Source organism: Pseudomonas sp. SJZ103 (genome assembly GCF_007828335.1).
In the GTDB taxonomy this organism is placed as follows: Bacteria; Pseudomonadota; Gammaproteobacteria; order Pseudomonadales; family Pseudomonadaceae; genus Aquipseudomonas.
The window spans coordinates 1-57671 of record NZ_VIUN01000014.1; the positions used below are offsets into that span (position 1 = coordinate 1).

Annotated in this window: 53 protein-coding genes and 2 pseudogenes (1 of these 55 running past the window's edge); 29 read left to right on the forward strand and 26 right to left on the reverse strand. The window is 60.6% G+C overall.

Annotated elements, in window-relative coordinates; translation table 11 throughout:
- Positions 1-900 (forward strand): sodium:proton antiporter (locus FBY10_RS24545; RefSeq protein ID WP_145622936.1); only part of this gene is annotated, 900 nt, incomplete at its 5' end.
- 107 nt (positions 901-1007) lie between these two features.
- Positions 1008-2285, forward strand: a complete 1278-nt coding sequence (locus FBY10_RS24550; RefSeq protein ID WP_131696335.1) for a DUF2254 domain-containing protein — start codon at positions 1008-1010, stop codon at positions 2283-2285.
- Positions 2286-2291: 6 nt separating this feature from the next.
- Here FBY10_RS24550 and FBY10_RS24555 read toward each other — a convergent pair whose 3' ends face one another.
- Complete coding sequence (locus FBY10_RS24555) at positions 2292-3614, reverse strand: chloride channel protein (RefSeq protein WP_131696336.1); 1323 nt, start codon at positions 3612-3614, stop codon at positions 2292-2294.
- 404 nt (positions 3615-4018) lie between these two features.
- On the opposite strand from FBY10_RS24555, the gene FBY10_RS24560 reads away from it, so the two are divergent.
- The 4 genes from FBY10_RS24560 to FBY10_RS24575 all read left to right on the forward strand — a co-directional run bounded on the left by FBY10_RS24560 (position 4019) and on the right by FBY10_RS24575 (position 7701).
- Entirely contained in the window at positions 4019-4699 is a 681-nt protein-coding gene (locus FBY10_RS24560; RefSeq protein WP_131696337.1) for a response regulator transcription factor, read from the forward strand.
- Positions 4677-6092, forward strand: a complete 1416-nt coding sequence (locus FBY10_RS24565) for a HAMP domain-containing sensor histidine kinase (RefSeq protein ID WP_145338099.1) — start codon at positions 4677-4679, stop codon at positions 6090-6092. The genes FBY10_RS24560 and FBY10_RS24565 overlap by 23 nt, the downstream gene beginning before the upstream one ends.
- A 179-nt stretch (positions 6093-6271) precedes the next feature.
- Complete coding sequence (locus tag FBY10_RS24570; RefSeq protein WP_237683100.1) at positions 6272-7387, forward strand: D-alanyl-D-alanine carboxypeptidase family protein; 1116 nt, start codon at positions 6272-6274, stop codon at positions 7385-7387.
- A 17-nt stretch (positions 7388-7404) separates the two neighbouring features.
- Positions 7405-7701, forward strand: coding sequence for a DUF6388 family protein (locus FBY10_RS24575; protein WP_131696339.1), 297 nt, complete (start codon positions 7405-7407; stop codon positions 7699-7701).
- 91 nt (positions 7702-7792) lie between these two features.
- On the opposite strand, the pseudogene FBY10_RS24580 reads toward FBY10_RS24575, so the two are convergent.
- Positions 7793-8661, reverse strand: a pseudogene (locus tag FBY10_RS24580) (TrkH family potassium uptake protein); the annotation flags it as partial.
- Positions 8662-8987: 326 nt separating this feature from the next.
- On the reverse strand, positions 8988-10172 hold the full coding sequence (solA, locus tag FBY10_RS24585) for an N-methyl-L-tryptophan oxidase (protein WP_145338100.1): 1185 nt from the start codon (positions 10170-10172) through the stop codon (positions 8988-8990).
- Positions 10173-10624: 452 nt separating this feature from the next.
- Here solA and FBY10_RS24590 point away from each other — a divergent pair, with 452 nt between their 5' ends.
- Positions 10625-12406, forward strand: coding sequence for a GGDEF and EAL domain-containing protein (locus FBY10_RS24590; RefSeq protein ID WP_145338101.1), 1782 nt, complete (start codon positions 10625-10627; stop codon positions 12404-12406).
- Here the strand turns inward: FBY10_RS24590 and FBY10_RS24595 are convergent.
- The 3 genes from FBY10_RS24595 to FBY10_RS24605 all read right to left on the reverse strand — a co-directional run bounded on the left by FBY10_RS24595 (position 12359) and on the right by FBY10_RS24605 (position 14530).
- Positions 12359-13036 (reverse strand): dTMP kinase, encoded by a 678-nt coding sequence (locus tag FBY10_RS24595; RefSeq protein ID WP_256663580.1) that lies wholly within the window; start codon positions 13034-13036, stop codon positions 12359-12361. The genes FBY10_RS24590 and FBY10_RS24595 overlap by 48 nt on opposite strands.
- A gap of 79 nt (positions 13037-13115) precedes the next feature.
- On the reverse strand, positions 13116-13415 hold the full coding sequence (locus tag FBY10_RS24600) for a BON domain-containing protein (RefSeq protein ID WP_178116790.1): 300 nt from the start codon (positions 13413-13415) through the stop codon (positions 13116-13118).
- 200 nt (positions 13416-13615) lie between these two features.
- Entirely contained in the window at positions 13616-14530 is a 915-nt protein-coding gene (locus FBY10_RS24605) for a universal stress protein (RefSeq protein WP_145338103.1), read from the reverse strand.
- Between the two features lie 235 nt (positions 14531-14765).
- On the opposite strand from FBY10_RS24605, the gene FBY10_RS24610 reads away from it, so the two are divergent.
- Positions 14766-15635: an oxaloacetate decarboxylase gene (locus FBY10_RS24610; RefSeq protein ID WP_131696344.1), complete on the forward strand. Its 870-nt coding sequence runs from the start codon at positions 14766-14768 to the stop codon at positions 15633-15635.
- A gap of 401 nt (positions 15636-16036) precedes the next feature.
- Positions 16037-16225, forward strand: coding sequence for a hypothetical protein (locus FBY10_RS32305; protein ID WP_371920998.1), 189 nt, complete (start codon positions 16037-16039; stop codon positions 16223-16225).
- Between the two features lie 49 nt (positions 16226-16274).
- Here the strand turns inward: FBY10_RS32305 and FBY10_RS32310 are convergent, their stop codons facing one another.
- Together FBY10_RS32310 and FBY10_RS32315 are read right to left on the reverse strand one after the other, a co-directional pair.
- A complete protein-coding gene (locus FBY10_RS32310; RefSeq protein ID WP_223841639.1) occupies positions 16275-16859 on the reverse strand; it encodes a methyl-accepting chemotaxis protein in 585 nt (194 codons plus the stop codon).
- Between the two features lie 3 nt (positions 16860-16862).
- Positions 16863-17630 (reverse strand): annotated as a pseudogene (locus tag FBY10_RS32315) (PAS domain-containing protein); the annotation flags it as partial.
- A 212-nt stretch (positions 17631-17842) separates the two neighbouring features.
- Here FBY10_RS32315 and FBY10_RS24625 point away from each other — a divergent pair.
- Complete coding sequence (locus FBY10_RS24625; protein WP_131696346.1) at positions 17843-18223, forward strand: RidA family protein; 381 nt, start codon at positions 17843-17845, stop codon at positions 18221-18223.
- A 70-nt stretch (positions 18224-18293) separates the two neighbouring features.
- On the forward strand, positions 18294-20273 hold the full coding sequence (locus tag FBY10_RS24630) for a U32 family peptidase (RefSeq protein WP_145338104.1): 1980 nt from the start codon (positions 18294-18296) through the stop codon (positions 20271-20273).
- Here FBY10_RS24630 and FBY10_RS24635 read toward each other — a convergent pair.
- Positions 20251-21153, reverse strand: a complete 903-nt coding sequence (locus tag FBY10_RS24635; protein ID WP_145338105.1) for a DMT family transporter — start codon at positions 21151-21153, stop codon at positions 20251-20253. The genes FBY10_RS24630 and FBY10_RS24635 overlap by 23 nt on opposite strands.
- 109 nt (positions 21154-21262) lie before the next feature.
- Between FBY10_RS24635 and FBY10_RS24640 the strand changes: the two genes are divergently transcribed.
- Both FBY10_RS24640 and FBY10_RS24645 read left to right on the forward strand, forming a co-directional pair.
- A complete protein-coding gene (locus tag FBY10_RS24640; RefSeq protein ID WP_053130035.1) occupies positions 21263-21706 on the forward strand; it encodes an Lrp/AsnC family transcriptional regulator in 444 nt (147 codons plus the stop codon).
- 284 nt (positions 21707-21990) lie between these two features.
- Positions 21991-22449, forward strand: coding sequence for a transposase (locus FBY10_RS24645; protein WP_145338106.1), 459 nt, complete (start codon positions 21991-21993; stop codon positions 22447-22449).
- A 122-nt stretch (positions 22450-22571) separates the two neighbouring features.
- Here the strand turns inward: FBY10_RS24645 and xylB are convergent, their stop codons facing one another.
- The 6 genes from xylB to FBY10_RS24675 form a co-directional block, all read right to left on the reverse strand.
- On the reverse strand, positions 22572-24032 hold the full coding sequence (gene xylB / locus FBY10_RS24650) for a xylulokinase (RefSeq protein ID WP_145338107.1): 1461 nt from the start codon (positions 24030-24032) through the stop codon (positions 22572-22574).
- Positions 24033-24048: 16 nt separating this feature from the next.
- On the reverse strand, positions 24049-25041 hold the full coding sequence (locus tag FBY10_RS24655) for a LacI family DNA-binding transcriptional regulator (RefSeq protein WP_131696350.1): 993 nt from the start codon (positions 25039-25041) through the stop codon (positions 24049-24051).
- Between the two features lie 21 nt (positions 25042-25062).
- Positions 25063-25995 carry an ABC transporter substrate-binding protein gene (locus FBY10_RS24660; RefSeq protein WP_131696351.1) on the reverse strand — a complete coding sequence of 311 codons (933 nt, stop codon included), beginning with the start codon at positions 25993-25995 and terminating at the stop codon, positions 25063-25065.
- Positions 25996-26029: 34 nt separating this feature from the next.
- Positions 26030-27007 (reverse strand): ribose ABC transporter permease, encoded by a 978-nt coding sequence (locus tag FBY10_RS24665; protein ID WP_027605811.1) that lies wholly within the window; start codon positions 27005-27007, stop codon positions 26030-26032.
- Positions 27000-28532: a sugar ABC transporter ATP-binding protein gene (locus tag FBY10_RS24670; protein ID WP_145338108.1), complete on the reverse strand. Its 1533-nt coding sequence runs from the start codon at positions 28530-28532 to the stop codon at positions 27000-27002. Before FBY10_RS24670 ends, FBY10_RS24665 begins: the two co-directional genes overlap by 8 nt.
- A gap of 164 nt (positions 28533-28696) precedes the next feature.
- Entirely contained in the window at positions 28697-29239 is a 543-nt protein-coding gene (locus FBY10_RS24675; protein WP_145338109.1) for a cytochrome b, read from the reverse strand.
- Between the two features lie 176 nt (positions 29240-29415).
- Between FBY10_RS24675 and FBY10_RS24680 the strand changes: the two genes are divergently transcribed.
- The 7 genes from FBY10_RS24680 to FBY10_RS24710 are packed head-to-tail and all read left to right on the forward strand — an operon-like array spanning position 29416 to position 35719.
- Positions 29416-30093, forward strand: a complete 678-nt coding sequence (locus tag FBY10_RS24680) for a thermostable hemolysin (protein WP_145338110.1) — start codon at positions 29416-29418, stop codon at positions 30091-30093.
- Positions 30083-31561 carry an AMP-binding protein gene (locus tag FBY10_RS24685; RefSeq protein ID WP_145338111.1) on the forward strand — a complete coding sequence of 493 codons (1479 nt, stop codon included), beginning with the start codon at positions 30083-30085 and terminating at the stop codon, positions 31559-31561. The genes FBY10_RS24680 and FBY10_RS24685 overlap by 11 nt, the downstream gene beginning before the upstream one ends.
- Entirely contained in the window at positions 31558-32232 is a 675-nt protein-coding gene (locus tag FBY10_RS24690) for a TenA family transcriptional regulator (protein WP_145338112.1), read from the forward strand. Before FBY10_RS24685 ends, FBY10_RS24690 begins: the two co-directional genes overlap by 4 nt.
- Positions 32219-33028 (forward strand): SDR family oxidoreductase, encoded by an 810-nt coding sequence (locus tag FBY10_RS24695; RefSeq protein ID WP_145338113.1) that lies wholly within the window; start codon positions 32219-32221, stop codon positions 33026-33028. Before FBY10_RS24690 ends, FBY10_RS24695 begins: the two co-directional genes overlap by 14 nt.
- Positions 33025-33669 carry a tetratricopeptide repeat protein gene (locus FBY10_RS24700; RefSeq protein WP_131696358.1) on the forward strand — a complete coding sequence of 215 codons (645 nt, stop codon included), beginning with the start codon at positions 33025-33027 and terminating at the stop codon, positions 33667-33669. Before FBY10_RS24695 ends, FBY10_RS24700 begins: the two co-directional genes overlap by 4 nt.
- Before the next feature lie 26 nt (positions 33670-33695).
- Entirely contained in the window at positions 33696-34358 is a 663-nt protein-coding gene (locus tag FBY10_RS24705; RefSeq protein WP_131696359.1) for a response regulator, read from the forward strand.
- Positions 34355-35719 (forward strand): ATP-binding protein, encoded by a 1365-nt coding sequence (locus tag FBY10_RS24710; RefSeq protein WP_145338114.1) that lies wholly within the window; start codon positions 34355-34357, stop codon positions 35717-35719. Before FBY10_RS24705 ends, FBY10_RS24710 begins: the two co-directional genes overlap by 4 nt.
- A gap of 16 nt (positions 35720-35735) precedes the next feature.
- Here FBY10_RS24710 and FBY10_RS24715 read toward each other — a convergent pair whose 3' ends face one another.
- Together FBY10_RS24715 and FBY10_RS24720 are read right to left on the reverse strand one after the other, a co-directional pair.
- Positions 35736-36968 (reverse strand): DUF4010 domain-containing protein, encoded by a 1233-nt coding sequence (locus FBY10_RS24715; protein WP_131696361.1) that lies wholly within the window; start codon positions 36966-36968, stop codon positions 35736-35738.
- 37 nt (positions 36969-37005) lie between these two features.
- Positions 37006-38079 carry an NAD(P)-dependent alcohol dehydrogenase gene (locus tag FBY10_RS24720; protein ID WP_145338115.1) on the reverse strand — a complete coding sequence of 358 codons (1074 nt, stop codon included), beginning with the start codon at positions 38077-38079 and terminating at the stop codon, positions 37006-37008.
- Between the two features lie 233 nt (positions 38080-38312).
- On the opposite strand from FBY10_RS24720, the gene FBY10_RS24725 reads away from it, so the two are divergent.
- From FBY10_RS24725 to FBY10_RS24750, 6 genes are all read left to right on the forward strand, one after another.
- The gene (locus tag FBY10_RS24725; RefSeq protein ID WP_131696363.1) at positions 38313-39236 is read left to right on the forward strand and encodes a universal stress protein; all 924 of its coding nucleotides are present in this window, start codon (positions 38313-38315) and stop codon (positions 39234-39236) included.
- Positions 39237-39254: 18 nt separating this feature from the next.
- Positions 39255-39818, forward strand: coding sequence for a GNAT family N-acetyltransferase (locus FBY10_RS24730; RefSeq protein ID WP_145338116.1), 564 nt, complete (start codon positions 39255-39257; stop codon positions 39816-39818).
- Positions 39819-40022: 204 nt separating this feature from the next.
- A complete protein-coding gene (locus tag FBY10_RS24735) occupies positions 40023-41372 on the forward strand; it encodes a HAMP domain-containing sensor histidine kinase (protein WP_131696365.1) in 1350 nt (449 codons plus the stop codon).
- Entirely contained in the window at positions 41357-41743 is a 387-nt protein-coding gene (locus FBY10_RS24740; protein ID WP_131696366.1) for a response regulator, read from the forward strand. Before FBY10_RS24735 ends, FBY10_RS24740 begins: the two co-directional genes overlap by 16 nt.
- 9 nt (positions 41744-41752) lie before the next feature.
- On the forward strand, positions 41753-43006 hold the full coding sequence (locus FBY10_RS24745) for an EAL domain-containing response regulator (protein ID WP_145338117.1): 1254 nt from the start codon (positions 41753-41755) through the stop codon (positions 43004-43006).
- A gap of 93 nt (positions 43007-43099) precedes the next feature.
- Complete coding sequence (locus tag FBY10_RS24750; protein WP_145338118.1) at positions 43100-44452, forward strand: sodium:proton antiporter; 1353 nt, start codon at positions 43100-43102, stop codon at positions 44450-44452.
- 71 nt (positions 44453-44523) lie between these two features.
- Here FBY10_RS24750 and FBY10_RS31895 read toward each other — a convergent pair whose 3' ends face one another.
- From FBY10_RS31895 to FBY10_RS24760, 3 genes are all read right to left on the reverse strand, one after another.
- The gene (locus FBY10_RS31895; protein WP_256221203.1) at positions 44524-44658 is read right to left on the reverse strand and encodes a hypothetical protein; all 135 of its coding nucleotides are present in this window, start codon (positions 44656-44658) and stop codon (positions 44524-44526) included.
- A gap of 11 nt (positions 44659-44669) precedes the next feature.
- A complete protein-coding gene (locus FBY10_RS24755) occupies positions 44670-44882 on the reverse strand; it encodes a hypothetical protein (RefSeq protein WP_092358066.1) in 213 nt (70 codons plus the stop codon).
- Between the two features lie 72 nt (positions 44883-44954).
- Positions 44955-45500, reverse strand: a complete 546-nt coding sequence (locus FBY10_RS24760; RefSeq protein ID WP_145338119.1) for a hypothetical protein — start codon at positions 45498-45500, stop codon at positions 44955-44957.
- Positions 45501-45952: 452 nt separating this feature from the next.
- Between FBY10_RS24760 and FBY10_RS24765 the strand changes: the two genes are divergently transcribed.
- Together FBY10_RS24765 and FBY10_RS24770 are read left to right on the forward strand one after the other, a co-directional pair.
- The gene (locus FBY10_RS24765) at positions 45953-47362 is read left to right on the forward strand and encodes a circularly permuted type 2 ATP-grasp protein (protein ID WP_131696370.1); all 1410 of its coding nucleotides are present in this window, start codon (positions 45953-45955) and stop codon (positions 47360-47362) included.
- A gap of 2 nt (positions 47363-47364) precedes the next feature.
- On the forward strand, positions 47365-48315 hold the full coding sequence (locus FBY10_RS24770; RefSeq protein ID WP_131696371.1) for an alpha-E domain-containing protein: 951 nt from the start codon (positions 47365-47367) through the stop codon (positions 48313-48315).
- A 131-nt stretch (positions 48316-48446) separates the two neighbouring features.
- On the opposite strand, the gene FBY10_RS24775 is transcribed toward FBY10_RS24770, so the two are convergent.
- Positions 48447-50708, reverse strand: a complete 2262-nt coding sequence (locus FBY10_RS24775; RefSeq protein WP_131696372.1) for an ATP-dependent DNA helicase — start codon at positions 50706-50708, stop codon at positions 48447-48449.
- Entirely contained in the window at positions 50705-52354 is a 1650-nt protein-coding gene (locus FBY10_RS24780; protein ID WP_145338120.1) for a VRR-NUC domain-containing protein, read from the reverse strand. Before FBY10_RS24780 ends, FBY10_RS24775 begins: the two co-directional genes overlap by 4 nt.
- Before the next feature lie 184 nt (positions 52355-52538).
- Between FBY10_RS24780 and FBY10_RS24785 the strand changes: the two genes are divergently transcribed.
- Positions 52539-52763 (forward strand): YgdI/YgdR family lipoprotein, encoded by a 225-nt coding sequence (locus FBY10_RS24785; RefSeq protein ID WP_131696374.1) that lies wholly within the window; start codon positions 52539-52541, stop codon positions 52761-52763.
- Positions 52764-52876: 113 nt separating this feature from the next.
- Here FBY10_RS24785 and FBY10_RS24790 read toward each other — a convergent pair whose 3' ends face one another.
- The 4 genes in view from FBY10_RS24790 to FBY10_RS24805 are tightly spaced (at most 40 nt apart) and all read right to left on the reverse strand, a layout consistent with a single transcriptional unit that may run on beyond the window.
- On the reverse strand, positions 52877-54301 hold the full coding sequence (locus FBY10_RS24790) for a lipase (protein ID WP_131696375.1): 1425 nt from the start codon (positions 54299-54301) through the stop codon (positions 52877-52879).
- A gap of 40 nt (positions 54302-54341) precedes the next feature.
- A complete protein-coding gene (locus tag FBY10_RS24795; RefSeq protein WP_131696376.1) occupies positions 54342-55679 on the reverse strand; it encodes a TolC family outer membrane protein in 1338 nt (445 codons plus the stop codon).
- Between the two features lie 2 nt (positions 55680-55681).
- Positions 55682-56995, reverse strand: a complete 1314-nt coding sequence (locus tag FBY10_RS24800) for an HlyD family type I secretion periplasmic adaptor subunit (RefSeq protein ID WP_131696377.1) — start codon at positions 56993-56995, stop codon at positions 55682-55684.
- On the reverse strand, positions 56992-57671 hold the 3' portion of the coding sequence (locus FBY10_RS24805; protein ID WP_145338121.1) for a type I secretion system permease/ATPase. It continues 1072 nt past the right edge of the window; the window shows 680 of its 1752 coding nt (coding positions 1073-1752); its start codon lies off the right edge, out of view — the gene reads right to left on this strand; it ends in the stop codon at positions 56992-56994. The genes FBY10_RS24800 and FBY10_RS24805 overlap by 4 nt, the downstream gene beginning before the upstream one ends.

Genomic DNA, 57671 nt, shown 5'->3' on the forward strand with positions numbered 1-57671 from the left:
GCGCTGTTGTCCCTCACAGAACTGCAGCTACCGTTGTCTTATTGCCTGGTGTTTGGCGCACTGATCTCCCCCACCGACCCCATCGCCGTGTTGGGCATTCTTAAATCTGCCGGCGCGCCCCATAGCGTGGAACTGGTCATTTCCGGTGAGTCACTGTTCAACGACGGCGTGAGTGTCGTGCTGTTTTCGCTGATCGTCGCAATGATCGCCAGCGGGGAGGCACCGTCGGTTATCGGTGCATCGTATCTGTTACTCAAGGAAGCCGGAGGCGGTGCTCTGTTAGGCTCCTGCGTGGGCTATATCACTTACAGAATGCTCAAGAGTATCGATAGCTATCAGGAGGAAGTGCTCATCACCCTGGCCGCGGTTCTCGGCGCCTATGCACTCGCCACTCAGTTCCATGTTTCCGGCCCATTGGCGATGGTGGTGATGGGACTGATTGTGGGTAACCAAGGGCGTTCCCATGCGATGTCCGAGCAGACTGAAAAAAACCTGGACATGTTCTGGGAACTGATCGATGAAATACTCAATGCGGTGCTGTTTGTATTGATCGGGTTGGAAGTCGTTCTGATCCAGTTCTCCAACCCATTGCTCACCACGGGCCTGCTGGTCATATTGCTGACCTTGTTATCACGATTGTTGACTGTAGGGGTTCCCATCGCGGTATTGGGTAAACGCTTCCGCCTACCGGAAGGTGCCTGGAGTGTGATGACCTGGGGCGGCCTGCGTGGCGGGATATCGGTAGCATTGGCGTTGTCGCTGCCCTCAGGCGCGGCTCGCGATATCGTGGTTTCCCTGACGTACCTGGTGGTCGTTTTTTCTATCCTAATCCAAGGCATGTCGATCGGTAAATTGGTCAAGCGAGTCATTCCGTGTGCGGCAACCAAAGACGAGGGATGAACCCTCGGCCCGACAAAACACTCCATTAAGGATAATCAACTCACCGCCTTCGTTTCCCTGAATCCTTGCGGTGGGTCCCATCGTGTTATTTGCAGAAGGTATAAAAAATGCTCGCACGCTGGCGCTGGGTGCTACACCAATTGACCAAACGGCTGTGGTTCAGGGCGAGCCTGTTTTCGTTGCTGGGTATTGCGACCGCGTTACTCGCCGTTTTCTTCAAGGACTACATTCCCGAGTCGTTGCCCGCCCGCATTGGTGCCGACGCCGTCGATAAGATATTGGGCATCATTGCCTCAAGCATGCTCGCGGTGACGACCTTTTCGTTAAGCACCATGGTCAGCGCCTATGGTGCGGCGAGCAGCGGTGTGACGCCCCGTGCCACCACCCTGGTGATGGAAGACACCACGACACAAAATGCCCTGGCCACCTTTATCGGCTCCTTCCTGTTCAGCCTAGTTGGGATCATTGCGCTGAGTACCGGCGCCTACGGTACACAAGGGAGGGTTTTGCTATTCGCGGTAACCATTGTCGTGGTCATTCTGATTGTCTACACGCTGCTGCGCTGGATCGATCATTTGTCCAAGCTTGGGCGGGTGGGAGAAACTATTGACCGTGTCGAGCAGGCAGCCATTGATGCCATTAACAATCGAGTCCAATGGCCGCATTTGGGGGCGGCCGCCTACCCTTGCGAGTCAGTGATCCCCAGTTCTGCGCTGATCATCACAAGCCTCCACACGGGGTACGTCCAGCACATTGACGTTCAGGCGTTAGGCGCGATCGCCAATGCAGACGAGATACAGATATTTATGGACGTCTTGCCGGGAAGCTTTGTGCATGTCGGCATGCCGCTCGCAAGAACCGTTAGCTTGAGCAAGGTACGCGGGGAGGAACTGGCGTCGAGCAACGAAAAAATCATCGCTACCCTGGCTATCGGCGTGCGTCGAACGTTCGAACACGACCCCCGGTTCGGCTTGTCAGTGTTGTCGGAGATCGCCTCCCGCGCTTTGTCGCCGGCCGTCAATGACCCCGGCACCGCCATTGACGTCATTGGGCGCGGCGTCAGAAGCCTGACATGTTGGGGTACACCTAAAGAACCCGCCGCGAAAATCGACGCTCACTGCCAGCACGTTTACCTGCGCGGTTTGACGGTGGATGACATGTTCGATGACTTCTTCGCACCGATTGCCAGAGATGGCGCGGGTCTAGTGGAAGTCGACCTGCGCATGATGAAGGCCCTTGTAAGCCTGGCACAGATAAACCCGGCGATGTTCAGGGGTGCCTGTACACGGTACGCAGAACTGCTGCTCAAGCACGCGAACACTGCGCTTGTACTCGAAGAGGACCGGCACAAGCTCAGAGCAGCGGCGCGACCGCTGCTGCACTGACCCAATCTACGTGTTGGCTTTTTGCGCGGCGGCGCCACTGCCGTCCGATTGCAGAAAGCCACGCGCCAACTGCTGATAGAGCTCGGGGCCCATCCTGGCACTGACTGCTTTGGCAATCAGTGCAACAGCCATCAGACTAATGACCATGCCATGGCTGTCGATCATCTCCATCACGATGATTGCAGAGGTGATCGGCGATTGCGTGACTGCTGCCAGAAACCCCACCATGCACAGTGCAATGATGGGCTGTGCCGCCAAGGCGAAGTATTCAGCGACATTGGCACCGACAGCGGCACCTACCGCCAAAGAGGGGGCAAAAATACCGCCCGGTATGCCGGAAAAATAAGTCACAACGGTCGCAAGAAAACGCGTAATCGGCGCGTGCCACGGCAAACCAACATCGGACACGATGATCTGGGAGGTGATCCCGTAACCGCTGCCAAAGGACATCCCACCGCTGAGCCAACCGAGAGTCGCCACGATCATGCCGCAGCCACCTGCGAACCAGACTGGATGCAGGCGGCGCCATTCCCAGACGACAAAACTGCGATACCGCTGTGGCCATAGGAGCATCCGACTGAAAAATCCCCCCATAACACCACAGCCAATACCAATCGCCAGTATCGGAAGAACGATGTCGAAATTGGCCTCTTGTACGTCGAAGTGCCCGAAATAGTTGTAGTTGCCCTGCAAGGCTATCGCGACCATACCCGACAAAATGATCGTGCTGAGCAACACCCCGCTGGTGCGGGTTTCCAACTTGCGCCCCAGCTCCTCCACCGCAAAGGCCACACCGGCCAAGGGCGTGTTGAAGGCAGCAGCAATACCCGCCGCGCCACCGGCCAGGATGAGGTCTTCAGGGCGAATGATGCGTGCGTTGGGCAGGTAACGGTGAAAGAAATGCATGATCGAGGCGGCGACTTGCACCGAAGGGCCTTCACGCCCCGCTGAAAAACCACCGGTCAGGGCCAGGGTACCGAGCCCTATCTTGGCGAAGGCCAGACGCAACGATACCAACTTATTCACGGGCTTGCCTTGGTGGGCCAACCGCGTAGCCGCGATCACCTGGGGAATACCGCTACCTTGAGCCCCTGTAAAAAAACGCGAGGTCATCCACACCACAAACATGCCGATCAGCGGCGTGTAGATAAACGGCAGCCACGGCCGGGCGACGGCCTGTTGGGCGAACTGCATCAGCGCCAGGTCAGCCAACCGGGCGAACATCACTACCAGCAACCCTGCGAGGGTAGCAGCGACCCAGAGTGTCACCCGAGTACGCCATCGGATCGAGGCAAAGCGACGACGTATCAGCAATATCGGTTTGATCACCCGAGCAGATTCCCGTTGTTGAGGTTCAATAACATGCAAAAACAAGATTAACGGGTTAAACGGTCACGTCCAACCGGCAGTGACCAGATAAATATAGCTATTCACTCCCAGCTCAGTGGCCCCATCACGTCGATTTTATTTTGTGGGTGAGCCAATTTGTGTGGACGCATACCAAAGCGAATGTCAGCAAGAGGAAAGCCAGATAGGTTGTCATTATTTGCCCTCATGTCCGTGAGCGCGTTCGGCTGTTATTACGAATATATCCGCGTAGGCGAGGTGAGAGGGTTAATGTGGGTTAAGAAATAGTTAGTATTCGCGCGCAACTTAGATCAATAAGGTTCGCTTGCACTGGGTGTCGGCATTGAGTCGGGAGCGCCGAAAAACACGCACAAATGGGGGAAGTCATGAGTAATGCGTTGGTCATTGAAGATGATCAGGTGACGGCCGAAATCATCGTAGCTGAACTCCAACGCCACGGTTTCAGCTCAAAGTGGGCTGCCACTGGACGCGAGGGATTGGCCTTGGCGATTGCAGGCGGCTACGACGCCATTACGCTGGATCGCATGCTGCCGGACTTTGACGGGCTGACGATTGTCAGCACCTTGCGCAGTCTTGGGATTCAGACACCGGTCCTAATGATCAGCGCTCTTTCGGACGTGGATGAGCGCGTTCTGGGACTTCGTGCGGGCGGCGATGACTACCTGACCAAGCCCTTTTCGGCCGTCGAGATGATCGCGCGCCTTGACGCATTGCTCAGACGCACCGCCGCAGACCCCAGCAACCCACACCTCAGTTGCGGCAACCTGCGACTGGACTTGGTGGAGCACAAGCTGACGCGCAATGACGAAGACATCCAGTTGCTGCCCACCGAGTTCAAACTGCTCAACTTCCTGATGCGCAGTGCCGGCCAACTGGTCACTCGTACCATGCTGTTTGAAGGCGTCTGGGGCTATCACTTCGATCCCGGGACAAACATCATTGATGTGCACATCGGACGACTGCGTAAAAAGCTGGAAAGCGACAAAGATTCACCTGTGATCCATACAATACGCGGTGCCGGCTATGTCCTCGCTACCAAAAAATGAGGAATGGCGCTCGTCCGGTAGTCGATTGATCGGGTTTTACGCGGTGTTCTTCGTGGCGTGGGGAGCACTCTTTACCGGTGTACTGTACTGGGAAATCTCCCACTATCTGGGCACGGTTGCCGAGCGTACGTTGTTGCAACGCGCCCACTATTATCAAAAGGTCGACGACTCGAACCTGCTTGCTGAGTTGGCGGCGAGTGAGGCTTACTCGACCCCCGGGATCGACGCCTACGGTTTATTTGGACCCGATGGCACCCATGTCGCCGGCGACCTGCTGAAACTGCGCTCCAACCTACCCGACGACGGCCAGGTTCACTACCTTGAGCGCGGCCTGAGCATTGCGTTACCCAGCACCGAAACCCGAAGCAGCTATGCCTTGCTGGCACGGCGCCCTGACGGACATATCCTGATTTTGGCACGTGACGGCGGGTCGATTTCCGCCGTGGGTGGCATTATTGAGCAGGCCCTGATGTGGGGGTTGTCATTAACACTCATCCCCGGTTTGATTGGCTGGCGCTTACTGCGACGTCGCCCATTGCGTCGTGTCAAACGCCTGCAGCTGTGTACCAAAAGTATCGTTTCGGGCAACTTGGCTGAGCGTTTGCCGTTGTCAGCACGCCGCGATGAACTGGATATGCTGGCCAACGCCGTCAATACGATGCTTGATCACATAGAGCAGTTGATGTATGAGGTGAAAAGCGTCTGCGACGGTATTGCCCATGATTTGCGCACACCCTTGACCCGCTTACGCGCACGGCTCTATCAGCTCCAGCAGTTACCGCTGGCCCTAGAACATAAGCAGACCTTGAATCAGGCGTTTGAGGAGAGCGAGTCGATCATGGTGCGCTTTCAAGGACTGCTGCGGGTCGCTGAGCTTGAGGATATTCGTCGCCGCTCTGCCTTTGCGCCCTTCCCGATCATGACGTTGTTGAAACAGGCGCATGAGTTTTACGAACCGATGGCACTGGACTGCGCCCAAACGCTTTCGCTGGACATTCCCAGCGATTGTCCCCAGGTGTATGGCGACTCTTCGTTACTGTTCGAAGCGCTGGTCAATCTGCTCGATAACGCCATTAAATTTACCCCGGAGGGCGGCCATATCGAATTGCGGGGGAGCATCAAGGACTCAACTGTCATTATTGAAGTAGTGGACGATGGTACCGGCATCCCTGAAGCGGACCGTACGCATGTCATTCGCCGGCTCTATCGCGGCGAGGGAAGCCAGATAAACCCAGGCCACGGCCTAGGCCTGTCGTTAGTCGCCGCCATAGTGAAATTGCACGGATACACACTGGATATCCACCCCGGTGCCTCGGGCAGGGGAACACGCGTATTGATTCACTGCCCGATGTTCAGCGGTCAAGCCACGGATCGATCTGTACCTGAACATTAAATTTTACTTAATACTGGTTAATTTGAGCGCCTCGGCGCCCAGGCCTAGTTTGGCAGCACATATTGCTGACCCAAGGCCTTTTGCTTGTGAGATATCTGTTGTTCCTGCGTGTCTTAACCGTGCTCTGTGTAACACCACCGCTTCTTTGGGCGAATGCCGCTCTGGCTGCCAACGCGACCATGGGGACAATGATCCCCGCTGCGCCGAAGCTGGGAGCCGAAGCCTGGATACTCATAGACGCGAAAACGAACAGGGTCATTACCAGCCACAACAGTGATGCACGCCTACCACCGGCCAGCCTGACCAAGTTAATGACTGCGTATATCACGACGCATGAGCTTAAGTCTGGCCTGATAAGCGCAAATGATGAGGTCGTCGTGAGCGAAAATGCCTGGCGTACAGGTGGCTCACGGATGTTTCTCAAGCCCGGCAGCTCTGCTTCGGTTCACGATTTGCTAAGCGGCGTGATCATCGACTCAGGCAATGACGCGAGCGTTGCGCTGGCCGAACATATCGCTGGAAGCGAAGCCGGGTTTGTCGGGATGATGAACTCAACCGCTTCAACACTGGGAATGCTCAACACCCACTTTATGAACTCCACCGGCCTACCGGACCCGGAGCACTATTCTTCCGCACGTGACATGGCGACCCTGGCTCGAAAAGTCATCAACGAAGGGACCACCTACTACCCTCTTTACGCCAAGAAAACCTTCACCTGGAACGGCATTCAGCAATCCAACCGCAACGCGCTTTTATGGCGTAACTCCACCTATGACGGCTTGAAGACCGGGCACACAGAGGCGGCGGGCTACTGCTTGGTCGCCTCCTCACAGCGGGATGGGCAACGTTTGATCAGCGCAGTTCTGGGCGCCAGTAGCGCCCATAAGCGTACGGCAGAAACAGAGAAACTGATGGGTTACGGCTTTCGCTTCTATGCCACCCAAACCTATAAGAAAGGTGGCGAAGTACTCTCGCAGGTGGCGCTCTGGAAAGGCATACAACCCTACGTGAATGTGGGCTTGCTTGAAGACATGACCCTCACGCTGCCCAAGAATAAAAATCGTGACGTCGAGATGCGCCTGGCGTTTGATGGCCCCATCGAAGCCCCTATCACGGCAGGCACGGTCGTCGGAAGACTCGACCTGTTCGACGCCGAGCATAAGCTGGGGAGTCGCCCATTGGTGGTCCTAGTGGACGCAGAGCAAGGTCATTGGTGGCGACGTTGGTGGGATACCGTGCATTTATTTTTTACCCAGACGGTTCGCAGCTGGTTCGATGAAGCCCAGGTAACGTGAATAGTGAGGAGAAGGTCATGAACTCCGATGATCTACGCAAAGAGCTCGCGCTATCAAAATTCTTCGAAGGCGATTCATCCCTCAATGACGCCGTACAGGGACTGAGTCAGGCTGAAAAGAAACTGTGTATTGAATCGGCCTTTGAGCAAGAGGCCGCAAGGCTTGGGGTAGAAGTGTGGGAGCTGACGCTGACAATGATTTCGCAGTCCCCCCAAGAGCTGAAACGCCTGACCCTGGCGTTTCATCGGGAAGTGTCAGAAATGGTTGAGATGCCATGGAAGGATTACTGCACGCTGAATGGGATCACCGAGTAGCCTTTGGGCCGCACATGCATCGGTGCTTCGCGTCGCGACGGCCCTGAGTGCTGACCCTCTATCTTGGCTCCAGCCTATAAACAGTGAACACTCAATATCTCCAGAATACCGGCGTTATGAGCACTAACACTGTCAGGATTTCCAGCCGTCCAAGTAGCATGCCTATGGTCAATAGCTATTTGGCGGCATCCGGCAGTGATGAAAAATTACCGGCCGGCCCAATGATTGTGCCAAGCCCAGGCACGACGTTACACACCGCTGTAGCGGCACCGCTCAACGCCGTTGTCCAATCCAGCCCAATCAGACTCAAGCCCAAGGCAATCACAGCAATCGTGATGGTGAAAAAGAATGAGAACGTCAAAGTTGCCGCCACTTGAAAACGGAAGATTTTAAGACCCCCCGCTGTGGAGCCTGAACAGTCCCCCACAAAGGTCAAATAGAAAAAAAGCAACACGGAAAAACTGCCCCACACGGTGTAATCGCCGACGGCGACGCCGGTGGTGGTGACAACCGATGTCACATTCACCGCCACGATACGAAATGCATCCCACCATCCATAATCGCTGTGAAGACAAAGCCAAGTACCTACCGCCAACCACGCGAAGACCAAGAACCCAATAAATCCACGAACCTGGTGATCCTTCAGCAGCGCGCGCCGATGGCCGCGTAATGTCGCGACGTATAACGTAAAAGGCAGGCTACCCAGAATCATGATGGCAACTGCCACCCAGTGAATAGCAGGCTGTGTCCAATGCCCAAGCGAGGCGTCCGACGTCGAGAAACCACCGGTAGAGATCAACGACATGGCGTGATTGACGGCATCAAATGGCGTCATCCCGGCAATCCAGAGCGCGAGCGTTCCGCCTCCTGTGAGTCCCAAATAGAGAAACAGAATGTATTTGGCTGCCACATGGGAGAGCGCGGCGTCACTTTTTCCGACCAGTCTGAAGACTCTGTCTGAATCGCCCCGGGTTTCGTAGATGCCTCTTTGCCTTGAACTGAGGCCAATTAGGAAGTGCAACGCTATTGATCGCCTCGCCTTTCTTTATCTGCCAACGCCCGCACGTTCGTTGCCCACCTTTTCGGTTCGGCTTGAGGTACATTTGGCGTCGCCTGCACATTCAATGCTTGACTTACCTCGCGTCTAACACATGGTTTAAGTCGCTCGCGGGCACGACGTTCCGCCGCCCCTTTACCAAACGTTATGTGAATAAGGGAATGTATGCGTTTAGCTTTAGTTCTTTTCCTCTCTCTGCTTCCAAGCCTTTCGTCAGCAGATATTGAACTTAACAATATGATTGATAGCGCTCGAAGCGTTTAAGGGAGAAAGACGAGAGATCCAAGTCGGTCGAACCGCGTATGCACCACTGTGCAAACGCCTCGCCCAACGCGGCGGAATGTTTGAAGCCGTGACCGGAACAGGCGGACACCACCAAGGTGTGCTGCCACGACGGATGCTCATCGATAATGAAATGGCGATCCGGCGTCACGGTGTAGGCGCAGACAGCAGACTTGACCACGTTCGAGGTAACACCGACGATGCGGCCGCGCACCTGGTGCTCATACATGTCCCGCTCTTCCGCCGACGAGACCGTACGATCCATTGTTTGCGGCAACGAAGTAGTGTGGTATTGCGCGGTGGCGATTTTCAGGCTGCCCTCGCCGTGTAATGCGGGAAAGCCGTAGTTGATTTTGTCGTCGCCACGGCCGTGAGTGAGGATAAACGTCGGTGAGTGATCCACCAACTCGGCGCCCTCCTCCAGCCCGAACCAGAACAGCTTCTGCCGGTAGACGCTGAGCAGGCTGTCAAACGGCTCGCCCAGCAAACCGCCGCTCCAGTTGCCGGCGCTAATCACAAGCTTGTTTGCAAAGAGCGTGCGCAGATTCGTAGTGACATGGACTCCCTGCTCATTCGAGCTAATCCCAGTGACGGTTTCGCCTTTGTAGAGGATTGCTCCGTGTTGCTCGGCCAACTTGAGCTGCACATCAATGCAACGTTCAGGACGTACAAAACCTCCACCTGGCTCGAAATAGCCGATGGCAGTGTCGTGTACGTTGGCAAATTGTGGAAAGCGCTGGCGAATCTGGTCGGCGGATAAAACGTCGTGCTCGATGCCATAGGCCTGTGCTAGGCCGATGGTGCGCAATGTGAAGTCGGTTTTATCGTTGGGGTCAAACTCGGGACTCGAAGTCAGAACCAATAGACCCGACTGTTCGAACAGCGACTCCCCTGACAATTGCTCAAGCTCGCGCCAGATGCGGTGGGAATTGCGCACAATGGGAACGTACTGCGCGCCCTCACCCACCGAAAGCCGGGTAATACGCGTATCGCCATGGCTGGAGCCCAGGTTGTGAGGTGGGTGATGGCGGTCGATACCAACAACATTCGCACCCGCCTTCGCCAACTGATACACCGTAGCGGCCCCCATGGCCCCCAACCCCAATACCACTACATCACACCGCTCGGACATCAACTCTCACCTGTCAAAAAGAAGCCAGTTGAAAGTGAAACCGATTAAGAATCAACGACTAAAAGAGCATATGCATATTATCAACCGAACATCACCGGCCGCTCTGCCGCTGCAATACATAGGTAAGGCTTCGATCCTTCGCTTCTGGTCATCGTCAACTGCAATTACGTTGGGTCGATTTAAAACTGTCATAAGTAATATTTAGCTGGCAGTGGATTTCTCGCGGCACACCGCACAGACGGAGCGCAACCCTTCCGGCCCTGAACAGCAAATCAACGTGTGATCCATGTGGTCTACGCAGTGCTGAGGCCAAACACGCGCCTCTCCCGGCAACACAGGAGAGGCCGCCTGCCTGCATACCGTTGAGCTATCAGAGGAATAGAAAAAACAACATCATAATGATGGCACCGTCTGATACCGTGCACATAAACACAGCCACTCCGAGGATTGTCATGGGCGCAGGCGCTCCTATTCCGCCGAATGAAATTGAACGGCTTAAAGAGGTCGCGAAATTTTGTCCAGCTGACAGCGAGTACGATACTGTCTTCGATAAAATCGTCGAGATGGCTTCTGCTTACTTCAACGCACCCATAGCGCTGATTTCGATCGTCGATGAGCATCAGCAATGGTTCAAGGCGCGCGTAGGGCTTAAAGAGACGCAGACACCACGAGAAGTGTCCTTCTGCGCTTACTCGACGCTGGATAACGCCGCGCTGGAGGTATTGGACGCGACGCTTGATCCCCGTTTTAAAGACAATTCCCTGGTAACGGGGCCTCCGTATATTCGTTATTACACGGGGACCCCACTGATTACCGAAGAGGGTTTTACGCTGGGAAGCCTGTGCATCATTGATACAGTCTCACGCGCAGCCATGAGTGAGCGTGATAGCGCGATGCTCAGCGGTTTTGCTGAACTGGTGATGATGCGCATCCACAGCATGCGCTCTCGAAACTTCGTCGACCAACCCACAGGGTTATTTAATCGACTCCGGTTTGAGGAGGATATACGCCAAGCGCTCAAGACCCACAGCGCGTGCCAAGCGTATGCGGTTGACATCATCTCGCCAAAGTTCCTCAACGATATTGTGAAGGCGCTGGGTTACAGTTTTGCCACAGATTTGGTCCTGGCAATCAAAGCGCGCCTACAAAAACTGTTACCGCCACAGTGTCTACTTTATAAAATTAGCCCGACGCGGTTTGGTTTCCTCCTTGAGGAGGATCAAACGGCCGAGCACATTTGTGAAAACATCCTCAAGGACTTCAAAAAGCCTGTCGAATGCCACGCCATCCCCATACTCATGCAAGTTGGGATTGGCGTCCTGCCTATTCATAGCTCAGGGCTCCAGCAAGACTGGCTTCGCCTGGTGGTCAGCGCTGCGGATGAGGCGCGTGACCGCAGGCTGGGATGGTCGCGCTATGAACCCCATTTTGATGCGGCTCAACAACGCGCGTTCATGTTGTTGAGTTCGTTGCCGGAGGCGGTCAGCGCCGACAAACAGTTCAGCCTGGTGTACCAGCCAAAAATCAAACTGCCCTCAGGACGGTGTCATTCAGTAGAAGCACTATTACGTTGGACACATCCTTTACTGGGGCCCATCAGCCCTGCTGAATTCATACCCTTGGCTGAAAAAACCGCACTCATACCCTCTGTTGGATTGTGGGTGCTCAACGCAATCATCCAGCAAGCGGTTATTTGGAAAGCGCAAGGTGTGCGCCTGCGGATAGCGATGAACATTACCGTCAGCGATCTTGAAAGCGCCGAATTCGTCGACGCGATGATCCATGAGATTCAACAGCACGGCCTGGACCCCGCTGGCTTTGAACTTGAGTTTACCGAAAGCATGCTCATGACCAACCCCGAAGAAGTCATCCGGCAACTGGAGCGTGTCCGTAAGTTTGGCGTAGAGGTTGCTGTTGATGACTTTGGCACCGGCTACAGCAACTGGGCTTATTTGAAGGAGCTCCCGGCCAATACTGTCAAGCTTGACCAATCTCTGATCAGCGGGCTGGGCAGCAATCAAAATGACAAGCAACTGGTTAAAACCCTGATCGGACTGGCTAAGGGGCTCGGCTACCAGGTGGTTGCAGAAGGCGTAGAAAATCAAGAAATCCTGGACCTGTTAATACAGTGGGGATGTTCCGAAGCACAGGGTTATTTGATAGCCAAGCCTATGAGCGCCGATGCATTAGAAGCCTGGATAGCACAAGGAATCGATGGAGGTCGGGGCCGGTAGAATGACTGCCGGGGACGCGCAAGCAAGGACTCTGTAGATCGCGGACATCACCTGCATCGTTGCGTCTTCGATCGTTCCTTCATTACGACATACAACCCAACCGTGATCTGCACTCGCTCGCTCGAATGCCTGGGTACACGCGCTATGTTCTTCCAGCTTATGGATCACCGTGCTGCTCAGCCCACGCCGTCGTGTTGCTGCCCTCGCCCATGAAATCTCAGGGGCAGTGACAATCCCGACATGCAGGTCTGGCACTCGCACGTTTCGATCAATGTTCAACTGCAGGATCTCTGCAAACGGAATTATCCGGCGAAACGCAGCATCCGACGGGTACCAGCGATCGATCAGGATGATGCTGCCTGGTGGCTGTTTAGCCAGCACCTGCTGGGAAATCCAGGCACGGCTGTCAGCAAAGCGTTCACACACCCGCAGTTCCAACTCCCGAGAGGGACTTCTGACGAGCTGGTTAACAAGCGCCATTGTTCCCTCCCGGTAGGGATCGCTTTTTCTCTCGCAAAGCCGGATCACCTTTTTGTTATCTGCCCTCAGTGCTTTCGTAACGGCCTCCAACAGCGTGGTTTTGCCGGTTCCCTTGGGCCCATCCAGAGAAACAAACAGCGGACGATTCATTCTTCACTTAACAATTGATATACCGTTTTTTTTGCCCTGTCCGGACGCTGGAACCGCTCAGTGCGACTACGCGAAGGCCCTATGAACAGAAAGTGATGAACACTCTACCCTTGTTTTGGCTCACGGGTCCCAAAGTGCTACCTGAGTCTGATGCGCAAGATTTACGCGTTTTCCGCCGCTGGCAAAAGCGATGCTCCACCACGCCGACGACATGGGCCACCGCCTGCTCGGCGTGCCAACGCTCGGCATGGCTGGCGACGTTACCGGAGAGCGTCACGATGCCGTCGGACACTTGAACCAGAATCTGGTCGGCTTTCAATGCCAGGTCCCAATTCAGTTCTTCCATCACCCGTTGTCTAAGCGTTTCATCGGTATTCATAAAATGCTCCACCTGTATTCCAAACATCTCGATCAGCCAAAGCGTATCTGGTTGTGACACGCTCCAGCAGGTCGGAAAATACTTATCCCGAGGTCAATGGTCTGCCGGATCGCCAAAATGCTGCCAGGAACCGAATACAGGGCGCGTTCGGTGTTGCTGCCACCCGCAGCCCAAGGTCCTCTCAAGGCTACCGGCCGGCTTCAACCACGCGGGGGTTTGATTGCCCACATACTGCAGGGCGCATTGTGCAAGAGGCTTTCGGCGGTGGTGCCCAGCAGCTTGTTCAACCCGGCGTGCCGCACGGTGCCCATGACGATGACGTCGATCTGGTGGTCATGCGCAAAGTTGCAGATATTCCACAGCGGCACCCCTTCGATAAAATGCCGTTGTTCGACGGCAATCCCCTGGCGCTCCGCCAAACCGGCGAATGCCTCATGCTGCGCTTCGTTCAGCGCCTCGTAGAGCCCGGAAACCAAGGGTACAGCGCCGTAACCCATGTCTTTGGCATACACCGCCGCCCAGTCGTACACATGCAGTAGTTCCAGTTGTGCATTGCACTGGGAGGCCAGCTTGGCTGCGGCCTCGACAATCTGGTCATTGAACACCAGGTCCTGCTCCTCGCTGCGCAACACATCGACGATCGCCAACACCTTGCGCGGCAGCGGATGCCGTGCCTCGGTGACCAGGTGCACCGGCACAGGGCAATCGCGCAGCAACTGCCAGTCCAGGGGTGTGAAGAACACCCGTTTCAACGCCGGTACGTCCTCGGCATCCTTGATAATCAGAGCCAGCGACATCTCGTTGACGAAATGCAGGATTTCCTCAAAGGGGTGATGTACCCACACTACCTCGCTGGTGACCGCCAGCCCGTGCTTGCTCATCGAGTCTGCCTGTGCGGTGAGCCAGTGCCGATGGGTGTCCAGGTACCCTTCCCGCGCGCGATCGATCTGGTCTGGCGCGAACAGGCCGGCGATGGCCAGGGCCTGTAAATAATTAAACGCGACGATGTGCAGCGGCAGTTGCATCGCGTGTGCCAACGCAGCGGCACGCTCGAACGCCGGCGTGCGGGTCATGGTGGAAGGGGCAATCAACAGTAACCGCGGAGTCTGCAACATGGGGCACCTCGGCACGTGGCCATCTCAATCCGTGAATGGGCCTCCAGATTGAGCCGTGCACAGCGGCGGCTAGTTGATCTTTATCAGCTTTAGCCAGCAAAAATGGCCTGGGGTATGTGTTACACGCATACCCCATGCTCAAACGTCATAATCCTCTTTTTTGCGGCGTGTTAATCTGCTGCGACTATGAATAGGCATTGATCGTCAGTCGACAATGGCCCAACCAGGAAAGATCATGCCAAAAAAGTCCCACTCAGCCCTGCGCCGCAACTTCCGTGAACTGCTTGCAACGCCTGTGTGCGTTGAAACCGCCTCCGTATTCGACCCAATGTCTGCACGTATCGCTGCTGACCTGGGTTTCGAGGTGGGCATCCTGGGCGGCTCCGTCGCCTCGCTGCAGGTTCTGGCTGCGCCCGATTTTGCGTTGATCACGCTGAGTGAGTTCGTCGAACAGGCAACAAGGATTGGCCGCGTCGCCCAGTTGCCTTTCATCGCAGACGCCGACCACGGCTACGGCAACGCCCTTAACGTGATGCGTACCGTCGAAGAGCTTGAACGTGCCGGCGTCGCCGCGCTCACCATCGAAGACACGCTGCTGCCCGCGCAATTCGGGCGTAAATCCACCGACCTGATCTCCATCGAGGAAGGCATCGGCAAGGTCCGCGCCGCCCTGGAGGCCCGTGTAGATCCTGAACTGGCGATCATCGCCCGCACCAACGCCGGTGTGCTGCCGACCGAAGCGGTTATCGAGCGCACCCTGGCCTATCAGCAGGCCGGTGCCGATGGGATTTGCATGGTCGGCGTCAGCGACTTCGAGCATCTGGAACAGATCGCCGAAAACCTCACGGTACCGCTGATGCTGGTGACCTACGGCAACCCCAAGCTCCATGACGCCCAACGCCTGGCCAGCCTCGGCGTGCGCGTGGTAGTTGCCGGCCATGGCGCATATTTTGCGGCGATCAAGGCCACCTACGACAGCCTGCGTGCCCAGCGCCAGTTGACCCACAGCACATCGAACCTCAGCGCTACCGAACTGACCCATACCTACACGCTGCCAGAGAGCTACGTGGCTTGGGCTGAAGAGTTCATGGATGTAAAAGAGTAGCGTCATCAGCGGTGAATCCCTCCTCCCGCCCCTGGATTCACCGCTCGCTCCGCCCTTGTAAGCGTTCAACTACGCCGCTGACTGAAACACCGCCCACGAAAAAAAATCCGCCGCACTATCTGCGGCGGCAACCAAAGGATTTTGTCGAAGCAGAGCGGCTAAGACAGGCCCCACGCTACTCCCCTGCCCGATTAAAAACCGTGAAGCTTTATTAATCGAGTTTCATCCCCAGCAGGGCTACAGGCCGCGCAAACTCTGCCTGGAGTCAGCTTCGACAAACCCGCCGAAGACAATAAGAAACCGTAACACCTCACTTTAAAACTCTGCCCATACAAGCGTGCACGCCTGCCAAACAGTGCGGCGTTTCTGTGCGCATTCATTATTCCGGGGACGTTAATAACATGATTAAACAGTGGAGCCTGTTGGCGTTGGCGGTGTGCGCCAGTATCAGCCCCGTGGCGTTTGCCGACTCCGTCACGGACCTGTCGTTGCGGGTGCGTGATGCCATCGTGTCGTCCAACGCCGACCAGCGCGATGGCGACTTGAATGAGCTGCGGGTGATCGTCGACTACCCGTTCACCTTGCTGTAAGGAGGCCTTGTGGAGAGGGAGTTGCTCCCTCTCCACACCTAAAACGCGATCAGCCTACCCAGCCGACGGCCGTCTTGGGAATGACTTCCGACTCATCGAGTTTCGACGCAAACATACTCACGGCCTGCACCGCGTCACTGGTGCTGGTGCGAATCTGCAGGATCACCGAACCCGCCTGGTCGGCCAGGTTCACGCCGCGTTGCGCGCCCTCTTGGGTGGAGCTCATGCTGGCCACCGCGTCGCGAGTTTCCGACAGGATCATGCCGATCATTTCGGCGATTTCTGCGGTAGAGCGGCTGGTACGCCCCGCCAACTGCCTGACCTCATCGGCCACCACGGCAAAACCACGCCCTTGGTCGCCCGCACGGGCAGCCTCGATGGCCGCGTTGAGGGCCAACAGGTTGGTCTGGTCGGCGATGCCTCGAATGGTATTGACGATCGCGGTAATTTGCTCGGAGCGCTCACCCAATTGCCCGACCAGACGCGCCGATGCACCGATGTTCTCGGCGATCCGGCGCATTTCGGCGGCAGTTTCATGAATCACCTGGGTGCCATGTTCGGCAAACCGCTCGGTCTCGGAGGAAATATGGTAGGCCCGGGAGGCACCGCGTGAGTCTTCCTCGAACTTCTCCACGCGCTCAGTGATGTCACTGGCAAACTTGACGATCTTGATCAGCGTGCCGTCGCCGTCATAGACCGGGTTGTAACTGGCCTCCAGCCACGCGACACGGCCATGCTTGCCGAGACGCTTGAATTGCCCGGTGAAAAACTCACCGTTGTTCAAGCGTCTCCAGAAGTCCGTGTACTCGTTGCTGTTGATCAGGCTGGGTTCGCAAAACACGCGGTGGTGTTTGCCTTTGATTTCGGCCAGCGTATAGCCCATGACGTGCAGAAAGTTCTCGTTGGCGTCCAGGACCTGACCGTTCAAGTCGAACTCGATCACTGCCATCGCCCGGTCCACTGCGGCCAGTTTGCTGCGGGTCGCCGCTTCTTGTTCGACTTTGCTCGTGACATCCAGGGCGTACTTGACCACTTTCAGCACTTGGCCACGTTCATCCAGCACCGGGTTGTAGCTGGCCTCCAGCCAGATGGTCTTGCCGTGAGCATCCACCCGCTTAAAAGTGCCCGACACAAACTTACCGGCCTTAAGCTCACCCCAGAACTGGCTGTAGGCCGGGCTGTTGGTCAGCGCCGGCAAGCAAAAGTCCCGGTGGGATTTGCTCGCCAATTGGTCGCGGGTATAACCCAGGGTCTTCAGGAAGTTGTCGTTGGCACGCAGTACGTTGCCGTTGAGGTCGAATTCGACCACTGCCATGGACCGTTCCAGGGCGCTGATCAGTCCTTTGTACTCGGTGACTTCGGCCGTCCTGGCCGCCAGTTCGGTTTTGAGTGTTGTATTGAACATGACGCGCCCTCAGCCGTGCAGAAAATCTATCTCTAACCTCGCTATCGGCCGCGGAATACGGGACTTTACGTGGATTAGTTGTTTATTTTTTGACGTCAAGATGTTGTGCGAAACATGGGGATTCCCGGTGTTTCGGGGGGGCCTTATTTGCCCCTGTTGCTATTTTCAAGGACCATGGCGCCTTCCTGTTCCAGCCGACAAGAGGCGCACCGATGACCAACCACGACCTGTCCTACACCCCCGACCCGGATGAAGACTCGATTTCCTCCGATGTCGTCGGTTTCAACGGCATCCTGGTCTCCACCCAGATCCCGACCCGCGCCGACGGCAGCCTGGAACTGGGCGATATCACCCTGCAAAGCGAATGCACGCTGCAAGCGCTGAAAGTGGCGTTGGAAAAAGCCGGCAGCTCCATGGACCGGGTCATGCACCTGACCATTTATCTGACCGATATGGCCGACCGAGCCGCCTTCAATGAGGTCTACAAACGCTTCTTCGCCAAGCCCTGGCCCGTGCGCGCGGCGGTTGGCGTGGCGGCACTGGCGGTAGACGGCATGCGCGTGGAAGTCACCGCGATGGCCGCCAAGGCCTGAGTTGATGCCGGTCAGGCAATTCACGGCTACAATGCGCGCCTCAACCGTGACAAGCCTGACTAAAAAAACTATGTCCTTGCCCAAGCATCACCTGGAATTGCTCAGCCCTGCCCGCGATGTCGCCATCGCGCGCGAGGCCATCCTGCATGGCGCCGACGCCATCTACATTGGCGGCCCGAGCTTCGGCGCGCGCCATAACGCGTGCAACGAGGTGAGCGATATCGCTCAACTGGTGGAATTCGCCCGCCGTTACCACGCCCGCGTGTTCACGACCCTCAACACCATCCTGCATGACAACGAACTGGAACCCGCGCGCAAGCTGATCCATCAGCTCTACGACGCCGGTGTCGACGCGCTGATCGTGCAGGACCTGGGCGTGATGGAGCTGGATATTCCGCCCATCGAGCTGCACGCCAGTACCCAGACCGATATTCGTACCCTGGGCCGCGCCAAGTTCCTCGACCAGGCCGGTTTCTCGCAGTTGGTCCTGGCCCGTGAGCTGAACCTGCAGGAAATCAGCGCCATCGCCGGCGAAACCGATGCCGCCATCGAGTTCTTTATCCACGGCGCCCTGTGCGTGGCGTTCTCCGGGCAGTGCAACATCTCCCACGCGCAAAATGGCCGCAGCGCCAACCGTGGCGACTGCTCCCAGGCCTGCCGCCTGCCCTACACCTTGAAAGATGACCAGGGTCGCGTCGTGGCCTTTGAAAAGCACCTGCTGTCGATGAAAGACAACAACCAGAGCGCCAACCTGCGCGCCTTGGTCGAAGCCGGCGTGCGTTCGTTCAAGATCGAGGGTCGCTACAAGGACATGGGCTATGTGAAAAACATCACGGCCTATTATCGCCAGCGTCTTGACGAGATCCTCGAAGACCGTCCGGACCTGGCCCGCGCGTCCAGCGGCCGTACCGCGCATTTCTTCCTGCCCGACCCGGAAAAAACCTTCCACCGTGGCAGCACCGACTACTTTGTCAGCGACCGCAAGATCGACATCGGCGCCTTCGATACCCCGACCTTCACCGGCCTGCCGGTGGGTGTGGTGGAAAAAGCCGGCAAGCGTGACCTGCAAGTGATCACCCATGAGCCGCTGTCCAACGGCGACGGCCTCAATGTGCTGGTCAAGCGCGAAGTGGTGGGTTTCCGCGCCAACATCGCCGAGCCCAAGGGCGAGTTCGAGGAAGACGGCGAGAAGCGCTACCGCTACCGCGTCGAGCCGAATGAAATGCCGGCCGGCCTGCATCAATTGCGCCCCAACCACCCGCTGAACCGCAACCTCGACCACAACTGGCAGCAGGCGTTGCTCAAGACTTCGGCCGAACGCCGTATCGGCCTGTCATGGGTCGCACGTTTGCGTGAAGAGCAGCTGGAAGTCACCGCCACCAGCGAAGAAGGCATCCACGCCAGCGTTACCCTGCCCGGCCCGTTTGGCGTGGCCAACAAGCCGGAACAGGCGCTGGACACCCTACGCGACCTGCTTGGCCAGCTCGGTACCACCGAGTATCACGCTACCCGTATCGAACTGGATGCACCGCAGGCGTTCTTCATTCCCAACTCACAGCTCAAGGCCTTGCGCCGCGAAGTGATCGAAGCGTTGACCGCCGCCCGTGTTGCCGCACACCCACGTGGCGGGCGCAAGGCCGAGGCCACGCCGCCGCCGGTGTACCCGGAAGCGCACCTGTCGTTCCTGGCCAACGTCTACAACCAGAAAGCCCGCGACTTCTATCACCGTCACGGCGTGAAGCTGATCGACGCGGCCTTTGAAGCCCATGAAGAAACCGGCGAAGTGCCGGTGATGATCACCAAGCACTGCCTGCGCTTCTCGTTCAACCTGTGCCCTAAACAGGCCAAAGGTGTCACGGGCGTGAAAACCAAGGTTGCGCCGATGCAGCTGATTCATGGCGACGAAGTGCTGACCCTGAAGTTCGACTGCAAACCCTGCGAGATGCATGTGGTGGGCAAAATCAAGGGGCATATCCTTGGGCTGCCGCAACCGGGCAGTGTCGTGGAGCATTTCAACCCGGAAAATCTCATCTATCAGGGCACGCACTGACCCTGTGGGAGCGGGGCCACCACCAGCCCCGCTGTAACCCCGCCGCTGCCAGCAGAATTGCCGCCACCCCCAGCCATTGCAGCCAGCCCAGGCGATGCCCGAAGGCAATCCAATCGACGAAGATCGCCGCAATCGGGTAGATAAACGACAGTGCGCCGGTGATGGCGGTGGGCAGTTTCTGGATCGCGCCATACAGCAACACATACATCAAACCGGTGTGTACCACGCCGAGCGTCGCCAGTGCCGCCCAGGCGTTGGTGGTGACCGGCAAGCTATGCCAAGGCACCAGCGGCGCCAGTAGTAGTGCGCCCGTCGTGACCTGGATCAACGCCATCAAATGCGGCGGTACGTCCTTCAAACGCTTGATGATCAGTGCGGCAATCGCGTACAGCAATGCCGCGCCCAGGGCCAAGGCGATGCCCGCCAGGTAATCGTCGCCGGTTGGCTGATTACCATGGGCGGTGACAATCGCCAGCATTCCCAGGAACGCCACGCTCAACCACGCCAGTTTCTGCACGGTGATCTTTTCCCCGAGGAACAGCGCCGCGAGCATCACCAACATGAACGGCTGCACGTTGTACACCGCGGTGCTGATGGCGATCGATGCACGTGAGTAGGATTCGAACAGCAGCAACCAATTGCCGACAATCGCCACGCCACTGAGCATCGCCAGGCCGAGCCTGGTCCAATTGAGCAGGTCCAGCCGCAGGTAACCCAGCAGCGCGCACACCAGCAATAAGGTCAGCCCACCGATTACGCAGCGCCAGAACACCACTTCGATCACCGACACGCCAGACACCAGCACAAACCAGCCGATGGTGCCCGAGATCAGCATGGCGGCGATCATTTCCCACGAACCGCGACGGATGGATGAATCCATGATTGATGCTCCTCAAGTGAGGCTCAATTATGGCAATCTGCTTGTGAGCGGCTCCAGCGACTAAAAAAGGCAAAACCCCGCAAACACCTTTTCTTATTAGGCGAACACCATGATCGACACCATCGACCAGCAACTCATCGCCGCTTTGATGGATGACTCGCGGTTATCCCTCAAGGCCCTGGCGGGCATCACCGGGCTGTCCTCGCCCAGTGTGGGTGAACGCCTGCGCCGCCTGGAAGAACGCGGCGTGCTGACTCACTACACCGTCGACATCGACCCCAAGCATTTCGGCTACCTGCTGCAAGCCATCGTGCGCATCCGCCCCCTGCCCGGCAAATTGCAGGAGGTGGAGCGCCAGATCCAGGCGATCCCCGAATTCACCGAATGCGACAAGGTCACCGGCGAAGACTGCTTCATCGCGCGCCTGCACGTGCGCACCATGGACCATCTCGACAGCCTGTTGGATCGGATCAACGCCTATGCCGAAACCAACACCGCCATCGTCAAGAAAACCCCGGTAAAGCGACGTTTGCCCCCGCTGACCAACGACTGAACCGTAACAACCCGATTCCTCGGACGAGCGCGCTTGTTGTGGCGAGCGGGCTTGCCCCGCGTTGGGCTGCGAAGCGGCCCCAAAACCTGACCACTCATTGTGCCTGGATAAACGCGGTGCCTTTATTGGGGCTGCTTCGCAGCCCAACGCGGGGCAAGCCCGCTCGCCACAGTAACCCCATTCGCCACAGGAAGCCGTGCAACAGAAGGATACGCAACTCAACGCGGCTATTCCGCCTCCGCTGCTAGCGTCAAAGCTTCTTATCCATGGGAAGGAGCAACGAATTGCCTCGCCAGCCAAACTCTCACCTGTTACGTCGTGGTCGCTATTCAGAAACCGGTCGAGCCTACTTGGTCACCGCTGTCGTGCATCAACGCCATCCATTGTTTCGCGACTTTCGCCTGGGCCGGTTATTAGTCGCGGAATTCAAGAGGGTTCATGACTCAGGGCAGGTCAATTCGCTGGCGTGGGTGATCATGCCGGACCACTTTCATTGGTTGCTCGACCTCAATGGCACGACGCTGCCTGATGTGATGCGCCAGACCAAGTCGCGCAGCACCTTGAGCATCAACAACGCCCGTGGCAGTCGGGAGAAATTCTGGCAGCGTGGCTACCACGACCGGGCGGTGCGGGCTGAAGACGATATTCGGAAAATGGCGCGCTATATCGTCGCCAACCCCCTGCGAGCAGGGTTGGTGGAGCGAATTGGCGATTACCCACTGTGGGATGCTGTCTGGTTATGACCCATTGGGGCGAGCGGGCCTTTTCTGGCAAGTGGGCTTCCTGTGGCGAGCGGGCTTGCCACAGGAAGCCCACTTGCCACAACGAGCCTGCCCATCAGAACAGGCCCGCTTGCCACAGAAGCCTAGTCGTGAAGGGCCTTTGCGGCGGGCAGCAGACTTTGAAACTTGCGATAACGCGCCTCCAACACTGGCTGCTGCGTCAGGTCAGGCGTGTACCGGGCCTTGACCGGCATCCCCGCCGCCAGCAACTGCGCACCCTGCCCCATCGCCACAAACCCCAGCTTCGCCGCGCCAATGCATGCGCTCAATTCACTGCCCTGCAAGGTGAAGATTTCCCGCTGCAGGATATTCGCCAGCAACTGGGCCCAGTACTCACTGCGCGCACCGCCACCCACCAGAGCAAAAGCGGTAACGTCGGCGCCGGTCGATTGCACCGCGCGCAACGCATCGAGCAAACCGAAACCCACCCCTTCCATCACCGCGTAACCGAGCATCGCCGGCGTGCAATCGTGGCCCAGGTTCATGAAGCCGCCGCGTAGCAACGGATCGTTGTGGGGTGTGCGCTCGCCGGCCAGGTAAGGCAGAAACAGCGGCGTCCCCGAAGGCACGCACTGCTCGATCGGCAATTGCGCCTGCACCTGCTCCAGCAGCGTCTGTTCATCCGCCATGCCCGTCAGCCGTGTGACCCAGCGCAAACAACTGGCGCCGGCGAGCATGGCGCCCATGGTGTACCAGCGGTTGGGCAAGGCATGGCAGAAACTGTGTACCGCACTGGCCGGGTTACCCGCCGCATGGTCGGTGATGGCGACGATGGCAGCGCTGGTCCCCAGGGTGATGAACCCATCACCAGCGTTGATCGCGCCGATGCCGACCGCTGCCACAGGGTTATCCCCGCCACCGCCGGCAATCACCACGTCAGCTGATAAGCCCAGTCCCGTGGCCGTCAACAAAGCGCTCGCCGCACCACCTTCCACCAGCCTGGGCAATTGCTCAGGCGTAAGGCCGGTAGCGCGAACCATCGGGGTAAACCATTCCCGCCGCGCCACATCCAGCCACAACGTACCCGCCGCGTCGGACATCTCGCTGATGCGCTCGCCACTCAAACGCAAGCGCAGGTAATCCTTGGGCGACAGCACGCAATCAATCGCTTGGAACACCTCGGGTTCATGCTGTTGCAACCACAGCAGTTTCGGCGCGGTCAGCCCGGCCATGGGCAGGCTGCCGGTGACGTCGGCGAAGCCGGGACCCAGCTGTTCGGCTTCGGCCACCGCACGAGAGTCGTCCCACAGGATCGCCGGGTACAACACGCGGTTGTCCGCGCCCAGCAACACCGCGCCGTGCATCTGCCCCGACAGGCCGATACAGGCCACGTGCGTAAACGCCTCGTGTCTGCGCAGTTGCGCCAACGCCTGCAAACAGGCTTGCCACCAGTCTTCCGGTGCCTGTTCAGACCAGCCGCTGTGCCGGCGCGACACGCTCAAGCGCACGCCGGCATGGGCCAGCACCGCGCCCGTGGCGTCCATCAGGATGGCTTTGAGTTCCGACGTGCCCAGGTCAATGCCCAGGGAAACAGGACTGTTCATGCGTGTGTTATTCCAATCAATGACAGCCACAGGAGTTACGTAACTGCAGGGTCGGCGCGAGGCGCACGCTCTGGGGCGCTGCGTCAGGCGACGCCATGCGTTGCAGCAACAGGTCGACCGCGCGGGCGCCAAGGGCCTTGACCGGCTGTGCGATCAGGCTCAGGCGCGGCACGAAAAAATCCGCCCAGTCAAAATCATCAAAGCCCACCAGGGCCATTTGTCTCGGCACGTCGAGCTGCGCGTCACGCAAGGCGTGCATCGCGCCGAGGGTCATCAGGTTATTGCCGGCCATGATCGCCGTGGGCGGCGAAGCCAGGCCCAGCAACTGCACCGTGGCCTGGCGCGCAGGCTCGGTGTTGGAGCCGCCGTTAACCAGCAACTGCGGATCGAAGGCCAGCCCCGCCGCGTGCAACGCCGCGCGGTAACCCGCTACCCGCTCATCCGTGGTACTGAACCCCGTGCGCCCGGCGATAAAACCGATGCGACGGTGCCCGTGCCCGATCAGGTGTTCAATCAGACCCTGGGTGGCCTGGGCATTCTCCACCCCAACCTGATCAAACTGCTCGCTCATCATCCGGTCCACCAGCACCGCCGGAATCTCGTTGGCGCGCAGGTATTCCAGGGCCATCGAACCGTTCGACGGCGCCAGCACAATACCGTCGACCCGCCGATGATGCAGCGCCGTGACCACCCGCAGCTCCTGCTCCGGGTCGTCGTGGGTGTCGACAAACAGCATCATGTAGCCGTGCTTGGCGCACTCGGTTTCAATCGCGTGCACCGTCTCGCTGAAGTAATGGTTGGACAGCGCCGAGATCGCCACGCCTATCGTGTTGGTACTCGACCGCGCCAGCGAGCGCGCCAGGGTGTTGGGGATATACCCCAGTTCCTGGATCGCCCGCCGCACCGCCAGCACCGTCGCCGGGCTGACTTTGCGGGTGCCGTTCAACACGTGTGACACGGTCGACGTCGACACCCCCGCCCTGCTTGCCACGTCATCCATGGTCACCACGACGCTGTTCCTCTCACGCTATCAATGTTTGCTCGACCAGCCGCTGTACGTACCCACGTTGTCGCGGGTGATCAGTTTTGGCGTGAGCAGGGTCACCGCTTCGGCCGGGGCCTTGTCGTTGAGCAGGTCATTGCCGACATTCACCGCCGTCTGCGCCATGGCCCACGGGTCCTGGCTGGCAGACGCCTGGATCTGGGTGTCGGTCTTCAGCGCGTTCTCGATATCCGGCGCGCCGTCCACCGAGGTGATGATGATGCCGCTGCGCTTGAGCTGCTTGGCCGCCAGGTCGCTGCCGATGGCTTGCGGGTCGTTGATCGCAAACAGGCCGTCGATTTTCGGGAAGCGCGTGAGGTAGCCCTGCATCACGTTCAGGCCGCCTTCGCGGGAGCCTTTGCCGTCCTGGTCGTCGGACAGCACCTTGATGTCCGGCGCGCCGGCCAATGCGGCTTTACAGCCTTTGACGCGGTCGGTCACGGCGGTGACTTGCGGACCGTTCTGGATAATCACGTTGCCCTTGCCGGAAAGCTTGTCCACCAGGTATTGGCAGGCCAGCTTGCCGGCTTCAACGTTGTCGGTCTGCACGGTGGCATTCACGCCCTTGGCGTCCACATCCACCGCCACCACGACGATGCCGGCATCGCGGGCTTTCTTGATCGCCGAGGCCATGGCCGAAGGGTCGACGGCGTTGATCAGGATCAGATCGACCTTGGACGAGATAAAGTTGTCGATCTGCGAGAACTGCTTGCTCAAGTCGTAGTCGGCCGACACCGAGGTGACCTTGACGTTGGGGTTCAGCTCCTTGGCCCGGGCCGTGGCGCCATCGGCCAGGGTCACGAAATACGGGTTGCCGAGCGAGCCCATGCTGATACCCAGGGCCTTGAGTTCGCGGGCCTCTACGGCTTGGGACATCAGGGCAGCCAAGGCGACGACGGGAAAGATGCGTTTAAGGTTCATGCGGGTCTCTCTTGTGATTGTTATGGGAGTGAAATCAGGTCCGCGCACCGGACTGGCGATAGCGATCCAGCGCGACCGCGCCGATGATCACGATGCCCTTGATGATGTATTGCCAGATGTCCGACACCCCCAGCAGCACCAGGCCGTTGGTGAGCACCGCGATGATCAGCGCGCCGATCAGCGTGCCGCCGATGGTGCCGACGCCACCGGTAAAACTGGTACCGCCGAGGATCACGGCGGCAATCGCATCCAGCTCGTAGGATTGCCCCAGTTGCAGGCCGTTGGCGGCGAACAGGCGCGAGGCACTCATCACCGCACCCAGCCCGGCCAAGGCGCCCGACATGGCGTAGACGAACAGCAGCACCTTCCACACCTTGATCCCGGAGAGTCGCGCCGCTTCGGGGTTGCCGCCCACCGAATAGATCTGCACGCCCATTACCGTGCGGCGCAGGATGAACCACGACAGTGCCACCACCGCCACGGCGATCACCACCAGCCACGGCACGCCGAGGATCGAGTCGTTGCCGATAAAGGCAAACGGCAGGTCGGGGTTGAACACGGTCTTGTCATCGGCCAGCAAGCGCGCCAGGCCACGCATGGCGGTGAGTGCGCCAAGGGTGACGATAAACGGCGGCAGGCGCATGAACGCAATCAACCCACCGTTGACCAGGCCCAGCAGCAGCCCGAAGCCGATACCGGCCGCAATCCCGAACATGCCGAACTGCGGCGACATTGACGCCTGCAACGCCACCACGGCCGACGCCGCCAGGATCGCTCCCACCGACAGGTCGATACCCGCCGTGAGGATCACAAAGGTCATGCCCGCCGCCAGCACCACATTGACCGAGGCCTGTTGGGTGATGATCGACAGGTTCTGCATCGTCAGGAAGTTCTCGCTGGCCAGGGCGAAGCCCACCAGCAGCAAAATCAGCACCGGCAACATACCGACCGTGCGCATCAGTTCGCGGGCACGTTCTGCCTTGCCTGTTGTAGCAATCATTGAATCAGCCATGGGCAACCACCTGATCGCCACCGGTGGCGAGATCAATAATACGTTCCTGGGAGATGACGTGACCGGAGGCCCCGCCGACTTCGGCCACCAACTGGCCTTCGCGCATGATCAACACCCGGTCGCAGGTGCCGATGATTTCCGGCAGCTCGCTGGAGATCACCACGATGCCCACGCCGGCCTGCGCCAGTTGATTGATGATGCGGTAGATCTCGGATTTGGAGCCGATGTCCACGCCGCGTGTGGGTTCGTCGAGGATCAGCACGTGCGGCTTGACCTCCAGCAGCCGCGCCAGCAGGACCTTCTGCTGGTTGCCGCCGGACAACGCGCCGACATTGACCTTGCCCGACACCACGCGAATCGACAGTGACTTGATGGCTTCATTGGCACGTTTCAAGCCAAGGCCACGGTCGAGTACACCACCGGCGCGGGCATCCGGCACACAGGCGCAGACATTGATGTTGTCGGCCACGCTCATGTCCAGGAACAGGCCCTGGGCCTTGCGGTCTTCGGTGAGGTACACCACGCCGGCACGAATCGCATCCACCGGGTTGCGCAGTTGCGTCACGGTCTTGCCCACCACTTCCAGGGTGCCGCTGGTGCGCGGGTCGGCGGCGAAGATCAGCCGCGCCAACTCGGTGCGCCCTGCCCCCACCAGCCCGGCGATACCCAGCACTTCACCGGCATGCAGGTCGAAACTGCAGTTACGCACGCGCTTGCCATCGGCCATGTCACGCACGCGCATCACCACCGCACCGGGGTCGTAGGCGGCATGTTCCTTCTTGTAGAAACCGGACAGGTCGCGGCCGACCATCATCTTCACGAGGACTTCGGCCGACAGCGCGTCGCGGGTCAGTTCGCCGATGTATTGGCCGTCGCGCAGCACCGAGACACGGTCCGACAGTTCATAGATCTCGGCCATGCGATGACTGATGTAGATGATCGCCAGGCCCTGGCTGCGCAGCTGCTTGATCAGCGCAAACAGGCGGTCGGTCTCGCGGGACGATAACGGCGTGGTCGGTTCGTCCATCACCAGGATCCTGGCGTGGGCGTGCAAGGCACGGGCAATTTCCACCAGTTGGCGCTCGGCAATCGACAGGCTGCTGACCTTGGTTGCCGGGGTGAATTCGGCGCCCAGGCGCTGCAGGACTTCGACGCAACCGGCTTGCATGCCCTTGCGGTCAATGGTCCAGCCACGGCGCAACTCACGGCCCAGGTAGATGTTTTCGGCCACGCTCAGGTTCGGGCACAGGCTCAGTTCCTGGTAGATCACGGCGATGCCGAGGGCTTTGGCGGTGGCGGGGTTGAACGTGGGGACGGCTTGACCGTCGATGCGGATTTCACCGCCGGGATCGGCCTGGTAAGCGCCGGAGAGGATTTTCATCAGGGTCGATTTGCCGGCGCCGTTCTCCCCCATCAAGGCGTGGATTTCGCCGGGGTAGACCTTCAGGCCGACATTCTTGAGCACGCGCAAACCGTTGAAGGTTTTGCTGATGCCCTGCATCTCAAGCAAGGGTTCAAGGCTCATCAATGAGCTCCTGGTTTTATTATTTTTGTCGTTCGGCCCCCTTTGATCAGAGCCGATTGCCACCGACTCTAATCAGATACATTTACTTACGCAAGCGCTTGCGTAAGCCGTTTGTCGCTAGAAGAAACGTTTCATCAGGCGCATAAAGTGTGATTTTGGCATTTCTAACGTTTTGGCAGCATGCGCACCAGGGTGTTGTCGCGCACCCAGTAATGGTGGAACAGCCCGGCGAAAGCGTGCAGGCCGATCAACCAATAACCAGCGCTGCCCAGCCACTCATGCCAGTGCTTGAATTGCTTGGCCTGGTCGGGGTCCACCGCCACCAGCGATGGCAAGGCAAACTCGAAATACGGCACGGGCTTGCCTGCGGAGTTGAGCATCAGCCAGGCCAGCAGCGGCGTCACGATCATCAAGCCATATAGTGCCAGGTGCATCAGGTGCGCCACGGCAGTCTGCCAGGCCGGTGGACGCGGCAGGATCGCCGGGCGCGGCGCCAGGCGTCCCAGCAGGCGCAGCCAGACCAGCAGGAAAATCCCGATACCGAACAGCGCGTGACCGCCGAGTAACACGCCCTTCAGTGCATGGCCGCGAGGCAGCAGGCCTTTGATTTCAATGCAGGCGTAAACGCCGACAAACAGCGCCAGCATCAGCCAGTGCAGGGTCATCGACAGCTTCGTGTAGCGCTGTATCACCAGATGTTCAGTCATGGGAAGAGCCTTGTGCAGGTGGTGGCCGCAAGCAGCCGTGGAAAGACCGCGCGACCCTGCCCGCGAAGCCTTAAGGCAGTCTGAAGATGGCGAAAAATATCCTTTTGCCACCTTCAGACTTCGTTAAGAAATGCCTCCGATACTCCTCCCAACTTCACTGGGGAGGCGTAATGCCAATGCCCGATATCGATTGGAACATTTCCTTGCCGCTGCTGTTCGGCCATGCCGACAGTGCACCGATGCGCCTGTCCCGCGCCCTGCCCCAAGACCCGCAGCGACCTGCCTTCGAGGCGTTTATCCAACAACGTTTTCGCCTTGCCCACGGCGCCGATATCCGCCACTTCATGCCGCAGTTGTTTGGCGTCAGCCAGGCCAGTGGCGAGCTGTGCGCCGTTGCCGGGGTGCGCCTGGCAAGCGCCGAGCCGTTGTTCCTGGAGCGTTACCTGGACCATCCGATCGACCCGCTGATCAGTGCCGCTGCCGAACAGACCGTGGAGCGCGGCGCCATCGCCGAAGTCGGCAACCTCGCGGCCAGCGACACCGGCAGTGCGCGCCTGAGCATCATCGCGATTACCTGGCTGCTGGCCATGGGCGGCCTGGAGTGGGTGGCGTTCACCGGCAATATCGGCCTGGTCAACAGCTTCCACCGCCTGGGCTTGAAGCCCGTGACCCTGTGCGCGGCCGACCCGCAGCGCCTGGGCGATGAGCGCCATCACTGGGGCAGTTACTACGACAGCCAACCGTGGGTGCATGTCGGCAATATCCGCGCCGGGTTCATCCATTTGCGCAACATGGGCCTGTTTTCACGCCTGGGGTTGCCAACCGCCCTCGAGGACGCCAGCCATGTCGCCTGAAACCCGCCGCTTCCACGCCGTACTGCGAGGCCATGCCGAACGCAACGATGGCGCCATCGCCCTGTGGGGCGACAGCTTGAAAATGGATTACGCCCAGATGTTCGCCGAAGTGGCGTATCGACAGGAGCGCCTGCGCGAAGAAGGCGTCAAGGTGGTCGCCCTGGCCCTGGACAATGGCGTCGAGGCCATGCTGTGGGACCTGGCAGTGCTGTTCGAAGGCTTGACCTGCCTGACCTTGCCGCCGTTCTTCAGCCCGGCCCAGCGCGCCCATTGCCTGGAACAAAGCCACGCCGAACGGGTGATCGCCGAGCCGCATCTGGAGGCTGAATTGCTCGCCAACGGCTATCAACCGTGCGGCGAATTCTGGTGCCGCACCTTTGAGGGCCGCCCCTCGATACCCGCCGGCACGGCCAAGGTGACGTTCACCTCCGGCACCACCGGCGCGCCCAAGGGCGTGTGCCTGAGCGCCGACAGCCTGCTGCGGGTGGCCCGCGAGCTGTACCAGGCCAGCCACAGCAGTGACCCACGCCATCACCTGGCGCTGTTGCCCATCGCGATTTTGCTGGAAAACCTCGGTTGCTACGCCGCGCTCTACGCCGGTGCCACCCTCAGCTTGCCCAGCCAGAAGAGCCTGGGCATCCAGGGCGCCAGCGCGGTGGACGCCGCACAATTGCTCGGCTGCCTGGCTACCCGTCAGCCCCACAGCCTGATCCTGGTGCCGCAATTGCTGTTGATGCTGGTGATTGCTGCCGAGCAAAAGGCCTTCAGCCCCCAGGGCCTGCGCTTTGCCGCCGTCGGCGGAGCGCGCGTCTCCAAGGCCTTGCTGCAGCGTGCGCAGCAACTGGGCGTACCGGTGTATGAAGGTTACGGGCTGTCGGAATGCGCCTCGGTGGTATGCCTCAATCGTCCCGGGGCACACCGTCCTGGCAGCGTCGGCCGGCCACTGCCCCACGTGGAAATCCGCCTGGCCGAAGACGATGAAGTGCTGATCAAGGGCTCGACGTTGCTCGGCTACCTGGGGCAGACAGACCAGCCCGAGCAATGGTGGCCCAGCGGCGATCTCGGCGCCTTTGACGAGGACGGTTTTCTCTACCTCAAGGGCCGCAAAAAACATCAGTTCGTCACCAGTTACGGGCGCAACGTCAACCCGGATTGGGTCGAGGCCGAGCTGACCCAGGGCGGTGTCATCGCCCAGGCGTTCGTGTATGGCGAAGCCCTGCCGCAGAACCACGCCCTGCTCTGGCCCCATCGCCCAGACTGCACCGACGCACAACTGGCCGCCGCCGTGGACGAGGCCAACAGCGGCCTGCCCGACTACGCCCAGGTGCATCGCTGGACGCGCCTGACGCAACCCTTCACCGCCGCCAATGGCTTGCTCACCGCCAATGGCCGGCCACGGCGCGACGCCATCGTCGCCCGTTATCAAACCCAATTTGCCCCAGCATTCAACGAGGAAACCTCATCGTGAATTTTTTCGACACGCTGCAAGAAGCCACTCAACAGGAACGCCAGGCGCTGTTCAGCCTGCCGATCATCCGCGACGCCCTGGAGGGCCAGGTCAGCCTGGACAGCTATCGCGCATTCCTGGCCCAGGCCTACTACCACGTGCGGCATACGGTGCCGTTGATGATGGCCTGCGGTGCGCGCCTGCCTTCGCGCCTGGAATGGCTGCGCAAGGCCGTCTGCGAGTACATCGAGGATGAATACGGCCACGAGCAGTGGGTGCTCAATGACATTGCCGCCTGCGGCGGCGATGACGATGCGGTACGTGACGGGCGCCCCGGTTTGCCCATCGAGCTGATGGTCAGTTACCTCTACGACCTGATCGCCCGTGACAACCCGGTCGGCCTGTTCGGCATGGTCAATGTGCTGGAAGGCACCAGCATCGCCCTGGCCACCCACGCGGCCGGCAGCATTCGTGAACGCTTGCAACTGCCGGCAACGGCGTTCAGCTACCTGAGTTCCCACGGGTCGCTGGACATCGGCCACATGGAAACCTACCGCCGCTTGATGAACAGCCTGGACGACCCCGACGACCAGGCCGCCGTGATTCGCGCCTCCAAGGTGGTGTACGCGCTCTATACCGATATGTTCCGCAGCCTGCCGCGTCTCGGGGAGGCGCCCCATGCGCCTGTCTGAAACGCGCGTGGTGCTGACCGGCGCCAGCGGCGGCATCGGCCTGGCGATTGCCACCGCCCTGTGCGCCAGTGGTGCGCAGGTGCTGGCCGTGGCCCGCCACCGTGCACCGCTGGAGGGGTTGCTTGAGCGCTACCCGGAGCAACTCTGCTGGGTCGGTGCCGACCTGACCTTCCTCGCCGACCGCCGTAAGGTGCTGGCCGCCGCCGAAGCCATCGGCGGCATCAACCTGCTGATCAACGCCGCCGGCATCAATCACTTCGCCATGCTTGAGCAACTCGAAGACAGCGACATCAACGGCATGCTGGCGCTGAACATCACCGCGCCGATCTGCCTGACCAAGCTGCTGCTGCCGCTGCTCAAGCAGGCACCGAGCGCCATGGTGGTGAATGTCGGTTCCACCTATGGCTCCATCGGCTATCCCGGCTACGCCACCTACTGCGCCAGCAAGTTTGCCTTGCGCGGCTTTTCCGAAGCGCTGCGCCGGGAACTGGCCGACACCCGCGTCGGCGTGCTGTACGTGGCACCGCGCGCGACCCGTACCTCGATGAACAGCCCGGCGGCGCAGGCCTTGAACGATGCACTCAAATCCAACGTCGATGACCCGCATACCGTGGCATCGGCCGTGATCCAAGCCATTGCCAACCAGCGTCGCGATCTGTACCTGGGCTGGCCGGAGCGTTTCTTTGTGCGCCTCAACAGCCTGCTGCCTAACCTGGTCGACCGGGGTTTGCGTAAACAGCTGCCGCTGGTACGCCGCCTGAGCGACACACTTGAGAATAAGGACCCCAAGCCATGAAAAAACTCTTTACCGCGCTGCTGCTCACCGCCCTGAGCCCCTTCACCTGGGCGATGGACGCCGTCGACCAACAACGCCTGAACGCCATCCAGACGCGCTGGGCGCACATCCAATACAACCTGCCCGAGGAGCAGCGGCCCCAGGCCTTTGAACGACTCGCCACCCAGGCCACGGCCTTCACCCACGACCGCCCCCAAGCCGCCGAGGCGTGGATCTGGTCAGGCATCGTCACCAGCAGTTGGGCCGGCGCCCAGGGCGGGCTCGGCGCGTTAAGCAAGGTCAAGGCGGCCAAGGTCGACCTGGAAAAAGCCCTCGACCTCGACCCCAAGGCCCTGCAAGGCTCGGCCTATACCAGCCTGGCCGCCCTGTACGACCGGGTGCCCGGCTGGCCAATCGGCTTTGGCGATGCCGATAAGGCTGAACTGTTACTCAAACAGGCCTTGCAACTGAACCCGACGGGCATTGATAGTCTGTACTTCTGGGGCGACCACCTGTACCGGCAAAAACGCTATGGCGAAGCCCGTGATGCCTTGCAAAAAGCCCTGCTGGCCGCACCTCGTCCGGGCCGGGAAACCGCCGATACCGGGCGGCGCAAAGAGATCGAAAGCGTGCTGGCCGACATCAACAAAAAACTCAACTGACAACACTCTACTGACAAGGAGTCTGCGTGCGCCTTTTACTGATCGAGGATGACGTGGCATTGGGCGAAGGCATTCACCAGGCGCTGGTGCGTGAGGGCTACACCGTCGACTGGCTGCAGGATGGCAGCAGTGCCTTGCATGCGCTGCTGAGCGAAACCTTTGACGTGGCGGTGCTCGACCTCGGCCTGCCACGCATGGACGGTTTGGAGGTGCTGCGGCGCCTGCGTGACAGCAGCTCCAACCTGCCGGTGCTGATCCTCACCGCACGGGATGCCACCGAAGACCGCATCGCCGGGCTGGACGCCGGCGCCGACGATTACCTGATCAAGCCCTTCGACCTGGCCGAACTCAAGGCACGCCTGCGTGCACTGCTGCGCCGCAGCGCCGGCCGGGCACGGGTATTGATCGAACACGCAGGCATCTGCCTGGACCCGAGCACGCAGCAGGTCAGTTACCACGGCGCGCCGGTACTGCTCACCCCCAAGGAATATCAGCTGCTGCACGAACTGCTATCGCCGCCGGGCCGCGTGATGACCCGCGACCAGTTGATGCAGTTGCTCTACGGCTGGAACGAAGAAGCCGAAAGCAACACCCTGGAGGTGCATATCCATCACCTGCGCAAGAAGTTCTCCAGTGAACTGATCCGCACCGTGCGCGGCGTGGGCTACCTGGTGGAGGAGCGCCAATGACCTCGATTCGGCGGCGAACCCTGAGCCTGATTATCGGCCTGCTGCTCACCGGGCTGCTGGTGATCAGCGTGCTCAACCTGCATGACAGCAATCACGAAATCGCCGAAGTCTACGACGCGCAGTTGGCGCAGAACGCCCGCCTGCTCCAGGGCGTCATGAGCATGCCGCTGGCCAGCCAGGACCAGGCCGACCTGTATCGCGCCTTCAACAAAGCCTTGGGCAACGCCATGCCCAAGGTGGACGGGCACCCCTATGAAAGCAAAATCGCCTTCCAGGTGTGGAACCCAAAGGGCGATCTGCTGGTGTTTACCGCCAGCGCCCCTTCATTCGCCACGCCCCCCGCACAGCCGGGGTACAGCAATATCGAGGACCTTAATGGCCGCCAATGGCGCGGTTTCGTGCTCAAGGACAAGGACAACGGCCTGCGTATCTGGGTCGGCGAGCGGGATGACGTGCGCTCCGACCTGGTCCAGCGCATCGTGCGGCATACGTTATGGCCGAACGTCCTGGGCAGCCTGATCCTCGCGGCCATGGTCTGGCTGGCCATCGGTTGGGGCCTCAAGCCGCTGGCCGATATGGCCGCCACCTTGCGCGCGCGGCATTCCGGCTCACTGGAGCCGATGCAACTGACGCCCTTGCCCATGGAGTTGGAGCCGATGCAGGCGGCGTTGAACCGCATGCTCGCGCAGATCCAGGACATGCTCGGCCGCGAGCGGCGTTTTATCGCCGACGCCGCCCACGAAATGCGCACGCCCCTGGCGGTATTGCGGGTGCACGCGCAAAACCTGCTGGAAGCCGGCACTGAAACCGAACGGCGCGAGTCCCTGGCCTTCCTGATCACCGGTGTCGACCGCACCAGCCGCCTGGTCAACCAATTGCTGACCATGGCACGCCTGGAACCCAGCGCCGGGCTGCCCCCCGTACAGGCCATCGACCTGGCGACAACGGTGCGTGAAACGCTGATTCAGTTGACACCCTGGCTGCTGAGCAAAGGTCTCGAACTGGTGTTCGATGTCGACGATGCCCAGTACCCTGTAACTACCGATGCCGGTGCAATCAATATCGCCCTGACCAACCTGGTGACCAACGCGGCGAACTTCTCCCCGGAGCATGGGGTGATTACCGTGGGGTTGTGCAAAACAGCCAAGGGATTGGTCCTGAGCGTCGACGATCAGGGTCCCGGCATCGACGAGAGCCAGCGTGAGCGCCTGTTCGAGCGTTTCTACAGCCGTGGCAATGCCCAGGGCGCCGGCCTGGGCCTGACCATCGTACAAACCATCGCCCAACGCCTGGGCGGCCAGGTGCGCCTGGAAAACCTGGCGGCCGGCGGCTTGAGGGCGACCTTGGAAATCCCTGGATGACCCGCCTGGGTGGCGATCAACTGACCAGTGCGCCCAACCACATCGCGGCGGTCAGCAACACCTGCCCGGCGATCACATAGGCCGCAAATCGACGGCCACCGCTGACCCAGGCCACCACGCACTTGCTCAGCGAGTTGCAACTGATCGCCAGCAACACCGGGATCGGTGCGGCGTGGAGCGCGAGCTGGCCGCTGGTGACCAAGGCAGCAATCGATGCGGTGGTGGCGTGAGCGTCGGCGAAACCGCTCAGGGTGGCGGTCACCATCACCCCCACCTGGCCAAAGTGATAAAGCATCACGGACGATAGGAACGTGATGCCGGTCAGGGTCAGCGCCATGATCAGCGCCAGCTTGAGGTCGAACGCGCCTCCTACCCGGATGGCCTGGCCGGCCGGCGCCACGCGGAGCATGAGGCATCCACCATACATCGCAGTGGTGGCAAACCCGGCGAGCAATGGCCACATCATCTGCGACAGCAGCGCCGGCTCCACGGTACCGAGGATCAGTGCGGCCTGGGCCACCGTGGCGATATTCGAGAAAATCGCCGCCGCTGCGAGCGTGCGCAGATGCTTCGGTTCCTTGGCGACAAGATGGCCCATGACGGCAATGGTCACCGTACTGGAGGCGAACCCCGAGGCCACGGCGCCGATGGCGTAACCATAGCGAGGCCCCAGCATACGTACCGCCACATGCCCCACCGCCCCTACCGCCATCAACAGCACGGTCAAGGTGCAGATGGTGCGCAGGTTCACCCCGCCATAGGGGCCGATGAAGCGATCCGGCGCCAGCGGCAAGACCACCAGCGCCACAATCAGCAGCAGCACGCCGTCGCGCATTTCTGCTTCGGTCAATTGGCTGCGGGCAAAGTTGTGCAGCTTGTCGCGATAGGCCAACAGACCAACCATGACCACGCCGATTGCCGTGGCCAGCTCGGGACTGGCTCCGCACAGGGCGCCCAGCACCAGCACCGTGAGCAACGCAACTTCGCTGGTGATTCCCGGGTCTTCGTCCTGGCTCTTCCAATACGCGGTACTGGCGATCACCGCCAGGCAAACCGCGACCAACCCGAGCAGCAGCGCGCCGCCGACTTGCTGCGAGACATAGCCCAGTAACGCGGTGATTGAATAGGTGCGCAGACCGGCAAAGGCACGACGTTCACCCTGCCCCTTGCTGCGCTCGCGCTCAAGCCCCACCAGCATGCCGATCCCCAGCGCGGCGGCGGCTCCGGCGATTTCGAGGGAAACGGTCATCCGTACCTGCCGGCCCGGCCCAATGCCGGCGCTGCCTTCACGGGGTAATCGCGACTTTCATGACGCCGTCGCGCTGATGGGCAAACAGTTCATAGGCCGCCTCGATGTCGTCGAGCTTGAAGCGGTGGGTCACCAGCGGCGACAGGTCCACCCCGCCGCTGGCGACCACCGCCATCAAGCGACGCATGCGTTCCTTGCCGCCGGGGCACAGGGTCGAGACGATGCTGTAATCGCCCAGGCCTGCGCCAAACGCGTCATAGGGGATGCGCAGGTCGCTGGAGTACACCCCGAGGCTGGACAAGCGGCCACCGGGACGCAGCACGCGCAAGGCCGACTCGAACGTGCCTTGGGTGCCCAACGCCTCAATCGCCACATCCACCCCGCGGCCGTCGGTCAGGGCCATGATCTGCTCGACCACGTTGCCTTGCTTGAAGTCGACGATATGGGTCGCGCCCAGGCCGCGGGCGACGCCCATGCGTTCGCTGACGCCGTCGACGCCAATGATCATCGACGCACCTTTTAGCCGTGCCCCAGCTACCGCGCACAAGCCGATCGGCCCGAGGGCAAACACCGCCACCGTGTCGCCAATGTTGACCTCACCGCGCTCGGCGCCGGAAAAGCCGGTGGACATGATGTCCGGGCACATCAGCACCTGTTCATCACTCAGGCCATCGGGGATCGGGCACAGGTTGGCCAGCGCATCGGGCACCAGCACGTATTCGGCCTGGCAGCCGTCGAGGGTGTTGCCGAATTTCCAGCCGCCGGCGGCACGGAAACCGTGGCGGGTGTCGGGACCGTCCTGGGCGCCGCAGCCGCACAGGCATGCATAGCTCTGCCCGCTGGGCGTGATTGCGCCGGCGATCACCCGTTGCCCTTCGACGAAGCCGCGCACCTGGGAGCCCAGCCGCTCGATGACGCCCACCGGCTCATGGCCCACCGTCAGCCCTTTGGCCACCGGGTACTCACCGCGCAGGATATGCACGTCGGTGCCGCAGATAGTCGTGGTGGTGATCCGCACCAGGGCGTCCAGCGGGCCGACCTCGGGGATCGGTTTGTCCTCGAGGACGATGCGGTTTTTCTCAACGAAGACAGCGGCTCTCATGGTTGCCATGGTGTGACCTCCTGCTGGGCGTGTGGGGTGGGACCAGACTGCGCCGCGACGGCGCGCTGAACGTTGATCATGGTCAACCCTTTGCCGATGCACATGACCGAACGTCGCCTGCCCTGTCCGGCGGCCAGGCGTCTTGATGCAGATCAATGGCGCCCCTGCCCCCCGGGGCATGATCGACCAAGTCACCGCTGCCCGATGCCCTTCACCGCCACGGGTTCACAAGGGAGTTCACCATGTCTGCTCAAGCACGTTACCTGTTGTTGGTTTCGCCACTGATGGAGCACAGTCCGGCACTCGAACGCGCCGCCGCCCTGGCCAAGGCCGAAGGCGCCGCGCTGCATATCCTCGCCTTCGACTACCTGGAAGGCCTGGCCACTGCCGGTCTGGTCAACGAGCAGGCCCTGGAGCAAATGCGCCTGGGCTATGTGGAGCGCCACCACCAGTGGCTGGAAGACCAGGCCAGGCCGTTGCGTCACCTCGGGCTGACGGTCACCACCGAAGTCGCCTGGGTTGAAAACCCGCTCAAGGAACTGCTGATTCGGCTCAAGGAAGAGCCGATGGCCTTGGTGATCAAGGCGCTCGAACATGAATCGCTGCTGTCGCGCCTGATGTTCACCTCGCTGGATGTGCACCTGCTGCGCGAATGCCCGGTACCGCTGCACTTTGTCAGCCGGGTACAGCATGGGTTACCGCGCAGGATCGTGGCCGCGGTCGACCCGTTTCATCGCGATGGCCGCTATGAAGGCCTCAACGACCGCATCCTGCACGAAGCGACCAAACTCGCCACCGCGTGTGATGCTGAGGTGGAAGTGGTCTACGCACACGATCTGTCTGACCTCAGTACCCAGGAGTATGGATTTGGCAGTGGCGCCGGCTTCTTCTCTTCAGAGGCGGCCAAACTGCTGTTCGCCGAGCAGGGCCAGGCGTTCAATGACCTGGCCGCGCGCAACGGCATCCCGCCGGAGCAACGCCATATGATCCTGGGCAGCCCGGCCAAGGTCCTGGCCAGCTACGCCGATGCCTACAACATTGATGTGATCGTCATGGGCCGCGTCGGTCATCGCGGCTTGTCGCGACTGCTGGGCAGTACCACCGAATCGCTGCTGTACAAGATGCCATGCAGCGTTTGGGTGGTCTCGCCCGAACGCTTCGACTGACCGCCAGGAGCCCACACCATGCCTACCCTCGAAGCACGTAACCAGCAGGCCGCCCTCGCCTACGCAGCACTGCCGAAACCGCACTGGCTCGATCAACTCGACAATGGCCGCCATGTACTGGTGCGCCCCCTCGGCGCCGACGACCGTGAACGGGAATACAATTTCATCAAGGGCCTGTCCCGTGAATCGCGGCACGCGCGCTTCCTGGGCGAAATCAACGAGCCTGGCAAGACGCTGATGGATCAATTGATGGATGTCGATAACCAGCACCGCATGGCCTTTATCGCCCTGGTGCACGACAACGGCCAACTCATCGAGATCGGCGTGGCCCGCTATGCCGCGGCCACGGTGGATGCATGCGAATGCGCGGTCACCGTAGCCGATGCGTGGCAACACCTGGGCCTGGGGCGCATTTTGATGCAACACCTGATGACGGCGGCGCGCGCCAATGGCTTCAAACGCATGTACACGGTCGACGCGGCAACCAATGCGCCGTTGCGCGAGTTGAACCATGCCTTGGGATTCCACAGCGTCATCGACCCGGATGACAGCACCCAGGTCATCAGCAGTGTGACGCTCTAAGCCGCGCCGCACGCTAACAGGGCGGCCCGCCGCCCTGTGCCGGCGTACGTTCGTTTGAGTGTATTCATACCGCGCGACGGGCGGTATCTGCTATTGTCCGGGGACCTCATCTCCTCCTCATCGCGTCCACGCGATTTTCTGTGAGCATGCTCTGCGGCCCTGTCGTCGACACGGCCGGGCTTGATCCGCCTGGAAAACACCGCCATGGACAAACCCGCTACTGTATCCCCGCCCGAAGCCCAATCGCGGGCCGAAAAAATCGTCGAATTCAAACGCCAGAAGACCCTGCTGAAAACCGGTGCCCTGCAAGACGCAATCTTCAACAGCGCCTACTTCTCCAGCATCGCCACCGATGAAAAAGGCGTGATCCAGATCTTCAATGTCGGCGCAGAACGCATGCTCGGGTATGCCGCCGACGATGTACTCAACCGCATCACCCCCGCCGACATCTCCGACCCCGCCGAACTGATCACCCGCGCCGCCGCCCTCAGCCTGGAGCTGGACACGCCGATCACGCCGGGCTTCGAAGCGCTGGTGTTCAAGGCCTCCCGTGGCATCGAGGATATTTACGAGCTGACCTATATCCGCAAGGACGGTAGCCGCCTGTCGGCCATGGTGTCGGTGACGGCGCTGCGCAACCGCCATGACACCATCATCGGCTACCTGTTGATCGGCACCGACAACACCGCACGCAAGCAGGAAGAAGCCGAACGCAAAGGCTTTGAGCGCGCGCTGGAGGAAAAGAACCTGGAGCTGGAACATGCCAGCCATATGAAGTCCGAATTCCTCGCCACCATGTCCCACGAATTGCGCACGCCGCTGAATGCGGTAATCGGTTTTTCCGAGGCGTTGAAGGACGGGCTGGTGGGCGACATGAGCGAGATCCAACGGGAGTACATCGGCGATATCTTCACCAGCGGCCAGCACCTGCTGTCACTGATCAACGACATTCTCGACCTGTCCAAGGTCGAGGCCGGGATGATGGACCTGGAGCTGGAGTCCGTGGAACTGGCGGGGCTGCTCGCCAACAGCCTGTTGATCGTGCGCGAAAAAGCCGCCCTGCAACGCATTCAGTTGAAGCTCGAAAGCCAGGACGACTTCGGCACGTTGGAGTTGGACCTGCGCAAGACCAAGCAGATCATCTACAACCTGCTGGCCAATGCGGTGAAATTCAGCGAGCACGGCAGTTCCGTGACCCTGGCGGTGCGCCAGGTGGCCCGCGAACAGGTCGGGCAGGTGCCCGGCGATTGGCCGATGCACGGGTTTGCCCTGCAACCCAGCGCCCACCAGCAGTTCCTCGAATTGAGCGTCAGCGACACCGGCATCGGTATCGCCGAGGACGACATGGGCAAGCTGTTCAGGGCCTTCAGCCAGATCGACAGCAGCCTGGCGCGCAAATTCGAAGGCACTGGCCTGGGCTTGGCGATGGTCAAGCAACTCACCGACCTGCATGGCGGCAGTGTTGCGGTGGCCAGCCGTGAAGGCCAGGGCGCTCGGTTTGTGGTGTGGCTGCCACTCCACCGAGGCACGGAGGCTGAATGGCCCATATCCTGATCGTCGAAGACAACGAGGCCAATATGCGCCTGGCCCGACTGCTGCTGGTCAACGCCGGCCACACGGTGGTGTGGGCGGCCGACGCCGAGAGTGGCCTGACCCTGGCCCGCGAAGCCCAGCCGGCGTTGATCCTGATGGACATCCAACTGCCGGGCATGGACGGCCTGGCCGCTACCGCGCTGCTCAAGCAGGACCCGCACACCGCCCATATCCCGGTGATTGCGCTGACCGCAATGGCCATGAAGGAAGACCGTGAAAAGACCCGGTTGGCCGGTTGCGATGCCTACATCAGCAAGCCGTTGCGCTACAAAGAGCTGTACCAGGTGATCGACACGTTGTTGCAACCCACTACCACCTCGCCCCTCAGATGAGTCCTCTCCATGGCCAGCCAACCCGCAACACTGTTGATCGTTGATGACGAACCCCAGGTTCGCAAGCTGCTGGAAACCCTGTTGCAACACGAGGGCTACCAGACCCTGAGTGCCAGCAGCGGCGAAGAAGCCTTGCAACTGGTGGCCAAACAGCCGCCTGACCTGATCCTGCTGGACATCATGATGCCGGGCATGGACGGCTACGAAGTCGCCAGCCAGCTCAAGGGCGACGCAGCCACGGCGAGCATTCCGATCATCATGCTGTCGGCACTCAGCGAGTCGAGTGCACGGGTCAGTGGCCTGGAAACCGGCGCAGAGGAATTCATCAGCAAGCCGGTGGAACGGGTCGAGCTGTGGCTGCGCGTGCGCAACCTGCTGCGGCTCAAGAGCCACGGTGATCAACTCAAGCGCCATAGCCAGTTGCTTGAGCAGCAGCTACGCCAACATGCCGGCGACAGCACGCGCATGAACGTGCACGACCTCGCGCGCCAGGACCTGGAAAACGCCCTGCGCCAGGCGGTGGAGCACGAGGCGTTCACCCTGCATTACCAGCCAAAGGTCGCTTTGGCCGACGGGCGGATATGCGCCCTGGAGGCCTTGCTGCGCTGGGAACGCCCAGGATACGGCGCGGTGTCGCCAGCGGTGTTTGTCCCCGTCCTGGAAAGCCTGGGTTTGATCGTGGAGGTGGGGCGTTGGGTGATCCGCAGCGTGTGCCAGCAGATTGCGACATGGCAACGCAGCGCGATCGGCGCCGTTGAGGTGTCGGTGAACGTCTCCGGCCATCAACTCATCGAGGGCGACCTGATTGCCGATATTGCGCGCATCCTCAATGAGACCGGCGTCGAACCCCATTGCCTGGAAGTAGAACTGACCGAAGGCTCGCTGATGGAGAATACCCAACACACCATCGCCAGCCTGCAACGCTTGCGCGCCATGGGCGTGAAGATCTCCATTGATGACTTCGGTACCGGCTACTCGAGCCTGGCCTACCTGCGACGCTTCCCCATCGACACGCTGAAGATCGACATTGCGTTTATCCGTGAGGTCACCAGCAACCCCCAGGACGCCGCGATCACCCGCACCATCATCGAACTGGCCCACAGCCTGAGCCTGCGGGTGGTGGCCGAAGGCGTGGAAACCCAGGCGCAATTGGCGTTCCTCAAGGAAGCCGGCTGCGATCAGATCCAGGGCTACCTGTTCAGCCGACCGTTGCCCGCCGCCACCCTGGAACGGCTGCTGCTGGAGCGCGCATCTTCGCTGTAGAACTGGGCCCGCTCAAACCGATGCAATCACATTGAACCAGCAGCCGGCCAGGATCCTCGAACGTGAATAGACCACGGCCCTGGATACTGCTCGATGACTTTTATTCTATGGATGGCCGTTCTCGGCGCCGTGCTGCTGACCCTTGCCCTCACCTCTTCTTACCTGCGCTGGATGCCGGTGACCACCTCAGCGGTGTGCCTGTTGCTGGGCGTGGGCATTGGCCCCCTCGGGGTGGACCTGCTGCACCTGGACATCAAGCAGTCTGCCCGCTGGATGGAGCACCTCACGGAAGTTGCGGTGCTGTTTTCATTGTTCGTCAGCGGGCTCAAATTGCGCCTGCCCCTGGGCCATCGCACCTGGCGCATCGCGTTCGGTATGGCCGGCCCGGTCATGCTGTTGACCATCCTCGGCAGCTGCCTGGCGTTGCATTACGTGTTTGAACTGTCGTGGGGGGTGTCGCTGCTGGTGGGTGCCATTCTGGCGCCGACCGATCCGGTGCTGGCGGGCCTGGTCCAGGTCAACAATGCACAGGACTACGATGCGCTGCGCTTCGGTCTGTCCGGGGAAGCCGGGTTAAACGATGGCACGGCCTTTCCCTTCGTGATTTTTGCCCTGGTCTTCATGCAGCACGGCGGCTTTGACGGTGACTGGCTGGGCGGCTGGGCGTTGAAGAACCTGCTGTGGGCAGTGCCGGCCGGGCTGTTGATCGGGTACTGGATGGGCCGGGGCATTGGCCGCGCGACGCTGTGGCTGCGTATCACCAACAGTGACAGCACGCTCTCCCCCAATGACTACCTGACCCTGGCCCTGATCGCCCTGGCCTACGTGGTTGCCGAAGCGCTGGGTGGCTACGGCTTTCTGTCGGTGTTCGCCGCCGGGCTCGGCTTGCGTCAGGCAGAGTTCAGGTCAACCGGCAACTCGCGCACTCCGTCAGAGCATTTGGCGCTGCCGGTGGTGGGCCATCTGGAAGTGGAGCCGGAGCGCGCGCTGCAGGGGGATGTGAGCGAGCTGGCGGACACCCAGATCGCCGCAGGGGTGATGATGGGCGACATGCTCTCGTTCGGCAGCCTGGTGGAGCGCTCGATGGAAGTGTTCCTGGTGACGTTGCTGGGGATCGTGCTCGTCAGCCATTGGGATTGGCGGGCGTTGCCGCTGGCGGCATTGCTGTTCTGCGTGATCCGACCAATCAGTGTCTTCGCGATGCCCTGGGGCGGCCTGATCAATCGCCGGCAGCGCGGGTTGATGGGCTGGTTCGGGATTCGCGGGATCGGCAGCATCTACTATCTGTTCTACGCGCTCAACCATGGCCTTATCGGCACCAGCAGCGCGGTCGCGGTGAACCTGACCCTGTCGGTGATCGCCTTGAGCATCGTCGTTCATGGCCTGAGTACCCAGCCGATGCTGGCGTGGTATGAACGACGTGCTCAGGCGAGAGATCAGTCCTGACGTTTTGTAGGCGCGGGTATCAATCGCCGTAGATACCTCTTGGATAAGACGGTATCTACGGATGGTTGGGATTAATCGGGCTTTTCTGTATTGCCCACATCCGCTGCGTCGTCCAGATCGTTGAGCGGCACTTCCGCATCATCCATCAGTGAACCCGGGTCTTCATTGCCCGGATCGTTGAGTTCTTCTTCCAGTTCTTTGGACATGACCGTCTCCTCTAACCACCTTGGGTGTCGATATCGGCATCGGTTTCAGGCTTGGGCTCGCGCTCAGGCTTGAAGTCTGGACTGTAGTCGTTTTCCTTGGCTTTGGGGTCGGCGGCGGGTTTCGGGTCTTTCGGTGCATCGGCCGCCGTGCCTGGGGCCGGTTCGCCGCCGTCGATCGCCGGGTCGTTACGGTTGCTGGTCTGGGGGTCTTTGTCTGTGCTCATGGGTCACCTCGCTTGAAAAACGCGGACTGCGTAAAGGTAAGGTCCCGCGCCGGTCGCTGAAGTTCCAATTGCTTAAGAGCCCGGGTTATCCACCTGGATATAAAACGCATAGGCGCCCAGCATCACCCAGAACACCATGAACAACCACGGCACGCGCATGGAGAACAGCAGCGACTTGCGATAGCCCTTATGGGACGACTCCATTTCGGAAAACAGCGGCGACTCATCGTAGGCCATGCCCATCAGCGGTTCGCTGCGCAGCAGTTCGCTCTGCTTGTAATGCCAGTGATCGATGATTTCGTAGGCGGCCCGAATACCTGGCCAGGCATTCAGGGAACTGAGGATACCGAGCAACGCCAGGAACGCCGGCACCACCAGGGTGAACAACTTCCCCCACTCCGGGTTGAGGTTGCCCATGCCGGACACAAAGGCAATCACCAGGAACGACTGCGCCGTGAGGTAGGCATCGGTGCGGTTGGCGAGGATCGAGGTTTCGTACTGGATTTCGCGACGGTAGAAGTCCAGACGGTCCTTGGGCGAGCCGAAGATCTTGGCGTTGTGTTCGCTGTGATCGGTCAGGTTCGCTTGCGGGGTGTCGGGTGAAATGATTCTGGGCACATCCGTGCTCCGTGCTGGACTGAGACCTGTTAGAGGATTCGGGCTGGGGCGAAGTTCAAGTTTGTTGATGCACCACTATGGTGCGCAAACCGCGCCTTTATGGTGAGGGGCTTGCCGTGGCGAGCGGGCTTGCTCCGCGTTGGGCTGCGCAGCGGCCGCAAAAATCCTGGGAGCGCTTCGCACTCCAACGCGGGGCAAGCCCGCTCACCGCAACAGGCCCGGTCTCCGCCAGGGGAAATCCAGTGCTGTATGCCCATTCCGGCACACGCATTGCTTTATCCATTCATCTGCCCGAATACAGGAACATTCGTTACCCCCCGACCCAGAGCCGACCCCATAAGAAAGTAAGGACCAGGTCCGATGGCACCATCAGCCACGGGCTCATAAAAAAATGCGTTTTTTAAAGCGGCAGTGCCACCCAAGGCAACCCTCGGCACTGACAAGGTACTGGAATGGCTCGATCTTTCTTTGATGAAATGAATGATGCAAACGGCGTGTGCCGTGCGCACTATCAGGATTTCTCCCGCTGGCTGGCCAACACGCCGCCGGAACTGCTGGCCCAGCGTCGTCGCGAAGCCGATTTGCTCTTCCACCGCGCCGGGATCACCTTCACCCTCTATGGCGACGAGCAGGACACCGAGCGCCTGATCCCCTTCGACATCATCCCCCGCAGCATCCCCGCCGTTGAATGGAGCGTGATCGAACGCGGCTGTATCCAGCGGGTCAATGCGCTGAACATGTTCCTCGCCGATATCTACCACGACCAGCGCATCATCAAGGCCGGGATCATTCCGGCGGACCAGGTGCTGGGCAACGAGGGTTATCAAAAGGCGATGGTCGGTCTGGACCTGCACCGCGACATTTATTCGCATATCTCCGGTGTGGACCTGGTACGCGACGGCGACGGCACCTACTACGTGCTCGAAGACAACCTGCGCACCCCCAGCGGCGTGAGCTACATGCTCGAAGACCGCAAGATGATGATGCGCCTGTTCCCCGAAGTGTTCGCCAAGCAGCGCATCGCGCCGGTGGACCACTACCCCAACCTGCTGCTCAAGACCCTGAAAAGCGCCAGCCGCCTGGACAACCCGAATGTGGTGGTGCTGACACCTGGGCGCTTTAACAGCGCGTTCTTCGAACATGCGTTCCTGGCGCGGGAAATGGGCGTGGAGCTGGTAGAAGGCGCCGACCTGTTCGTGCACGACCTCAAGGTGTTCATGCGCACCACCGACGGGCCCAAGGCCGTGGACGTGATCTACCGGCGTATCGACGACGCCTTCCTCGACCCGCAGGCATTCAACCCTGAATCGATGCTCGGCGTGCCCGGGCTGGTCGCCGCCTACTGCGCCGGTAATGTGGTACTGGCCAACGCCATCGGCACCGGTGTCGCGGACGACAAATCGATCTACCCCTATGTGCCGGCGATGATCAAGTTTTACCTGGATGAAGAGCCGATCCTGCAAAACGTGCCGACCTTCCAGTGCCGCAAACCGGATGAGCTGTCCCACGTGCTGGCCAACCTGGCCGAGCTGGTGGTCAAGGAAACCCAGGGCTCCGGCGGCTACGGCATGCTGGTCGGCCCGGCGGCCACGGCTGCCGAGATCGAAGATTTCCGCCAACGCATCAAGGCGCGCCCCCATGCGTATATCGCCCAACCGACCCTGAGCCTTTCCACCTGCCCCACCTTTGTCGAAAACGGCATCGCCCCTCGGCATATCGACCTGCGGCCCTTTGTGCTCTCGGGCAAGGAAACCCGCCTGGTGCCCGGTGGCCTGACGCGGGTGGCATTGCGTGAAGGCTCGTTGATCGTCAACTCGTCGCAAGGCGGCGGAACCAAGGACACCTGGGTGGTGGAGGGCTGAGTATGTTGAGTAGAACCGCCGCAGATCTGTATTGGATGTCCCGTTACCTGGAACGCGCCGAGAACCTGGCACGCATGCTCGAAGTCAGTTATTCGCTGTCGCTGATGCCCCAGGCCGGGCGTAGCGATGGCCTGGATGAACTGGCCATGTCGCTGCTCAGCAGCGGCACCCTGGACAGTTACCTGGAACGCCACCAAACCCTGGATGCCGAGCGCATGCTGCACTTCTTCGCCCTCGACGAAGAAAACCCCGCCAGCATCTACAACTGCCTGCGCGCCGCGCGGGGCAATGCCCATGCGGTACGCGGACGCATCACTGCCGACATGTGGGAAAACCTTAACGCCACCTGGCTGGAAATGCGCAGCATCGCCGCCGGTGGCCTGGGGCGGCATGGCATCAGCCACTTCTGTGACTGGGTCAAGCAGCGTTCACACCTGTTCCGCGGCGCGACCTCGGGCACCATCATGCGCAATGACGCCTATCGGTTCATTCGCCTTGGTACCTTTGTCGAGCGCGCGGACAACACCTTGCGCCTGCTGGACGCGCGCTACGAGATGTTCGGCGAAGAGTCGGAGGAAGTCAGCGACCTGTCGGCACGCGGGTATTACCAGTGGAGCGCCCTGCTCCGTGCGTTGTCGTCGTTCGAGGCGTATACCGAGTTGTACCCGAATGCGCTGAACGCGCGGTCGGTGTCCGAACTGCTGTTGCTACGCAGCGATGTGCCGCGTTCGTTGCATGCCTGTATCGAAGAGTTGAGCCATATCCTCGCCGACCTGCCTGGCAGTTATGGGCGCACGGCACAGCGCTTGGCGGCGGAATTCGAAGCGCGGCTGAGGTACACCGGGATTGATGAGATTCTCGAAGATGGCCTGCATAGCCGTCTCACGGAGTTCATCGACACCGTGCGCGAGTTGGCGCGTGCGATCCACAGTTCTTACCTGGAAGTGGTCTGACCGTTCAGTGCCGGGCAGCGCACGCACAGCTCAATACCCTTCCTTTACAAGGATCTTTTGCGGGATCAGCGGGCTCATTGACTTGGCCTTTCTGAAGGGTTTGCCTGGCCTGCGAGATCGATGGGGGTAACTCAATCAACTGCCCACCAGCGCGGCAACAACGGGCGCACCCGCGATTCGCCGAAACGGTCGTCGATCAACATCACCACGCCCCTGTCCTGCTGGCTGCGGATCACCCGGCCTGCAGCCTGCACCACTTTCTGGATGCCGGGATACAGGTAGGTGTAGTCGTAGCCGGCGCCGAAGAGTGCGCCCATGCGCGCCTTCATCTGCTCGTTGACCGGGTTCAATTGCGGTAAGCCCAGGGTGGCGATAAACGCGCCGATCAGGCGTGCGCCGGGCAAGTCGATGCCTTCGCCGAACGCACCGCCGAGCACGGCAAAGCCGATGCCCTGGCTATGTTCGGTGAACTGTTCGAGAAACGCCTGGCGTTCGGCCTCGGCCATGCCTCGCGACTGTTGCCACAGCGCAATCTGCGGATGGCGCTCAGCCAACCGTTGCGCCACTTGTTGCAGGTAATCAAAACTGGAAAAAAACGCCAGGTAGTTGCCCGGTTGTTGCGCAAACTGATGGGCGATCAGGTCGACGATGGGGGCCAGCGAGGTATCCCGATGCACAAACCGGGTGGAGATTTCGTCGACGATGCGCACCCGCAATTGCTCAGCCTTGAACGGCGACTCCACATCGATCCATGCCGTGTTCGCCGGCAGGCCCAGCAGGTCGGCGTAGTAATGGCGTGGGCTCAGTGTCGCGGAAAACAGCACGCTGCTGCGTGCCGCGGTCAAACGCGGGCGAATGAATTCGGCGGGCACCACATTGCGCAGGCACAGGGTCGAACTGCTGCGCTTGCCACTGAACTGGCGCTTGCTGATATCGAAGATGAAGTGTTCGTTGAACAGCTCGGCGACCTTGGCGAAGTGCAATGCCTCGAAGTAGAAGGCTTGCAGGTCGCCCGTCAATGACTCGGGATGATCGTTGAAGTAGTCGCCCATGGCGCGGATACACAGGCTCAGGGCCTGCAAGAGTTTTTCCGGACGGTCGGCATAGGCCTGGTAGGGCGCGAGCTGGTCCTTGTGCAGGGCGTTCCATTCACGGTTCAGGCGCTGCAAAGGTTTCTTCAAGACGTCGGGAGCGCTGTCGCGCAGGGTCTTGAGGCCGTACTGGTCGAGGCTGGCGCTGTACATCGAACGGGCACGTTCCACCAGGTTGTGGGCCTCATCCACCAGCACCGCCGCGCGCCACTGGTTGAGTTGGGCCAGGCCGAACAACATGGCGCCGAAGTCGAAATAATAGTTGTAGTCGGCGACCACCAGGTCGGCCCAGCGTGCCATCTCCTGGCTCAGGTAATAGGGGCACACATCATGGGCCAGGGCCACGTCGCGCAGGTTGCGCTGGTTGAGCAGGCGCACCTGGGAGGCAGCCATGCGCGCGGCGGGCAAGCGGTCGTAGAAGCCCTTGGCCAAGGGGCAGGAATCACCGTGGCAGGCTTTGTCCAGGTGTTCGCAGGCCTTGTCCCGCGCGACCAGCTCGAGCACGCGCAACGGCAGGTCGGGGCTGCTGGTCTGCATCTGCAGCACATGCGCGGCATCGAGCGCCAATTTGCGGCCTGGGGTCTTGGCGGTCAGGAACAGCACCTTATCCAGTTGCTGGGGCGCCAAGGCCTTGAGCAGCGGGAAAATCGTGCCGATGGTCTTGCCGATCCCCGTGGGGGCCTGCGCCATCAGGCAACGCCCGGTGCTGACGGCCTTGTACACCGACTCGGCCAAAGTGCGTTGGCCGCGACGAAAGTCGGCATGGGGGAAACTCAAGGTCTGCGCCGCAGCGTTGCGCGCTTCGCGGTGCTGCATTTCCTGGCGGGCCCAGCCGAGAAACAGTGCACATTGCTGGTTAAAGAACGCTTGCAACTCGGCCGCCTGGAAACGTTGATTGAGCAGGGTCTCGCCTTCGCCGACGATATCGAAATACACCAGCGCCACGTCAATATCCGTGAGGCCAAGCTTCTGGCACATCAACCAGCCGTACACCTTGGCCTGCGCCCAATGCAGTTGCCGGTGGTTGGCGGGCTGGGCACCAAGGTCGCCGCGATAGGTCTTCACCTCTTCCAGGCGGTTGGTGTCCGGGTCATAGCCGTCTGCCCTGCCCCGCACCTTGAGCTGCTGGTAGTCGCCTTCGAGAGCCACTTCGTTCTGGTAGTGCGCGCTGCGTCGTGAGGCCACGGTGCGATGGCCGGCAATGCCTTCCTGGGCGCTGGGCGACGGGGTAAAGCGCAGGTCCAGGTCGCCCACCTTGGCGGTGAACTCACACAGCGCCCGCACCGCCACGCTGTAGCTCAAGCCGGTTGCTCCGCCCAGCGTACGTAGCAGACGGTGACGGGCATCTGGTATTCGCCGCAGAACTCCAGCCAACGCAGCTGGTTGTCTTGCAGGCGGTCGCCAGGGCCCTTGACCTCGATCATGCGGTAGGTTTTTTGCGCCGGCCAGAACTGGATCAGGTCCGGCATGCCGGCGCGGTTGGCGCGGATATCCAGCAGCAGCCGTTCGAACCAGTAGCGCAGGTGTTCGGCCGGCAGGCAGGCCAGGGCTTGTTCCAGCAGGTCTTCATTGAGCAGGTTCCAGAACACAAAGGGCGACTGGATCCCCCACTTATCGAGGTAGCGTTGACGAATGGTGGTCTTGTAGCGCTCGTCCTGCAGTTGCGCGAAACACGCGTCAAACAGGGGGGCACGGCGCGCGTGGAAGTCTTCGCTGTGCAGGTCTGCCGGCCCGCGCTGGAACGGGTGGAAGAACGAGCCGGGCAGCGGTGCGAAGATCGCCTCCCAGCACAATAGCCCGAACAACGAATTGATCAGGCCGTTTTCCACGTAGTGCACCGGTGCATCGGGCTCGCTCAGGTGGGCCTGCACGCAGTACTCCACCGAGACTAACGGCTCCGGCAACGCAAGGGCCAAGTCCAGGCGCGTGACCTCGCGGGGCTTGGTCTTGGGCAGCGCCGGCTCCCCCAGTTTGCGGCGCAGGCGCGGCAACACCCGGTCTATATGCTGCCATTCGGCGGCGCTTTCCGGTACCTGTCGTGCGGCGTTCGCCAGGGCAATCGCCTGGACGTAATCCTCCTGGCGCTCCAGCACGCGAATCAGCCGCGCGCGGGCGCCAGGGTAAGCGCAAGTGCGGTAGATCTGCTGCGCCAGGTCCAACTCGGCACGGCGCTCGCAATATTGGCCGAGCTGGAACAACAGCTTGGCCCGGCGCTTTTCCAGCCAGGGGTTATCGGTGTTCAGCGTGGCGACCTCAGCCAGCACCTGCGCCAGCGCCTCACCGCGTTCAAAAGCCTGCTGACATTGGTGCAGGAACAGAAAACCGTGCACGTCGGCGCGGCTGCGCAACCCCCGTGATTCGGCGCAGAACTCGACTTTTTCATAGGTGTAGATGCCCAGGTCGGCGAGCACGAACTCGGACCAGTCCTGGTGCAGGTTGCCGAAGAACATCAGGCGCAGGCGATCACACAACTCCATCACGGTGAGGCTGTACAGCGTGTCGGCGAGGTCCGGGCACCAGTCGGCGAAACTGCGCGCGTCGGTGAACTGCGCCACCAACCCTTCCAGCCAATCGGCCTTCTTGCCCTTGGGCTGGTCGATCCAGGGTGTGAAGTTGCTGAGGATCTCGCCTTTTTGCAACAAGGCGAATAATGCTTCAAATGCCAGCAGGTGGTTGTCGTCCACCCAACCCAATTCCCGCAGGGGCGCGGCAGCGGCATGGGGGCAACCGATTTCCACGTATTGCAGCTTGCCCGCACGAAAATGCACGCCCTTGCGCATCACCATGCGCACCAACAGCGCCTGGGATGCTTGCGGCAACCTGTCGAATTGCTGAATGAAATGATGTTCGTCTGGGTCGAGCAGGTCGGCATAGCGTTGCCCCAACCAATGCAGGACCTGGCGGAAGTTATGCAGGTAATAGAGCGGATCGTCGAGAGGATTGGGCATGGCACGCGTGGGTCAAATACTGGTTATGCATACAGAGTGCCGTTACCCATACTGTGTTGCAATCGGTAATAGATAAATGGCGCACGCAACTTTTTGTATAAAAGTGATCAGATGGGGAGTCAATGGCGTAAAATTTATGGCCCGCAGCCTTGGCGCGGGACTTTCAGGGTTAACGGTAAGGGTTATGAACATGAAGAATTTGGGGCTGCCACTGGTTGCACTCACTTTTCTGGTATTGGCCGGTTGCGCGACGCAAACCGTAGTGACGCTGCAAAATGGCACGCAGTATTTGACCAAGGACTCTCCAAAAACCAAGACTGCCGACGGGTTCTATGAGTTCACCGATATCGCCGGCAAGCGTATCCGTGTCAAAGCCGACGACGTGGCGACGGTGCGCAAGGAAAACTGATTTCCAGCGGCCAACACTGATCAAATGTGGAGGTTGCCCCCGATGGCTGTATTCCAGTCGACATCTCTATTGACTGAGCCACCGCTATCGGGGGCAAGCCCCCTCCCACCGTTTTAACCGATAACAATCCCCTCCCCCGACAAGCCAACCACCCCCACCAACGTCACCGAATCGCCGCCAAAACTGATCACCGTATCCGCGCCTACCACTTTGGCGTGATCGCGATAATCCGTACTGCCCTGCACATCCGTGAACACCAGCTTGTCCGTCGCTTGATAACCGATAATCCGGTCCTGGCCAAACTGCCCGCTGAACAAAAAGGTGTTATGCCCGCTGCTGTCGCGGATCGTGTCATTGCCCTTGCCCCCCTCGATAAAGTCCGCGCCCTTGCCGCCCTGGATCAGGTCATTGCCGTCGCTGCCAATGATGAAGGTATCGCCCTTGTGCGGCTCGGCATTGCGGTTGAGGTCTTGTACCCAGGTAGTAGCTCGGGCCGGGTCGGACAGGTTGGCGACGATAATTGTCGAGTCGCGGCTCATCTGCTCATAGAACCCGGACTCGAGGATGCGCGTCATCCCATCGCCATATCCCGTGGGCAAATGCGAGATCCAGGTCGGCAGGTTAGTGATGGAAAACGGCAGCACATTCCATAGCGTCGAAGCGTAATGGTCGTTGAAGCTGACGATATTGTCGGTGGTCGATTCATGGGGGGTGTCATGCACGCCCAACGACGACCAATTGAAGGATGAGCCGTCCAGCGCACGGAATACCGGGTCGTTTTCATAGCCGATATTGAGCACCTTGTCGCCGGCGCTCTGGGTCGGCGAGGCGTAGGCCACGTAGTTGGCGTCCTTGTAGAAACCTGCCCATTTATTGCTGCTCAGGTCGGCCATGCTGTTCACCGCCAGGCCGCCCAGGCTGTGGCCGCTGACCACTACGTCGTGACCGCTGAGGCCGTGGGCGCTAGCGTAGTCGGCGACGTTCTTGAGCAGGCCGCCAAAGGCTTCGCCGGCATAGTTCTTCGCGTAATCCTTGGGGCCCAAGGCCGCGAGCAGATCGCTGACCAGATCACCAATGGAGTCGCTGACCAGCGTTTCCCGAGGACCCGACGTACCGCGAAAACCGATGCCGACTTCCAGCAACTTGCCGGCGTCATCGTACTTGCCCAGCACCTCGACCTGGGCCGTGGTGTAGCCGGCCTTTTCGCCAAAGAAGGTGCCTCGGGCGTCGACCTTGCCGGTATAGCCCAGGGTGCTGGCGCTGATGGGCGTCCAACCGGCTTGTTGCACGGCTTCCAGGGCGGCTTTTTCCGAGTCCGGGTTCCAGGGAATGCCGGGAATCACGCCCTGGGAATCCGTGCTGCCCAAAAGAGCACCGACCAGTGTGGCCGGTAAACCGAGCCCCAGGCCGTTGTGCTGGTAGCCCACGGCAAAGCCGTTATCCAGGTTGTGATAGGAGTACAGCGTGATCGCCATGGCATCGGCGAACAACGCTTTGGAGCCCTCGGCCCCGAGGTTTTTATAGTCAAACACACCCATGGTCTTGCCTCTCTGTTGTTGGAATTGTCGAGAAAGCCGATTAATGCGGTGCTGGCCCGAACGCCTCATCCACCTTGGCCAGGTCGGTGTCGCGCAGGTTGCCGGCGTAGTAATGCAATTTGGTCCAGGCCATCAGGTAGTCGTAACGCGCCTGGGCCAGGTCGCGCCGCGTGCTGTAGAGCTGTTGCTCGGCGTTCAGCGCATCGAGGTTGACCCGCTCGCCACCGAGGATGCTTTGCTGGGTCGACACCACCAGCGCTTCTGCCGAGCTCAGGGCCTTTTGATACGCGCGCAGTTTGCTCACGCCGGACAGGCAGGCACTGAACTGCCGACGCAGTTCGATCAGGGTCTCGCGGGTCTTGCCTTCCAGTTCGTACTCGGCCTGCTCCATGGCACGGCTGGCCTGGCGGGTGGACGCGGAGATACCGCCACCGGCATACAGCGGCACGCTCACTTCCACGCCGATGGTGTTGGTGTCGTAACGCTGGTTGTAGGTGTTGCCGCTGTCGGACTCCTGCTGGCGCGAACTGGCATACGCAGTGACCTTGGGCAGATGCCCGGCGCGGTTACGCTCCACTTCATAACGCGCCACTTCCAGGGCCTGGCGCTGGGACGCCAGCGTGGGGTTGTTGCTGATCGCCAGTTCATGCCAGGTGTCGTAGTTGGCCGGGGTCAAGGTGAACGCGGCAAAATCCTGGTTGAGCGGCGCCAGGTCGTGGATGTTGACGCTCTGTACACCGATCAACGCGCCCAGTTCTCTTAACGAGGCGTCCTGTTCGTCCTGCGCCTCGATTTCTTCGGCGGTGGCCAGCTCATAGCGCGACTCGGCTTCGAGAATATCGGTACGGGTGCCCTCGCCTTGCTGGAACAAGTGCCGGTTTTGCTGGAATTGCTGCTCGAAGGCCTTCTTCTTGGCGCGGGCGATGTCGATCTGGTCCTGGGCAAACAGCGCCTGGGTGTAGTAGCTCAGCACCCGCACCAGCAGGGCCTGGCTCTTGTCGCGAAAGCTTTCATCGGCAAACAGCGCCTGGGCCACGCCTTTGCGGTAGTTGGCGTACGCCTCATAGTCGAACAGCGGCTGTTGCAGGCTGAAGGTCGAGCCGTAGCTGTTGTAGTTGCGGTCGTCGTGATAATTGCCGCCGCGCCCGTCGGGTAAGGTGGCCTGGGAGTTGTTGCGGCCCTTGTTGTAGTTGTACGACAGCTTGGGCAGCAGGCCCGCGCGGCCGATGGTGCGGTTTTCCAGGCCGGCGTCGCGCTCCTTGATCGCACCGAGAAACACCGGATCGTTGCGCAGGGCCTGCTCGTACACATCGAACGGGCCCATGGCGGCCTGGGCGTTGACGCAGGTGAACAGCAAGGCGATGAACACAGCTTTCATGCTCATTCCTCGGTCAACGCGGAGCCGGCGCGGTCGAGCAGCGGCTTGAACAGGTAATTGAGCAACGAACGCTCGCCGGTGCGCACGAACATCTCGGCGGGCATGCCCGGCTTGATCACCAGGCCGTGGAGTTTCTCCAGCGCCGCCTCGCTGACGGTGGTGCGCAGCACGTAATACGGCGCGCCGGTCTTTTCATCGAGCATCTGGTCGGCGGAAATCAGACTGACCTCCCCCGGCACGCGCGGGGTGCGGCTCTGGTTGAAGGCGGTGAACAGAATATCGACCGGCAGGTGCGTGCCGACCTTGTCCACCAGGTGCACCGGCAAGTGCCCTTCGACTTCCAGGCGCGTGCCCTGGGGCACGATTTCCAGCAGGGTTTCACCGGTACGCACCACGGCGCCCTCGGTGTGCACGCTGAGATTGACCGCAATACCGTCGGCCGGTGCGTTGATCTCGCTGTGTTGCAAGTCGAAGCCGGCCGAGGTGAGTTGCTGCTCCAGGGTCAGGCTGCGCAATTGCGCGTCGGCCAACTGACTGCGCACGTCCTTCTGATATTCCTCGCTGTGCTGCTGCAGTTTCAGGCGCGATTCAAGGATGCCCTGCTCCACCCGACCGCTCTCACCGGTGTTCTGCGCCAGGTCCTGTTGCACCTGGGACAGCTGGCGTTGGTACTCCATCAGCCGGTTGCGCGGGATATAGCCGTTGTCGGCCAGGGGTTGCAGGTTGCTCAGTTGGTCACGCAGGGACTGGGCCTGGGCGGTCAGGTCGCTGCGGGCGCGGCGCATGCCGTTGAGCTGCGCCGTCGCGCCCTCGATATTCGCGCGGATGCCTGCCTGTTCACGGGCAAACGCTTCGCGACGGCTGCTGAACAATTGGCGCTGGCCTTCGAGCACCAACGCCAATGCCGGATCGGGGTTGCTGCTCAGCTCGGCGGGAAAGGTGATAGCGGATTGGTTGTCGCGCTCACTCTGCCACCGCGCGACGCTGGCCCAGGCCATGCGGTACTGGGCTTGCAGGGACTGCACGTCGGCCTGATTCTGGGTCTGGTCGAGACGGAACAGCGGCTGGCCTTGCTTCACCAACTGCCCCTCCTTCACCAGAATCCGACTGACCACGCCGGGGCTGAAGGTTTGCACCGCCTTGCGTTTGCCCGACACCACCACCGTGCCCTGCACCGGGATGCCCTGGTCCAGGGGCGCCAGGCTGGCCCAGAGGAAAAAGCCACCGGCACCGACCACGGTCAGCAGCCAGCCCAGGCGCGCAAAGAACCGGGCGTCGCGCTCTTTGAAACGTGGTTCAACAGTGATACTGCTCATGCGCCTGGATTCCTTCCGGCTTGATACTGACGGCTGAAACTCACACCGGGTTTTTCCTTCGGTGCTTCCTGCTGGCCCGATAACGCTCGCAGCACGTCCTGGCTCGGCCCGAATGCCTGCAAACGCCCTTCGTTGAGCACCAGCAATTTGTCGGCCTGGGCCAAGGCCGAAGAGCGATGGGTCACCAGCACCACACTGCTGCCCTGGGCCTTCATCTGCACAATGGCGCTGGCCAGCGCGGCCTCGCCGACGGTGTCGAGGTTGGAGTTGGGCTCGTCCAGTACGATCAACCGCGGCCCGCCGTACAACGCACGCGCCAGGGCCACCCGTTGTTTTTGGCCGCCGGACAGGCCACCACCGTTATCGCCCAGGACCGTGTCGTAACCGTGGGGCAAACGCAGGATCAACTCATGCACGCCGGCTTGCTGCGCAGCCTGCACCACCCGCTCGGGGTCGGCCTCGCGAAAGCGCGCAATGTTATCGGCGATGCTGCCGCTGAACAGTTCGATGTCCTGGGGCAGATAGCCGATGTGCGGGCCGAGGTCGTCGCGATCCCAGCGGTGAATGTCCGCACCGTCCAGGCGCACGGTGCCGGCCAAGGTCGACCACACGCCCACCAGCACGCGAGCCAGGGTGGATTTGCCGGAGCCCGAGGCGCCGAGCACGCCCAGCACTT

Coding starts and splice junctions, on each gene's coding strand:
- FBY10_RS24550 (WP_131696335.1), top strand. CDS start 1,008: ATGCTCGCACGCTGGCGCTGGGTGCTACACCAATTGACCAAACGGCTG.
- FBY10_RS24560 (WP_131696337.1), top strand. CDS start 4,019: ATGAGTAATGCGTTGGTCATTGAAGATGATCAGGTGACGGCCGAAATC.
- FBY10_RS24565 (WP_145338099.1), top strand. CDS start 4,677: ATGTCCTCGCTACCAAAAAATGAGGAATGGCGCTCGTCCGGTAGTCGA.
- FBY10_RS24570 (WP_237683100.1), top strand. CDS start 6,272: ATGGGGACAATGATCCCCGCTGCGCCGAAGCTGGGAGCCGAAGCCTGG.
- FBY10_RS24575 (WP_131696339.1), top strand. CDS start 7,405: ATGAACTCCGATGATCTACGCAAAGAGCTCGCGCTATCAAAATTCTTC.
- solA (WP_145338100.1), bottom strand. CDS start 10,172: ATGTCCGAGCGGTGTGATGTAGTGGTATTGGGGTTGGGGGCCATGGGG.
- FBY10_RS24590 (WP_145338101.1), top strand. CDS start 10,625: ATGGGCGCAGGCGCTCCTATTCCGCCGAATGAAATTGAACGGCTTAAA.
- FBY10_RS24595 (WP_256663580.1), bottom strand. CDS start 13,036: ATGAATCGTCCGCTGTTTGTTTCTCTGGATGGGCCCAAGGGAACCGGC.
- FBY10_RS24600 (WP_178116790.1), bottom strand. CDS start 13,415: ATGAATACCGATGAAACGCTTAGACAACGGGTGATGGAAGAACTGAAT.
- FBY10_RS24605 (WP_145338103.1), bottom strand. CDS start 14,530: ATGTTGCAGACTCCGCGGTTACTGTTGATTGCCCCTTCCACCATGACC.
- FBY10_RS24610 (WP_131696344.1), top strand. CDS start 14,766: ATGCCAAAAAAGTCCCACTCAGCCCTGCGCCGCAACTTCCGTGAACTG.
- FBY10_RS32305 (WP_371920998.1), top strand. CDS start 16,037: ATGATTAAACAGTGGAGCCTGTTGGCGTTGGCGGTGTGCGCCAGTATC.
- FBY10_RS24625 (WP_131696346.1), top strand. CDS start 17,843: ATGACCAACCACGACCTGTCCTACACCCCCGACCCGGATGAAGACTCG.
- FBY10_RS24630 (WP_145338104.1), top strand. CDS start 18,294: ATGTCCTTGCCCAAGCATCACCTGGAATTGCTCAGCCCTGCCCGCGAT.
- FBY10_RS24635 (WP_145338105.1), bottom strand. CDS start 21,153: ATGGATTCATCCATCCGTCGCGGTTCGTGGGAAATGATCGCCGCCATG.
- FBY10_RS24640 (WP_053130035.1), top strand. CDS start 21,263: ATGATCGACACCATCGACCAGCAACTCATCGCCGCTTTGATGGATGAC.
- xylB (WP_145338107.1), bottom strand. CDS start 24,032: ATGAACAGTCCTGTTTCCCTGGGCATTGACCTGGGCACGTCGGAACTC.
- FBY10_RS24660 (WP_131696351.1), bottom strand. CDS start 25,995: ATGAACCTTAAACGCATCTTTCCCGTCGTCGCCTTGGCTGCCCTGATG.
- FBY10_RS24665 (WP_027605811.1), bottom strand. CDS start 27,007: ATGGCTGATTCAATGATTGCTACAACAGGCAAGGCAGAACGTGCCCGC.
- FBY10_RS24670 (WP_145338108.1), bottom strand. CDS start 28,532: ATGAGCCTTGAACCCTTGCTTGAGATGCAGGGCATCAGCAAAACCTTC.
- FBY10_RS24675 (WP_145338109.1), bottom strand. CDS start 29,239: ATGACTGAACATCTGGTGATACAGCGCTACACGAAGCTGTCGATGACC.
- FBY10_RS24680 (WP_145338110.1), top strand. CDS start 29,416: ATGCCCGATATCGATTGGAACATTTCCTTGCCGCTGCTGTTCGGCCAT.
- FBY10_RS24685 (WP_145338111.1), top strand. CDS start 30,083: ATGTCGCCTGAAACCCGCCGCTTCCACGCCGTACTGCGAGGCCATGCC.
- FBY10_RS24695 (WP_145338113.1), top strand. CDS start 32,219: ATGCGCCTGTCTGAAACGCGCGTGGTGCTGACCGGCGCCAGCGGCGGC.
- FBY10_RS24700 (WP_131696358.1), top strand. CDS start 33,025: ATGAAAAAACTCTTTACCGCGCTGCTGCTCACCGCCCTGAGCCCCTTC.
- FBY10_RS24710 (WP_145338114.1), top strand. CDS start 34,355: ATGACCTCGATTCGGCGGCGAACCCTGAGCCTGATTATCGGCCTGCTG.
- FBY10_RS24715 (WP_131696361.1), bottom strand. CDS start 36,968: ATGACCGTTTCCCTCGAAATCGCCGGAGCCGCCGCCGCGCTGGGGATC.
- FBY10_RS24720 (WP_145338115.1), bottom strand. CDS start 38,079: ATGGCAACCATGAGAGCCGCTGTCTTCGTTGAGAAAAACCGCATCGTC.
- FBY10_RS24725 (WP_131696363.1), top strand. CDS start 38,313: ATGTCTGCTCAAGCACGTTACCTGTTGTTGGTTTCGCCACTGATGGAG.
- FBY10_RS24730 (WP_145338116.1), top strand. CDS start 39,255: ATGCCTACCCTCGAAGCACGTAACCAGCAGGCCGCCCTCGCCTACGCA.
- FBY10_RS24735 (WP_131696365.1), top strand. CDS start 40,023: ATGGACAAACCCGCTACTGTATCCCCGCCCGAAGCCCAATCGCGGGCC.
- FBY10_RS24740 (WP_131696366.1), top strand. CDS start 41,357: ATGGCCCATATCCTGATCGTCGAAGACAACGAGGCCAATATGCGCCTG.
- FBY10_RS24745 (WP_145338117.1), top strand. CDS start 41,753: ATGGCCAGCCAACCCGCAACACTGTTGATCGTTGATGACGAACCCCAG.
- FBY10_RS24750 (WP_145338118.1), top strand. CDS start 43,100: ATGACTTTTATTCTATGGATGGCCGTTCTCGGCGCCGTGCTGCTGACC.
- FBY10_RS31895 (WP_256221203.1), bottom strand. CDS start 44,658: ATGTCCAAAGAACTGGAAGAAGAACTCAACGATCCGGGCAATGAAGAC.
- FBY10_RS24755 (WP_092358066.1), bottom strand. CDS start 44,882: ATGAGCACAGACAAAGACCCCCAGACCAGCAACCGTAACGACCCGGCG.
- FBY10_RS24765 (WP_131696370.1), top strand. CDS start 45,953: ATGGCTCGATCTTTCTTTGATGAAATGAATGATGCAAACGGCGTGTGC.
- FBY10_RS24770 (WP_131696371.1), top strand. CDS start 47,365: ATGTTGAGTAGAACCGCCGCAGATCTGTATTGGATGTCCCGTTACCTG.
- FBY10_RS24780 (WP_145338120.1), bottom strand. CDS start 52,354: ATGCCCAATCCTCTCGACGATCCGCTCTATTACCTGCATAACTTCCGC.
- FBY10_RS24785 (WP_131696374.1), top strand. CDS start 52,539: ATGAACATGAAGAATTTGGGGCTGCCACTGGTTGCACTCACTTTTCTG.
- FBY10_RS24790 (WP_131696375.1), bottom strand. CDS start 54,301: ATGGGTGTGTTTGACTATAAAAACCTCGGGGCCGAGGGCTCCAAAGCG.
- FBY10_RS24795 (WP_131696376.1), bottom strand. CDS start 55,679: ATGAAAGCTGTGTTCATCGCCTTGCTGTTCACCTGCGTCAACGCCCAG.
- FBY10_RS24800 (WP_131696377.1), bottom strand. CDS start 56,995: ATGAGCAGTATCACTGTTGAACCACGTTTCAAAGAGCGCGACGCCCGG.